The sequence below is a fragment of the Algoriphagus antarcticus genome (assembly GCF_002150685.1).
GTDB classification, from domain to species: Bacteria; Bacteroidota; Bacteroidia; order Cytophagales; family Cyclobacteriaceae; genus Algoriphagus; species Algoriphagus antarcticus.
In genome coordinates, this window is record NZ_MSSW01000017.1 from 1 (window position 1) to 57671 (window position 57671).

Here is a 57671-nt window from a genome sequence, read left to right on the forward strand (position 1 = left end):
AAGTTCTACAGGCGTCTCCCTGTCTGTTCTCAGGTTACTATTTTTTTTGTCTTACATTACTTCAAAGAACTTAGCGTCACGCATTTGTGACTCTGGTCAGATACTGAAACCCTCGTTTCCGCTTCTGTTTTTTTCCCCTTCCTTGCTGAAGGGAGTGCAAAGGTAAGCCGTTATTTTTAAACCGCAACACCTGTAGCAAAATTAATTTTTAAAGTTTCTCAGAGTCTTAAACTGCTCCGACTTTATTCCCGTCTCTTCAGATGGGTGCGCAAAGGTAAGACTTCATTTTTGACTTCCTAAACCTGATGCAAAATTAATTTTTTCAATACTTCTTGAGCTTCTTATTCCTCATTCCCCGACACCGTTTGTGTCGTTTGGGAGTGCAAATGTCTACCTTTTTATTTTAGTGGCAAGGGCCTATCACGATTTAATTAAAGAATCTTCCTAACTCCCTGATAACAACTGATAAAGATTTTGAGAGAATAAAACCCATCTCTCAACTCACTAACACATTGATTCAAGCTAGTAATTCCGCCATACCTGAATTTCCGAAAACAATCTTCTGAACAAATGGAAATCGATTTAGTATCTGAAGGTGGGAAGGGCAGGATAATACTTTTTGCGAGGGTCATGAGATGAAAAAACAAACCTGACAGAAACTTCATGCGCTCCGCCCGATACACGCTGGCCCAATTTTGAAATGGAATAATCAAAGCTATATCCAAAATCTAACCCCGAGTCTAATTCGATTCCAATAAGTCCTATTAAGGATTCATTATTAGGTAAATTATACTTAGTAGGGAGACCTCTGTACCAAATGCCAAGAATGAGCGGCTCGAAGTAAAACTCAGCTCCAATGTCTAACTGGTCAAAAGCGCCCTGCGACTTATAGTTAAACGCGAAAGCTAAGGATCTTTCCTGATCTGTATTATTGAAGTAATCATTGATATTGCCAGGCGCTAGATTGAACCTTACCCCTCCGTGTACGGAATATTTGATTGGAAGCTTATTTGAATTAATCTCCAAATAACTAATCTGAGGCTTAAATAAATGGAAAGCTGACATTCCAATCCAAAACTTATCTTCATAATATAAGAGTCCTGCATTTACATCCCCTGCTCGTAACCGACTATCCCCTGAAAAACCTGCACCCGGATCACCTGTTATTACTCCTTTATCTATGTCTAATTGAGTCCCCAAAATAACTTGGTCAAAAAGCACATCTCTGGAAATAAAACTTCCTTGGGCTCCCACATGAAGAAAACGCTTTTCGCCAAGTCGTAACCTATAGCTATAAAGCAATCCTATTTCATCCGTCCTACTTTGGTTGAAGGATTCTCTAGCTCCTGATACCACTATCCCGAATCCGGAATTATACTTTTCGGAAAAATGATCTGCATACGCTGTATAAGCAATAAAACTTTGATCCAAAGCAGGCCATTGATTACGAAAGTTAACTCCCACCCTAGTGAGCCCCGTACTTCCTGCTAAGGCGGGGTTTAGATAAAAAGGATTAGCATAGAACTGAGAGTACTGCACATCCTGACTAAAACCTTTAGACGCAAAAAGAAGCCCGAAAACAAAAACTAGGTAAATCCGCATCATCTTATCAATTTGAATTTACCAGCCTTAGTAAAATTTTCGCCATCTGTGGCCACCCCATTATATCTATAAACGTAAAGTCCTGCGTCTAGCAATTTTCCCTCCAACTTCCCATCCCAACCTGTAGTATTTAAATCATTCGTTTTAAAAATCAGATCTCCCCATGTATTGAATATTAAGAGCTCCCCAGCTATAAGTCCCTTTTTCTTTGGAAGAAAAAACTGATTTTCATTATCTAAAGGTGTGAATCCTGTGGGAAACATTACTCGGTAGCTTCGCAAAATTGAAACTCTTTTAATCACAGCCGCTTCGCATCCCCACATATTAGAACTAGTGAGAGTCACATCAAATTCACCTTTTTTACCATAAATATGCGTAGGGTTTTTCTCAGTAGCAACTGATCCATCTCCAAAATCCCAGCTCCAGCTTTCTGCACCATTTGCAGTCAAATCTGTAAATTGAAACAGATCATCAGGGAAGAATCCTCCATCCTCCTCCCCTTTCACTCCTGTTCCCTTAATTTCAAATTCAAAATTTGCTAAAAGTTCTTCCTCTAAAATAACTATTCTCAAAAGCTTTGGAGAGGAATAACAATCCAAATCTGCATATTTAATCTGAAGCTCATACTCTCCTGAGAGAGAAATCTCTTTCATTTCATCATCCAAATAGGTTTGTCCAACTCCAGTTAGCTTGTAATCATAGGTAACAGGATCATAATTAGAAACACTTTTCGTCACATCCACTGATTGACCTGGGGTACAGCCTACAACTGGCGTAATAAAGTCAAAGTCTGGAAACTCTGGAAAACTCACTAAAATCGAGTTGGAAATCGCTGGGCAATTTTTACGATTGTATGCTTTTACCAAATATTCTCCGACAGAATTTGCTGTGTAGTTCTGAGATTCTTCGCCAGTAATGAGTTCATCATCTTTATACCATTCGTATCGCTCGTAGATTTCACCGCCTTTGGAAGTAAAAGTCACAGTTTCTCCTCCACACAATCTTACTTCTTCTATTAAATCAGGATTCCCATCTTCAAAAATACTTATAGGTTCAGGAGACTCTTGAATTTTCAATGTCATGGCATTGCCTTTGGAGCTTTTCCCATAGGTATCCGTAATGGTATAGTAAACAGTGACGCTTTGATCTGTAAATCCTTCGTTAGGAAAAAAGGTGAAATCCCCACCATTTGTCCCTGCTTTGAAAGTCCCTTGTGCTAATTCCAACACTCTATTTTCTTCACGGCACTTACCTTGGGAACAGATATCTCCACTTTCTTCTTCTATATCATCAAGCGACGCATAAAATTGCAAACACCTGATCTCACTATTTTCATTTGGAAGAATAACTTCCTCATCTGTGATATAATAGGTGTTCTCTTGTCCTTCACAGGATGCAAAATCTGAAAAATCTACCCCAGCAGGATTTTTCAGTCCCTCATCGTTGGATACCTCCACGACCAGATCTTTAATCTCATGGATATTTGTCTCACCACCTGTAGAAGCAGCAAATCCAATTTTCAGATTCTTTGATGGCACATAAGGAAATGGAATGCCTGGGAAAATAGTGATCGTTCTAGGTTCATTTGTTACGGTCGTTACAACCATTTCTAATTTCAAAAGATATCCTACTCCTGTTGGATTGGGTTCTAACTCCAAAAAAACTTTACGATAGCCGGGAATAGCTGGATCTGTTACCCTGCCAGTGCCTTGTCCTCCTGAACTCAATGGGAATTGGTATTCTACATCGAGAGACAATCCAAGCGAACCTGATGGTGGATCTAATGTCATTTTCCCATCTACAAACTGATAGCCATTGAGCCCTGCCCCACTTTTCCTTATCGAAATACTATTAGGATACAAACCATTTGGTGACCCTGAAAATCCACCGATTTTTCCTTCACTGGAATTGCTGTAATTCCCAAAAGCATCGAAGCCAATACCTAAATATCCTCCTGTCATCCCAGGAACATTATTTCTTTGAGCATATCCAAATGCTCCTCCGAAACCCCCTGGTCTGAAGTTTTGCACGTCCGCGTCAAAAAGAAACACAGTGAGTCCATCTGCACCGCTTCCCCCATACATAAAATATTCGAATGATGCTTTAATGCCGTAAGCTGGAGAAAAAGGAATATCTATATAAACATACCCATTTTGCTCTCTTTGAGCATCTGTCAATCGTAGCACTCCATCCATTAACCTCGCACTACCTCCAAAGACAGTTTTTGATCCAACTGACCCTTGATCGGCAAAAGTCTCGCAATAAGGAAAACCAACTTGCGAGTATGCGTTGTAAAACAGAAAGGTCAGCGCTACGGCTAAAAGTAAAAATTTCAATTTTAGGATGGATTTATTATAAGTAGGCCAAAATACACTTTAAAAATATAGAAATAAAAAAGCCCTTAATTTAAAATCAAGGGCTTCAAGTATTGTAACCTTCTATTAGCGTAGAATCGTTTGCGTACGATCCGGTCCAACTGAAACTAATTTGATTGGAACATTTAATTCAGTTTCCAGATATTCTACATACTGTTTCAATTCTGCCGGAAAATCTTCATAAGAATGGATATTCTCCAAAGAGCAATTCCAACCTTTCATGATTTTATATACCGGAGAAACTTCCTGCTCAGTAATTTCAAAGCTTAATTTGTCTATTCTTGCTCCCGAAGGAAGTTCGTAATGAGTACAAACCTTAATTTCTTTAAAGATATTCAGCACATCTCCTTTCATCATAAATAGCTGAGTAACACCATTGATCATGATAGAATATCGAAGTGCCGGCAAATCTAACCAACCACATCTTCTCGGACGGCCGGTAGTACTTCCAAATTCATTCCCCTCTTTTCTCATATCCTCACCATCCTGATCGAATAACTCGGTAGGAAAAGGCCCACTACCCACTCGAGTGCAGTATGCCTTGAAAATCCCAAATACCTCGCCGATTTTGGAAGGAGCAACTCCCAATCCAGTACAAGCACCAGCAGCCATTGTGCTACTACTCGTAACAAACGGATAACTACCGAAATCCACATCCAAAAGCGAGCCTTGAGCACCTTCAGCTAAAATTCTTTTATTAGAATCCAAGGCTTCATTTACCACATATTCGCTGTCGATTAGATTCAAAGTCTTGAAAAACTCAACTGCCGAGAAGAATTGCTCTTCCATACCAGGCAATTCATCCATGGGATGGCTGTAGAATGAAAGAGTAGTTTTATGCTTTGCAACAAGAGCCTCGTATTTTTCTTTGAAATCAGGATTTAAGATGTCTCCTACACGCAACGCAGTTCTTCCTATTTTATCCTGATAGGTTGGTCCGATTCCTTTTAAAGTAGAGCCAATTTTCTTATCACCTTTAGATTTCTCCGAAGCTGCATCAAGCAATTTGTGTGTTGGGATGATAATCGTCGCTTTCTTCGAGATTACCAGATTTTTCATGTAATCAATGGAGAATTTACCCAATCCATCAATTTCCCTTTTGAGGACAATGGGGTCGAGAACGACGCCATTTCCTATAATATTAAGTATCTGCGAGCGAAAAATCCCAGAAGGAATCTGATGCAAAACGTGCTTGATTCCGTCAAACTCTAAGGTGTGCCCAGCGTTCGGGCCACCTTGAAAACGGGCTACAATTTCATATTCAGGCGCTAATACGTCCACTATTTTTCCTTTTCCTTCATCTCCCCACTGGAGACCTAGAAGTACATCCATCTTCATTTGATGTGCGATCTTATCTGTTACACTTGACTTTTTGAAGCGTGAAATTTGCGATAAGCCCATAGAAAACCAAGGGAAAGAGAGTAATTATTTGCGCCCGACAAAAAAGTCAGCCTATTACCTCCTTAGATAAACTGCAACAAAAATTTATACTAGAATCGTCTTCTTGAACTCTTCAACAGAGTCAAAAACCGTGAATATATTATTAAGCTTAGTGATTATCAGCAATTTCTTTACATGCTCAGATGGTGCAGTCAAGTATACTTCCCCATCTTTATTTCTCATTTTAGTAAGCATGGTAATCAAAAGCCCAATGCCACTTGAACTAATATATCTCACTTCACTTAAATCAACTACGAATCTCCTAGCACCTTCTTCCACAGCATCGGAAACAACTTCTACCAGTTTGGGACCTACTTCATCTCCAATCAAATCACCCTGAATAAAAAGGTAATGAGCCAGTTCATCTTTACTCGTGTTATATGTCAATTTCATATGATTATAATTTGTCTTTCAATGGTCATATGGAATCTCGCAGTAGGATTAATCATCTTAATGGGTGACGATTGAGTCATGCTCGATTTCATGAAGTTTCTGTTTTTCTGTTTACACAATTATCTTTGGTACAATTACCATATAATATTAAGGAGTGATGTAGCACTTTGAAGTTCAGAATTTCGCCCACTGTATTCTGAATGTTTTGAATTCGGGGGTCGCAAAATTCGAGTACCTGATTGCAGTCTATGCAGATCAAGTGATCGTGCTGCTTATAGCCATACGACTTTTCGAACTGCGCTAAGTTTTTACCAAACTGATGCTTGGTCACCAAATCACATTCCACCAAAAGATCAAGGGTATTATAAACCGTAGCTCTACTGACACGATAATTTTTATTTTTCATACTGATGTAAAGAGACTCTACATCAAAATGACCCGTTCGGGAATAAATTTCTTCGAGGATGGCATAGCGCTCCGGAGTCTTTCGGAGCTTCTTATTTTCAAGATAAGCTGTAAATATCTTTTTTACCTCTTCGAAATGGGTAGTATTCAAAGCCATTAGTTGGGTATTTTTTCAAATATAACTTTTGTAAATAAGAAAAGATTCATTAGATCAATCAAACCTTGAAACCTTCAATATCCCATCGACATCAACTAGATTTTCAATCAATTTATCAAGGTGCTCAGTGCTATGGACATAAAGCTTAATTGTTCCTTCAAAAATACCTGCATCTGAATCCACAGTAATAGATCGCATATTTACCTTTAGTTCATTTGAAATAACTTTGGTCACATCATTTATCAGGCCTACTCGATCTGTACCGATAATCCGCAAACCAGCCAAGAAGGCTATTTCTTTGTGACTAGTCCATCTCGCTTTGATCACCCGATTGCCATGATTGGAAAGAAGCTCCAAAGCATTGGGACAGGAAGTACGGTGGATTTTGATCCCCTCATTTACCGTCACAAAACCAAATACATCATCTCCAGGTATAGGATTACAGCATTTGGCCAAAATGTAATCCACTACATCCATATCCTCACCTATCAATAACTGATCGTGATCTGGTCCTTTGAGACTTTTTATCTCTTTAGTGAAAGAAGATTCGTCCTTTACTTTCTCCTGGGTCGATTTGTTCTGAAGTTTCTGAGTGGCTTTGAAATCTTTAAATGACTTAATGGAAGTAGGGTCAATGGCTCCGATTCCCACTCGGAAATAGAACTCATTCGCTGTCTTGAGCTCAAAAAATGCACGAAGCTTTTCAACAGATTCAGAATTGAATTCCATCTTCATCTGTTTTAACTTACGCTGGACAATTTCTTTTCCATCCAGGATTGCAGACTTTTTGTCTTCACGGAGGGCATCTTTAATCTTGGCTTTTGCCCTAGAGGTAACGACGTTGCTGAGCCAATCTTCAGAAGGCTTCTGTTTATTGGATGTCAGAATTTCTACCTGATCGCCATTTTTCAGTTTATGAGAAATAGGCACTAGTCGCTGATTGACTTTTGCTCCTATGCATTTTGCGCCTACTTCTGTATGAATCTCGAAAGCAAAATCCAAGGCGGTAGAACCAATCGGCAACACCTTCAAATCTCCCTTTGGAGTAAACACGAAGACTTCGTCATGGAATAAATTCCCTCTGAAATCATCCATAAATTCAATCGCATTGCCATCATTAGACTCCAACAGGCCCCGCACTTGAGTAATCCAATCGTCTAATCCTGAAGGACCTTTAGAGTTTTCTTTGTCCTTGTATTTCCAATGAGCTGCATAACCTCGCTCAGCTATCTCATCCATCCGCTCAGTACGAATCTGCACTTCTACCCATTGCCCTGTCCCACTCATTACGGTAGTATGAAGAGACTCATAGCCATTCGAACGTGGCGTACTTATCCAATCCCGTAGCCGATCTGGATTTGGTCTATAGAAATCTGTGACAATAGAATACACCTGCCAGCAGTCGGCTTTTTCGCTATCCAGATCACTTTCCAAAATAATTCGAACCGCAAACAAGTCATACACTTCCTCAAAAGGAATTCCTTGTTTCTTCATTTTATTATAGATAGAATAAACCGATTTAGGTCTGCCTTTAATTGTGAAATCTAAGCCAGTCCTCTTCAGTTCCTCTTCTACAGGAAGAATGAAACTACGAATAAATTTATTTCTGTAGGATTTTGACTCGTTGATCTTGAAAACAATATCCTTATAAGTGGCAGTATCAGTGTATTTCAGATAAAGATCTTCCAACTCGGATTTAATCGCATAAAGTCCAAGCCTGTGTGCCAAGGGCGCATACAAATACATGGTCTCAGATGCAATTTTGAGTTGCTTGTGCCTCGGCATACTAGCAAGTGTCCTCATATTATTGAGTCGATCCGCAAGTTTGATCAGGATCACACGAACATCATCCGAAAGAGTAAGGAGCATTTTACGGAAATTCTCGGCTTGTTGAGAGCTTCCGTACTCGAATACTCCAGCGATTTTGGTAAGGCCATCTATAATAGTCATGACCTTATTTCCAAATTCCCGCTCAATGTCCTCAAGCTCCCAGTCGGTATCCTCTACTACATCATGAAGTAATGCGGAAACGATAGAAGTGGTACCCAAACCGATTTCTTCCACACATACCAAAGCCACTTCCAGTGGATGATAGATATAAGGTTCCCCAGATTTACGACGCATATCCTTATGCGCATCGAGAGATACATTGAAAGCCTTTTTTATCAGTTTGGCATCTCCATCTTTTAAAATTGGTTTCGCTTGTCTCAATAGCCTGCGGTAGCGCTTGAGTATTTCTTTTCTTTCTTCTTCTACGTCCACTTCAATCATACAGGAGAAATTTAATACAAAAATGGTGGTCTAAGTCCATCTTGTATCAAATGTTGAATATTTTTTTTCTTATGCTATTGCATTTTATTTTTTAGTACCTACATTTGCATCCACAATTGGATTTAGAATCATTATTCTAGTCTGAATTGTACCTATTGCGGATGTGGCGAAATTGGTAGACGCACTAGACTTAGGATCTAGCGCCGCGAGGCATGGGGGTTCGAGTCCCTCTATCCGCACTAAATACCGAACCCTCAATCACTCAACTGTCTTCAACAACAGGAAAGGGATTGGGGGTTTTTAGTTAATCTTCATTATTAAATTTTGAGCTTTGGAAATCACACAAGACAAGCATTCAGCAAATCAAGCTTCAATTAAAATTAAATTAAACGAAGCAGATTACCAACCTAAGGTTGACGCAAAACTTAAGGACTTTGCCAAAAAGTCTAACATCAAAGGATTCAGACCTGGTAAGGCTCCGATCTCCATGGTGAAGAACATGTACGGCACATCTGTACTTGTAGAGGAAATCAATACTATTCTTAGCGAATCACTGAATACTTATTTGAAGGAGCAAACTTTCAAAATCTTGGGAGACCCACTTCCACAAAACAAAAACGGAAACATCGACTGGAAAACTCAAAAGGAATTCGAATTTGACTACAAAATCGGATTTGTTGAATCAGTCGATCTTACACTAGACCCTACAATCAAGGCAACAAAATACACTATCAAAGTAGATGATAAGTTGATCGACGAAACTCTTGACAACTTAAAATCTCAATACGGCAACAGTACCAACCCTGAACTAAGTGAAGAAGGTGATCACATATATGGTGATCTCAAAGCCACTGAGGGAAGCTTTGAGAAAACTGTGTCTTTGGATTTGACTAAAATCACTAAAGCGCTTGCTGGTAAATTCATTGGCATTGGCAAAGAAGCTGAAGTAGATTTTGAAGCTGAGGATGTGAAGAAAGATCAGTGGGAGGAAGCTTTCGGCCTAAGCGAGGAAGAGTCTACAGCTATCGACGGGGTATTGACTTTTACAGTAAAAAACATAAACAGAACCGAGACTGCTGAAATGAATCAAGAGTTCTTCGACAAAATCTTCGGCCCTGACGAAGTGAAGTCCGAAGAGGAATTCATCACTAAAGTACGCGAGACGCTTCAAGCTAATTACGACAAGGAATCCAAAGTATTCACTGAGGAAGAATTGAAAAAAGTATTGACTGAGTCCGCAAACGTGGATCTTCCAGAAGCATTCTTGAAAGAATGGCTTTTGATGGCTAATGAAGGCAAGGTATCTGAAGAGGATGTAGAAAAAGAATTCCCTATCTATGCAAGACAATTAACTTGGTCATTGATCTCTAACGAAATTGCTACCAAGAATGAAATAAAAGCTGAGCACGAAGAAGTGATCGAAAAAACCAAACAAATGGTTCGCGATCAGTTCGCAGCCTCAGGCCTTGGTGCTCAGATGGAAGACAGTATGGATATGTTTGTTGACAACTACCTAAAAGGTGAAGAAGGTCAGAACTACATGAAAATGCTTACTTCAATCCAGAATGAAAAAGTGCTTGCTTTTGCCCTTGATAAAATCAGTGTCCAAGAAAAGGATTTAAGCATTGACGAATTCAAGGAACTTTTAGGCAAATAATTCGCTTTAATCATCAGAAAAAAGTCCTTATTTAAGGGCTTTTTTTATTTTTGCTTACCACAACAAACACGAAAGATGATCAACAAAGAAGAATTCCGTAAATACGCCATTCACAATCAAGGCGTGAGTGGTACTGCTTTTGACCAGTACACGCAACACATAGAAAACATGACTCGCTCTGTAATCGAGGAGCGACCGCAGAATTTCAGAGAGATTGACGTGTTCTCTAGATTGATCATGGACCGTATCATTTTCCTGGGAACCGGAGTTGATGACCACGTTGCAAATATCATCGTTGCTCAGCTGCTTTTCCTCGAGTCAGTTGATTCGAAGAAAGACGTATTGCTCTATGTCAACAGCCCTGGAGGATCAGTGACTGCTGGTCTGGGGATTTATGACACGATGCAGTTTATCAATCCTGATGTAGCCACTATCTGTACAGGAATCGCAGCTTCTATGGGAGCGGTATTGCTAGCAGGTGGTGCAGCGGGAAAAAGATCAGCCCTTAAGCACTCTAGGGTAATGATCCACCAGCCATCAGGAGGCATGCAGGGAAAATCCACAGATATGGAAATTTCCTTGAAGCTTATCCTATCCATGCGCGAGGAATTATATGATATTCTAGCCGTACATACTGGAAAAACTCCAGAATTGATAGAGAGAGATTCCGAAAGAGATTATTGGCTTAAGGCAGAAGAGGCGAAAGCTTACGGCCTTATTGATGAAGTATTAGTTAAAAAACCAAAATAATGGCTCAAGTTACCTGCTCCTTTTGCGGTAGAAACAAGAAAGATGTAGATCTAATGGTGTCGGGCATCTCCGCCCACATATGTAATTTCTGCATTGATCAAGCTCATCTGATTGTTGGTGAGGAAGACAAAACCAAGAAAAAAGATGGAGCAAAACCAAAAATCAAACTCAAAAAACCAAAAGAACTGACTGGCTATCTGGATCAATATGTAATTGGTCAGGAAGATGCTAAAAAAGTTTTGACGGTGGCTGTGTACAATCATTACAAGCGTCTTTTTCAAAAGGACGAAAATGATGAAGTAAAGATTGAAAAATCAAACATCATCATGGTAGGTGATACCGGAACCGGTAAAACCTATCTGGCAAAAACTTTAGCTAAGACGCTGGAAGTGCCTTTTTGCATAGCTGACGCGACTGTACTTACCGAAGCTGGCTATGTGGGAGAAGATGTGGAAAGTATCTTGACCAGATTGCTTCAAGCTGCGGACTACAATGTAGAAGCAGCCGAGCGCGGAATAGTGTACATAGATGAGTTGGATAAAATCGCAAGAAAATCCGACAACCCTTCCATCACCAGAGATGTGAGTGGAGAAGGTGTACAGCAAGCAATGCTAAAGCTTTTGGAAGGCACAATTGTAAACGTACCACCTCAAGGTGGCCGGAAGCATCCGGATCAGAAAATGATCGCGGTGAACACTGAGAACATTCTCTTTATTTGCGGTGGTGCATTTGATGGAATTGCCAGACATATAGGTAAACGACTGAACACCCAACCTCTGGGATTCAGTAAAGCTGCAGCTGATTCCGTAGCTGACAGAGAGAACTTACTACAGTATGTGACAGCGCAGGATTTGAAAGCTTTTGGCTTGATTCCAGAATTGATAGGAAGACTTCCTGTATTGACACATTTGGATCCTCTTCATGCGGATGTGTTGAAAAGAATCCTTACAGAACCTAAGAATGCTTTGGTGAAGCAATATGCCAAGTTGCTTAATTATGAAGGAGTGAAAGTTACTTTCGAAGAAAGTGGCATTGATTTTATCGTGGAAAAAGCGGTTGAGTTTAATCTAGGTGCAAGAGGACTTCGGTCAATTTGCGAAGCAATCATCACGGATGCGATGTACGAGATTCCGTCAGATGATTCTATCAAGGAGTTGATTATCGATGCAAAGTACGCCCATGAAAAATTCGATAAGTCGAAGTTTAAGCGCCTTCAGGTAGCATAATACTAGATAATAGACCAAAGCCCCGATTACGATCTAATCGGGGCTTTTTTATGAAGACCATTTTACCACAAATTCAAAGAGGTTTATACTGAAAGCACCGTTGATTCGCTTCTCCAAAAGTGCGCATATGCGCTGGCTACTTAACTATACTGTCTAAAATCAAGTGAGCTGTAGTATCTGAAGCACTTTTCTCTCCGATTTGCTCCTTGATCAAATCATACTCTTGAAGCATTTGACCTCTATAAACTTGGTTCCCTAAAATCTGCTGAAGCTCAGCTTTCAAATTCGGAATAGAAAAGTCATTTTGAATAAGCTCTTTTACAATCTCCCTATCGGCAATTAGATTAACCAAAGAAATAAACGGGACACGGATCAAATTCTTGGCTATCGCATAAGAAATAGAACTGGTTCGATACACTACTATCTGAGGAACTCTAAATAAAGCCGTCTCCAAAGTCGCGGTACCAGAAGTTACCACGGCTGCAATTGCATGTGAAAGCAGATCATACGTCTGATCAAAGATCACCCGAATACCAGCATCTACTCCTCGCTGGTAGATATCCTTCCCAAGATCGCCTACTCCAGCGATCACAAATTGAGCATTTGGGAATTCCTTCACCAAAGCCACCATACGATCTAGCATAGAATTGATTTCCTGTGCACGGCTTCCCGGCAATAAGGCAATGATAGGCTGATAACTTAGCTCGTTCTTTTGGAAGAAAAACTCATGAGGAGTAAACTTAGAAATCTCATCTAAAAGTGGATTCCCGACGTAATGGACATCCATATCATACTTTTTGAAAAAATCAGGTTCAAAAGGCAGAATGGAATAAATCTGATCTGTATAAGCTTTTAGCTTCAAAGCCCTTTTTTGATTCCAAGCCCATATTTTCGGAGGAATATAATAATGTACCGGGATATTATTTTCCTTAGCGAATGCTGCCATTTTCATATTGAAACCCCCGTAGTCGACTAAAATGATAGCGTCAGGCTTAAAAGCTAAAATATTATTCTTCACTAGCTTGAGATATTTCAGGACTTTCCGAAACCCGAGCACCACTTCCAAAAACCCCATCAAGGCTACGTCCGCATAGTCAACTGCCAATTCCACGCCGGCTTCTTTGGAATAACTCCCTCCCATCCCCCTTATTTTCAAGTCTGGTTTCTTAGACAAAAGAGATCTGACCAAATTAGAGGCATGCAAATCCCCTGATCGTTCGCCGGAGATGATGTAGAGTTTTTTGGGGGAGGTCAAATGAAATATTTGTAAGTAGTTAGTAGTAAGTAGTAATTATTGTAGCGAAAAAACGAATCCTAAAGCAGTATTACTTTTTAGCTATTTTACAGAATAACGTTGCTTTCGACATCATTGCATTTAGTTTCTGATTAATGTTCTCATATGCTGTGACAATCAAATCCCTTTCCTGCATACTCACTAATTCACAATCCAAAGCAACTTCTATCCAGTGTTGGGTCTCATACTGTTCAGCATCTGCGTCAGAAAGCTTAGAAATAAAATGATTACATACCTTCTCTTAACCCAGCTTTCTGCAATTTGCGAACCTACAGACCTAGATGATCTTCTTATTTGATCAGTCAAAGAATACCTTTCTTCAAATGGAAATTTCTTTAAAATAACATAAACATCTTTCGCCGACTGTCTTGACAGCTTGTAATCATCAAGTTCATAGTAATAATTATCGTACGCCATAATATGTAATGTTTGACAACAATTTTACAAATATTACAACTTACTACTTACAAATTACACAAATTTTAATCTCCCAAATACTCCACAAAATTCCTCGGCGTCTCGTAAAGTGTCAGCTTGTGCAAGCCGCCATATGGAGTAATCTCCTTTACTGCAGGTTCAAGGATTTTCCAAAACTCCATAATTAAATTTTCACAGCTGGCTAGTTTACCCAACATAAAATCCACATCAACATTTAGGTTTTTGTGATCTACTTTTTCAATCACTAAGTTTCGGATAACGGTACTCAGTTTTTTCAAATCCACCACAAAACCTGTATCTGGATCTGGCAAACCCTTCACCATTACGATCAGCTCAAAATTATGTCCATGCCAATTCACATTGGCACAAGGTCCAAAGACCTCGACATTCTTCTCATCTGACCATTTCGGGTTCCAGAGTTTATGGGCTGCATTAAAGTGTTCTTTTCTACAAACGTAAATCATCTCAAATAAGGAATAGGCCGCAAAGTTAACCAGAACATGCGGAATATCGAATTCATCAGAATTCTACCTCAAAAATAAAACCCCGACGATATCATCGCCGGGGTTTTCAAAGAAGTTAATCTTAGTCTGTGATTAACTTCTCTCTCTTACGAATACAAACTTCTCTTTGAATACACAACGAACTGCTCCGCTCTGATACATGAAGTAGCTCACCTCAAGAGTTTTACCATCTTCAGAGAAAGTAGTGTACTTGTTTACCCCTGAAGGGTCAATCTCAGCATAACGCGTGTTACTAGCAGGCTGACCAAAATAGTTGGTAACTGCAGTTACAATATTTGCATCGTCGAATTTAAAAACCGCAGTATAGTTTCCATAGTAGTTAAGGCCTGCTCCAGTGTTAAAGATATAGCCATAACCGCCTAAGAATTCAGAATCCCAACGTCCTACAGTAGTTGCAGTAATAGTTCTCAGCTCAACATTGTAAGGATAAACACCATAAAATTCTGGTCTTGTTAGATCTGCAAATTCACCGGTAACTTGATATACTCCATCATACTTATTCTTAGCACCCACAGCATAGATAGCTGTCTCAAAGTTACCAGAAATAATACCAAAGGAAGTTTCAGTGATAGTTAAAGGAATTGCATAGTTTTTAGAGAAGTCAAAATTATTTGTAAATAACTTGATAGTCTTCTCCACTTGTCTTTGACCTCTAGGAATCGTAACCTCCATTGCATCAATTGAGTACAAATTAGAAGGGAGAATTTCATAATCCGTATCCTCTGTATCATTGTATGTAGCTAGTGCTGCAGGATCCAATTTGAATTTCACATTGATATCCTGATTGTTATCTTGTGCTCCAGAATAACTAACGAGAATCTTCAACTCCACTTCATTTGCTGCTGTGAAAGAAGTAACATATAGAGGATAAACACTTCCTGGAGAGGCTATAAGGCCAATGTCGAAGAATTCAACTACATTTTCTACTTTGTCGGGATCGAAAAGAGAATCCTCATCCAAACAAGATGTAAGTGTCACCATAGCAACAGCAAACAGTCCTATTTTAGTTAATATATTTTTCATATCTATTTCTATTTATTTAGATTATTGTGGCTGCCAGAAGATCAAATCTGTAAACTGATTAATTCCAGCAGGAACATTATCAGGATTAAGTTGGAACTCAGACACAGCATAAAGGTACCTTACAGGAAGCTCATCAGCTCTAGTTGAAGAAGAGAGAATAGAAGCAAATGTTAGATTAGGATTGCTTGAACCATTTACGATTTTAGGGTAAGTAGTTCTCTTAAACTCAGACCAAGTTTCTTGAGCATTGATAAAGTTGTAAGCAATGTATTTCTGAGTAATAATTGCCTCCAATTTCTCAGCTGGAGAAGTAGCAAGGGAATAATTAACCAAGAAATTATCTGCGTTATTGGTCTTGTAAATCTCAAAATCAGCTTCTGGATCCAAACCATCTCTTACATTACCATTTATTTCTTGGTACAGGTATGTGAAAGAAGCTATCACACCTTTCTCAAAAGCTGCAAGATCATCACCTGAAAGGTACCCTTTCATGTAAGCCTCTGCTTGTAGAAAATAAGACTCCGCTGCAAGCATCATAGGAACACTCGCAGTTCTACCTTTGAGCAAACCGATTGTGTTAGTGGCATTAGCACCTGCACCTTCACCAACATACCAGGCGGTTTGGTTTGTTAGTGCAAAAGGATTGTTATCCAAATTACCTAGTTGACCTCTAGGAGTATTAGTTGGATAACCCCTATAAGTGGCAGCACCACGACCTTCATCCAAAATCTTATTACCATTGTAGAAAGTATAAACATAGTTACTAGCAATAGCCGATCTACCAGAACCTGACAAAGAACCAGCGGCATTAGTGTGGTAAACCTCCCAATATGGATTTTGCTTTCCAGCTGTTGCGATATAACCAGGATTTACTTCTGCGTCCTCAGTAATGAAACCAAGACTAGTATTCATAGAGGCAAACTCAGATGCAGCAAAGCTACTAGTAGCAGATGCAGAGGACATTCTAATTAGCAATCTCAATTTCAGAGTGTTTGCAAACTTAGCCCACTTAGTCACATCTCCGCCGAACATTACGTCAGCAGATCCTAGACCATTAGCCCCAGCTGAATTTGTAAACATACCAATGGCCGTATTCAGCTGAGCTACCATATCCTGATAAATTGCAGTTTGACTATCATAAGCTGGAGTTACATTTTCAGCTCCTTTAAGTCCTTCAGTATAAGGAACATCACCAAATACGTCAACCAACATATGGAAATCCCAAACTTTCATCACCTTGGCTACAGCATTAAAATATGCCTTACTAGGATCTTCAGCAGTGGTGGTTTCGATGTATTCATAGTTGATCAAATCATCATAAGTAGCGCCCCAAATTCCATCATAAGATGATGTAGTGTAATTGTAAGTAACAATAGAACCCCATCCACCAAAACCACCGGCATTTACAGTATAACCATTAACCCACATTGCATTTGTGTTGTAAGCACGCAATAATGCAGCACTTCTCGTTAGTGAATTAGGAAGTACAAGCTCAGGCGTAGCTGCAGTTGCCTCATTTGGATTCACATTATCCCCTAGAAATGAATCACAAGAAGTGAAGGAGATAAAGGAAGCAAGTATAAATATTCTTAATATATTTTTCATTTCAATCTAATTAAAATGTTAGTGTGATAGAACCACCATAGAATCTTGTAGGAGGTGTAGCATTCAGAGTTACGATACCTACTGCATTTCCATCAGAGAAGTTGAAATCAGGATCCGTGTAAATATTTGATTTTGGAGTGAAGATCAATAAATTTCTTCCTTGAGCTGTAATAGTAGCACCTTGGATAAATCCAACTCTACTCATCAAGCTAGCAGGGAAATCGTAAGAAATAGCAACCTCTCTAAGTTTCCAGTATGCACCATCAATAAGGTAGTTTTCTGTCACATTTCTTCTGAAAGAACCATCTGTCCAAAAACCTGCACCACCGTCAGTTACCGTGACGTTTGTATTCTCTATATACGTCCCAGGACTTTCCGGATTTTCATAGGAAGAATTTGGAATCACAAAACGCTCTCTATTGAAATATGTAGTAGTGATACCTGATCCAGAGAAGTCAAATGAGTCACCTCCATTATAAAGGATACTATATCCACCTCTGTATTCAGCTAGCGCATAAAGTCTGAAACCTTTGTAAAGGAACTCAGCATTAACACCCAATCTATGTCTTGGCTGTGTGTTTCCAAGATTTACTTGATCTTCAGATACACTTGGATACCCAGTAGTACCATCTACGATGATTCTTCCTTGATCATCTCTTTTGTACACATTACCAACCAACATAGGGTAAGATTGACCTTCGATTGCAAATACTGAACCAGTGCCATTACCACCAATTCGAAGTCTATCTAAGTCATCACCAATCTCTACTACGTAGTTATCATTGAAGGTATAGTTAGCACCTATATTGATCTGAAAGTTATTTCTTGCGAGCGCAGTTACATTCAACATGGTTTCAAAACCTTGGTTAGCTACTATACCTGTATTCTGAAGGTAGGAAGAGAAGCCAGTAGAAAAAGCTACTCCTGTAGGAATAGTTTGATTTTTTGTTTCTGACTGGTAGTAAGTGAACGCACCGTTTACTTTACCATCAAATAAGATAAAATCTGTACCAAACTCAAAAGAGGATGTGATCTCAGGTTCAAGATTAGCTGCTACTAGACGATTATCCAAGGTATAACCTGAAAGGCTCCCGAAAGGAAATCCACCTGAAGGACTGAAAGTAGGATCTAATTGATAAGCACCAAGATTTGTACTGTTACCCAAGTTAACTTGGCCAACTTGAGAAACACCACCTCTAAGTTTCAATTGAGTAAATACATTTGATCCTTTGAGAGCTGAGATAGCATCTGAAACTACAAAAGAAATGTTTGCAGCAGGATAGAAGAAGGATCTATTCTCTTTTGAAAGAGTAGAAATCCAATCATTTCTTCCGGTCAATTCAAGAAACAAGTAATCTTTGTAAGCCGTTTTAAACTGTGCGAATACTCCTATTTGGCTAGCCTCATAGTTACCTTCACCTGCACCGGCCTCACCTACTCTGTTTGACACATTGTAAAGTCCTGGTATTACTATTCCGTTTGCATTAACAACAACACTTTTGTTTTGATTTTTTCTCAACTGATTACCAAGTAATAAATTGAAGAATAAGTCATCGCCAACAGGCTTCTTCAAATTAATTAAGAAATCTGAAATAAGTTGATTACTGTAGCCAGAACGATCAGACACACCACCAGCCATATCAGTCTTTGAAGAGGATATGCCTTTAGTATAATCAGTGAATGTAAATTGACCAGTAGTAATCTTGTTATAGTTAGTTCTATTGGATACACCAATACGATAAGTGAAGTCTATCCAAGTAAGAGGCTTATACTTCAATTCAATGTTACCTACTAAATAGTTATTACCAGAATTCTCACGACTATTATCCTTTTGGAAGTAGGGGTTGTCGTAGTACTCATTATAGTACCCATTTGGATTAGCAAATGGATCATTTTGCCAATCCTTGTACCTAGTCAATGGAATATGAGCTGGAGTCTGAAGAATTTGATCATACATGCTACCAGTGGCAGTAGTGATGTCATATCTATTCTGCACATAGTTAGTAGAAATATTTAAAGCTAATTTATCAGTAAATTTTCTTGTGCTATTAAACCTAATAGATGCTCTGGTATAGTTGTCTCCTGGAGTAGTACCGTTGTTGTTAAGATACTGGGCAGAGAAGAAATTTGTAGATTTCTCATCACCACCACTGATAGAAATGTCAGTTTGGTTAGTAACACCAGTTTCCCAGAAATCATTTTTAGAACCTGTGTTAGAATAAGGGACAGTCTGAATAGAACCATCTTCTAACGGTCTACCAATCTCCACCATTGATCCATCGAATCTTGGACCATACTGCTGATTCTCATAAGGAACATACTGCTGTGGATACCCACCTGCATAGCCTGAGCCAAAAGAATCTTGTATTTGTGGATAGAAACTCACTGTCTCAAGATTCGTTGTATGACCTATTGTTACTTTAGGAGCACCAGATTTACCTTTCTTAGTAACAATGATCAATGCACCGTTAGATGCAGCAGAACCATACAGAGCAGCTGCGTTTGCACCATTAAGAACAGTGATTTCTTGAATATCTTGTGGATTGAGGTTACCTAAGATTGTATTGGGAACAATTACGTTATCCACTACGATCAAGGCTTCATTATCTCCAGTTAAAGAACGGCTACCTCTCAATATAACTCTTACGTTAGGGTTTACACCAGAACCTGTAGTGTTAATCTGTAGACCAGCTACTTTACCAGCCAATCCGGCCGCTACGTTTGCAGCACGACCTTGAGCTACATCGCGCGTCTCGATACTTGTAGCATTGTAGCCCATCTCTACTCGTCTAGACTCAATACCCGCTGCACCTGTAATTACAACCTCACTTAGGCTCTGAACATCTGGCTGCAGGATAACGTCGATTACAGATTGCTGACCAATGTTGATCTCTTGGGTGGTAGTTCCTATAAAACTAAATACCAACACTTTCCCTTCAGTTGGGATGGTCAATGAGTACTTACCATCAATGTCTGTGGCAGCACCTACGCTAGTACCTTTGACTAATACAGTGGCACCTGGAATTGGCTCACCGTCTTCGCCCGAAGATACTATTCCGGTTACTTTACGCCCCTGTGCAAATGCCACAGCACTTACTAGGAAAAGCGAAAGCCCTAGGAGTAAAATTTTCTTCATAAGTAATATGATTTGGTTTATATTATACCCAATGATATTCTTATTCATGAAATATCGCATAATGACAGAGCACTTTTTTGATGAGGGGTCAATACTTAGTATTTAATAATAATCTCTTTTTTTGAGGAATTTCAAAATTTTAATTGGATTTTCAGTAAAAATGCCCTAATACACAATATTTTCACACTGTTATTCCAATGTTAACAAAAGTTAATTTTTTACCAAAAACAGTTAAGTGGCACTCGCACTATTTGCACGACTCTGAAAAATTTTTAATTTCTACATATGGCATTTCTGCAAAATATTAATAATTCCAATAGAAAAATGTAGCCCTATTTCTACTTAAAATGTCTTTTGAAGAGAATTTAAATCTGAATGTATATTGTAAGTCAATGAAAAAACTACTTAGATAAAATTGAATCTTAATTAATAGTTAATAGAAATATCTATTAACTGTTAACTTTTTGATAACAATCCCTACTCTTACAAAACCCTGATAGTAATTCGACGGTTTAAGGCTTGATTTTGAGGATTATCGTTTGGCACCATTGGATCTTTGTCCCCCTTGCCTTCTACCAGCACTCTACCAGGATGAAATCCTTGACTCATCAAAAACTCTTGAACACTTTTAGCCCGATTTAAACTAAGGTTTTGATTATAGCTCGTACTTCCCACGTTATCTGTGTGCCCCGTGATCAAAATATTCACGTTCGGGTTTTCTGTCAAAAACTTCACAAGTCGTTTTAGTGAAGATATAGATTCGGATTTCAAGCTGTATTCATCAAATTCAAAGAACACATTTTCAAAGACGAACTCTTCTCCTGCTGCTACAGGTACTAATTCAACTTTCAAATCCTTTACATTTTTAATTTTATCACGCTCCACATTATAAATCTTGGGGATAAAGCCTTTTTTCTCCACATACAATCCAGAAATTGCTTTGTCTGGATACAGCATAGTGAATGCACCGGTTTTGCCATCTGCTTTGAACATGTACAGGGTACTGTCATTTGTCAACGACACCAGTGATAAAGTAGCGTCTATTGGTTCGCCTGTCTTTGAATTAAGTACTTTACCCTCAGTTACTGTCAAGTTTTCACCCAATGATATCTCATCAGGGAATTTGAACCTATACAATAAGGATCGATCGTGTTCTCTTTCGGAAGTAGTCAGTTCAGTGAAATAAGCATAATCTTTTTGTGCCGTAATAAATAAAGCAACTTGATCCAGTTGATCATTAATCGGCAAACCGAGATTTTCAGGTTTTGTAAATTCCCCATTTACTACTTTTGACATCTGAATATCCATACCTCCAAATCCAGGATGACCATCCGATGAGAAAAAAAGTATCTCATTATTAAAAAACATAAATGGTGAAATTTCATCCTTAGACGTATTCACTACATCTCCTAAATTTTTTGCCTCAGACCAAGTAGCATCATTTTGCATTACACTATACCAAATATCATTTCCTCCAAATCCACCTTTACGATTGGAAGAAAAGAATAAAATCCGGCCATCTGCAGAAAGTGAAGGCTGAGAATCCCAAGACCTGGAATTGACATTCTTCCCCATATTCTTGGGGCGCTGCCACATTCCATTTAATTTGTAGGCAATATATAAGTCACAACTCCCCTCAGAATCCGGCGCATCGCAAGAAGTATATATCAAGATATTGCCATCAGCAGTTACAGAGCAAGTGCCTTCATTATAAGGAGAGTTTATAGCTTGAGCTACACTTTGAGGCTTTGACCAGTTTCCCTCTGGAGATACAAAAGCCATAAAAATATCTTCCTTATTATTATTCCCAATTCCGTCCCTTTTAGTAAATAGTATCTGTTCCCCGTCTGCTGTCAATACTGGGAAATACTGTAGTTGAAATTCGTTGAGTGGTGCCGGCAGTTTTTCCTTTTCTATTGGCCGAAAATTGCCCAGCTGCAAAGCCAAAAAATCCATCTGCTCTTTCATCTTCAAATAATTCGGTAACGTACGGAAAGAAGCATCAAAAAAAGGATCAGTAGCCACAAATTCATCATGGGCCTCCTTAAACCTTCCTTGCTTCAGATATACATGTGTAAGTACCCAGCCTATATCAGCTCTATGTTTTTGAGTTGAATTTTTTCCTGAAAGCCTAGATTTCCCCGCTAGGGCGGTAATTTCGGCTATATCTAACTCACCTTTCGTAAGTTGAAGCTGCGTAAGCTTCACATAAGCTTCCAAAAATGAAGCTTCTCTCTTAATTGCGTCTTGGTATTTACCTATTGCTGCATCATACTGGCGAGAAAGCGTCAACTCCTCTCCTTCCCGATACATCTTGATTGCCCTCGCATCAATGATCGAATAGCTTTGCGCGTTCGCGAAAGAAAGGGTCAAAAAAAGCAGAATTCCAACTAAAACAGGGCGCATGGACTTAGGGTATGTCCATAAATTTATGAGTTTGAAGCGAAATTTTCCATTTTGGGTGATTTTTTGCATAATCAATAATGACTGGAGTGAATTTCTCAGCCTTGCTCCACTCCGGCTGAAGTCTCAATTCGCAAGTAGATTTAACCAGTTCAGCATGCTCTTCAGCAAATGAAAAATCACTCTGATGAAAAATCACAACTTTCAATTCATCCGCCTCTGCGTAGATCGAAGGGTGGGGCTTTTTAAATTTCTTTGGAGAAAAGCAAACCCAGTCAAAATCCCCAGAGTATGGATGAGCTCCTGAGGTTTCAATATTTGTAGTAAATCCTTTCTCTTTCAAAAGCGCTGTCAATGGCCCCAAATCATACATCAATGGTTCGCCTCCCGTGATCACCACCAATCTTCCTGGATAAGCTAAAGCATCTTCTACAATTCTTTCGATGGAAAGAACCGGCCACTTGCCAGAATCCCAAGATTCCTTGACATCGCACCAGACACAGCCCACATCACAGCCACCTAGCCGGATAAAATAAGCGGGATGTCCGGTAAATTTACCTTCGCCCTGTATCGTATAAAATGCTTCCATTAAAGGAAGCTGAACTCCATGTGCTACTGCTTCGTCTATATTCATCTGAATTTTTGATAAAGCGGGCGATTGAACCGCTGGGTGAATGATGCCGCAAAGGTAATATTTTAGAATTGGAAAAGTTACGAATTGGAAAACTGTAAGAAATACATTCGAATTTTCCATTCTTGAGTCCACTCCGATAATTAGTTTTTGGAGAAAATATCCATTCTAAATTGCACTATAGGACACATATTTTAGTAAAAAATACCTTTTCGGAGTGGACTCAACCTTCCATTTTTCTAATCCTTTTTAAGAGTGGGATAACTCACACCCAACTGCTCTAGATAGGTATCATACTTTGTGTCGTCATAGTAAAACTTTTCCAGCTCAGGACGAAACTGATCCATAATCCGCTTATTCAAATAAATAGGCGCATCATCTTCCGCAGAAATCATAGGTTTGTACTGCGTTTCTTTAGTCTGCACATTTTTGAAATAATCCCATGCTTGATCTACCAATTCAGGCTGTAGCAAGAAGTCTAAAATCGTCATCGCCTCAGCTTTAGCACCAGCCGTCACTCCTTTGTGCGCTATTGGCGTCGCCATTGCTATTGCATTGCTCCAATGATGGCCTTGCAAGCCGGGAATGTTTGAAGGAAATCTCAAAGTCACCGTAGGAACAACCCAAGAAACGTCCCCAATATCATCAGAACCTCCAGAAACGGGATTTTTCACTGGTAAGCCCAATGTGTCAAGCTTGGTGGGAAGCCCTTCGATTTTCTCTGAGCCAACTTCTTCTTGCACAGCTTTTGCCAAAATCTGATCGGCTTCAGACCATTCCGGCAAACCCACCTTAAGAATATTCGCATACATCTTTTCAGCGATCACTTTATTAAAGTGTCGAGGCCATGCCGTTCCCAATATTTTGGAAGTAACCTCCGTATCTGTCATCAAAGCTGCACCTTCTGCCATCCTATTTGCAGTGGCGTACATTTCCATGATTCCCTCATATTTCACATCCCTGAAATAATACCAAATCGAAGCTTTGGAAGGCACTACATTGGGTTGATCTCCCCCATCTGTGAAAATCGAATGCGAGCGTTTCAGCGGATCCAAATGCTCCCGTTTATAATTCCAACCCACATTCATCAGCTCAGCTGCATCAAGAGCACTTCTTCCTCTCCATGGCGAGCCCGCGGAATGCGCAGCTTCACCAGAAAATGTATATTCTACAGAAATAAGTCCAGTACCAGAAGTTTCGCCATAGCTCACTCCCAGGTTATTTCCCACATGGGTAAAAATACAAATGTCCACGTCATCAAATAAACCATCACGTGTGTACCAAGCTTTTGCTGCTACTAGTTCCTCAGCGATTCCCGGCCAAAGAATTAGAGTTCCTCCGATATTTTCACGTTCCATAATTTTCTTTACTGCTAAGGCTGCAGTGATATTCAGCGGAATGCCTGCATTATGGCCTTCTCCATGACCAGGTGCTCCCTCGACCATCGGTTTGTGATAGGCGACTCCTGGATATTGGGAAGCCTTTGGGATGTCATCTACGTCGGAGCCCAACGCAATTGTTGGTCCATCTCCGTTTTTCCAAGTTGCAAACCAAGCAGTAGGAATTCCAGAAACGCCCATTTCTATAGTAAAGCCGTTTTCTTCCAAGATCCCAGTCAAATACTTGGATGATTCCACTTCCTGAAAACCAAGCTCTGCAAAACTGAAAATCTTATCTACCATTACTTGACTCATTTTGGCATCGGCCTCTACTAATTGTACGACCTCTAATTTCAGTGCGTCAATTTGCTTTTGGGAGATCTTCTTTTGTGCCAAAGAAAAATGTGAAAGGCACAAGAGCATCATAAAAATGCCTATTCCTCTATTAAGTGATTTCAGTTTCATAAGTTATGGTGGTTAGTTAAGTTGGAAAATACTAAAAACTTTCATACGATCCATCGAAAAATGCCCAGTGGAAATAATAGGTTTTGGGGAGGAATTGCCAATTTGGATTCCAAAGCCCGTCAATTTTTCTATTTTTGCAGTCGTTCAGCTAAAAAACTAGAAATAATTCAATCATGGCGGAGTACACTTTTAAGGAAATCGAGAAAAAATGGCAGGGATACTGGGAAAAGAATCAAACTTTCCTCACCAAGGTAAACCCTGACAAACCGAAATTCTATTCCTTGGATATGTTTCCGTATCCATCTGGAGCAGGACTACATGTAGGACATCCTCTGGGCTACATTGCATCTGATATTGTTTCCCGGTTTAAGATGCTCAAAGGATTCAATGTGTTGCATCCAATGGGCTACGATAGCTTTGGGCTTCCTGCAGAGCAATACGCAATTCAAACTGGACAGCATCCAGCGATTACTACAGAGCAAAACATCGCCAGATATACAGAACAGCTGAAGAATATAGGTTTTGCCTTCGACTGGAGTAAAGAGGTCAGAACATCCAACCCTGATTATTACAAGTGGACACAGTGGATCTTCATGCAGCTTTTTAATAGCTACTATGACCAGGATGCAGACAAGGCTCTTTCCATTGATTCGTTGATTGAGCGATTTGAGAAAGAAGGGAATCCAACAGTGAAGGCAGTTTGTGATGAGGATAGTAAGCTGTTTAGCGCCGCAGATTGGAACGCTTGCTCAGAAAAAGAAAAACAGGAAACACTCCTTAAATATAGACTGACTTTCTTAGCAGAAACCACTGTCAACTGGTGCGCTGCATTGGGAACTGTTCTTTCCAACGACGAAGTCAAAGAAGGTTTTTCTGAGCGTGGCGGGCATCCTGTGGAGCGTAAGAAAATGATGCAGTGGTCGATGCGAATCACTGCTTATGCAGATAGATTATTGAAAGGTTTGGACACAGTCGATTGGTCTGAGCCGATCAAAGAAATGCAGCGTAACTGGATTGGGAAATCAATCGGAGCTGATGTAGTTTTCCAGGTAAAAGATTCTGAACAAACCATCAAAGTCTTCACCACTCGGGTGGATACTATATATGGTGTCACCTATTTGGCTTTGGCACCAGAATCTGATCTAGCGGCAGCATTGATCACCGAAGATCAGCGTGAAAAAGCAGAAGCATATATTGAGGTAGCAAAAAACCGCTCCGAGCGTGAGCGTATGAGTGACGTCAAAACCATCTCAGGCGCATTCACCGGTTCCTATGCGATCAATCCGTTCAACGGAGAAGAGATCCAGGTTTGGGTGGCTGATTATGTGTTGGCGGGATATGGAACTGGCGCTGTGATGGCAGTCCCTGCTCATGATGAACGGGATTACAACTTTGCGAAACACTTCGATCTTGAGATAAGACAGGTAATCGAAGGCTCCATGGAAGAAGGTTCTTTCCCCGGAAAAGGTGGTTTGATTATCAATTCAGGCTTCATTTCCAATCTTTATATGAAAGATGCCATAATCAAAGCCATTGAGTTTTTGGAAGAAAAAGGCATAGGAAAAGGAAAAATTCAATACAGAATGCGCGACGCGATTTTCACACGTCAGCGTTATTGGGGCGAGCCACTCCCTGTTTATTTCAAAGACGGCTTACCTTATTTAATAGAGGAAAAAGACTTACCTTTGGTTTTGCCAGAGGTAGATAAATACTTGCCAACAGAAGACGGAGAGCCTCCACTTGCTCGCGCAAAAGACTGGAACTACAAAACTCCAGCAGGTGAATTTCCTTTGGAAAGAAGCACGATGCCGGGCTGGGCCGGATCTAGCTGGTATTTCTTCAGATATACTGATCCGAAGAACGAAACTGAGTTTGCGGACAAAGCAAATACAGATTACTGGGGATCGGTAGATTTATACATCGGAGGGTCTGAGCATGCTACAGGACACCTTTTATATTCCAGGTTTTGGACAAAGTTTTTGTTTGATCTTGGAATAGTGAGCGTCGATGAGCCATTCCAGAAGATGATCAACCAAGGTATGATTCAGGGAAGATCAAATTTTGTCTATAGAGTCAAAGGCACCAACCAATTTGTAAGCTATGGTTTGCGAGATCAATACGATACGTTTGCAATGCATGTGGACGTAAATATTGTCTACAATGACCAGTTGAAGTTGGAGAAATTCAAAGACTGGAGACCTGATCTTGAAGATGCTGAATTCATCTTGGAAGATGGCAAGTACATCTGTGGCTTTGAGGTGGAGAAGATGTCCAAGTCCAAGTACAACGTGGTAAATCCGGATGATATCATCGAGCGATATGGCGCAGATACCTTGAGACTTTACGAAATGTTCTTGGGGCCTTTGGAGCAATTCAAACCTTGGAACACCAATGGAATTGATGGAGTATTTAAATTCCTGAGAAAGCTTTGGAATCTTTATCATTCCAACTCTGGCGAATTCCAAGTTTCAGATTCAGAGCCGAGCAAAGAAGAATACAAAGCACTTCACAAGGCATTAAAGAAGATGGAGGAAGATATGTCCAATTTCTCCTTCAACACCTCTGTATCCAGCTTTATGATCTGCGTGAATGAACTGAGTGCGCTGAAGTCCAATAAACGAGGAATTCTAGAACCATTAGCACTTTTGGTTTCTCCTTATGCACCCCATATTGCAGAGGAACTTTGGAGTTTACTCGGACACGAGGGATCTATCACCGAAGCCACTTTTCCTGTTTTCGAAGAAAGCCATCTGAAAGAAAGTGCATTCGAATACCCAGTGATGATCAATGGGAAATTGCGCACTAAAATCAGTCTTGATCTATCTTTAACCAAAGATCAGATTCAAGTGGCCGCTTTGACAGATGATACTGTTCAAAAGTGGTTGGAAGGAAAAGCGCCTAAAAAGATCATAATCGTCCCTGGAAAGATTGTTAATTTGGTGATCTAAGAGAAAAAATTTCGTTGAAAGCTCAACCCCATCCAAGGTTGAGCTTTTTTCATGTTATCTTGATTCAAGTTATATTTGAGCGATGAACTGGGTCAAGGAAAATAGAGAAGCGATAAACTCACTTTGTAAAAAACACAAAGTAGAGAAGCTTTATGCCTTTGGCTCAGTATTGACTACTTCTTTCAATGATGAAAGTGACATGGATTTTTTAGTGGATTTCAAAGACGCTGAAATTCAAAAATTTGCTACCAATTTTTTTATGCTAAAATCGAGTTTAGAAGCTCTCTTCGGAAGAGAGGTTGACCTCATCGAGTCAGAAGCGATAAGTAATCCATATTTTAGAGAAGAAATAGAGGAGACAAAAAAGCTTGTTTATGAGTCGAAAAATTAAAAAATACCTTTTTGATATTTTGACTTGCATTGAAGAAATTGAAAGCTTCTTTGAAGGAAGAGAAGTTACTATTCAAAATCTCAGAAATGATCGAAAAACACTAAGGGCAGTTGAAAGGGATCTTGAGATTATAGGAGAAGCAACCAAAAGATTGTTGAAAATCTCTCCGCAGATAGAAATTTCCGGAGCTAATGAAATCATCGGAGCTAGGAATTATATTGCTCATGATTACGAGTCTGTTTCCCTCAAAATTTTAACAGAAATCTTAACCGACCACCTCCCCGTTTTAAAAACAGAAGTCATTGCCCTCTTGAATACTTAATGATCCTCCACACCTTTCCTATCTGAACTGTATTTATAGATCGAATTTTGGAGATAATCAGGCCCGAAATACGGGTAGAAGCACTCAAATTCATCCAAAGCACTTTAAAACATAGATGAGCCAAAATAAAATCCTTTATATAACTCCATCCATGCAGTCATTTGTAAAAAGTGACATCAGGATTTTGTCAAACTATTTTACAGTTCGGGTCATTAATCAACCTTGGGGGAATAAAAAACTTGCGCCGTTCAACTTCATCGCTCAATTTCTCTCCATGCTTTTCAGCATTTTCGGATCGAAATTCATCCTGGTCAATTTTGGCGGATACTGGGCTTTTTGGGCAACCATCTTTGGAAAGCTCTTTGGCAAGAAAGTATTCATTATCACCCACGGAACTGATTGCGCTTCCATTCCCGAGCTTAATTACGGAAGTCTTAGAATCAGTTTACTAAAGCGAATTTGCGAATTCAGCTATACCAGAGCCGAAGCAATATTCCCTGTCAGCGAATCTTTGATAGGAACTGAGTTACATTTCGATCCAGCCATCACTTCCAGAAAACAAGGTCTTTTATTCCATTTTCCTGACCTTAACGTACCCATCAAAACAATCTATAATGGCCTGGATGAAAGCCAATGGACTCTTCCCATAAAGCCAAATCGAATAACAAATAGCTTTTTGACAGTGATGTCACCCAGCCAATTTAACCTAAAGGGTGGTGACCTCATTCTGCAGATTTCGAGAGAATACCCACGCTGTAGTTTTTACTTTGCAGGAGTTCAGGCTTCAGAACTAGAGCTAGAAACTTGTGCAAACGTCCATTTTCTGGGGTTTTTGGATCCAAAAGAATTGCTCGAATGGTATCAGAAATGTGAGTTCTACTTTCAGCTTTCCAGCTTTGAAGGCTTTGGCTGTGCCTTATGTGAAGCCATGCTTTGCGGAGCAATCCCAATCGGTTCCGACACTAATCATATCCCAAAGATTGTAGGAGAAGCGGGATTTATCATACCCGAAAAATCCTTGAAATCTGCCGTTTCGGTCATGGATAAAGCCATCGGAAGTATCAATAAAGATATACTTTCCATAAATTCACGACTTCATATTCAAGCCAACTATTCTCTGGCGCTCAGAGAGCAAAAATTAATTGAAGCTCTGGAACATTTTACCGGCAAGTCTTATACTAACTAATGGAACAATTATTAAGTAAAATATCAAGGAATTTATATGTGATTCCGGGTGGATTTTTTGTCACCAAATTGTTTCGGAAATTCTTCAATAAACCTATTAATGGCAAAAATTGGAGGATTTTCGAATTTCGAGGAGTAACGATGAAGGTTGATATTTCAAAGCAAATGGGAAATGCAATCTATTGGCGTGGTGCTCATGACTGGGCTCCTATTTTCGTTTTAGAGAAGTTCCTAAAAAAGGGCGATACATTCATTGATGTGGGCGCAAACCAAGGTGAATATTCAGTTTGGGCAGCCAGAAAAGTCGGATCAAAAGGAAGAGTTCTGGCTTTTGAACCGATGCAGAAGCTTTTTGATCAATTGACCGAAAACATCCGACTCAACGAATCATTTCATAAAACCATTTTGCCTATAAAACTTGGCTTAGCTGATGAAAAAGGAGAAGTGATACTGTATGCCAGTGCTGATTCTAACGAGGGGACAAACACCATTTACAATACGGAAAAGTTCAGCATTGAACTCGGTAAAATCCAGCTTGACACCCTTGACGAGCAATTGAACGAGTTGAAAATAAATGAAGTGAATTTTCTCAAGATCGATGTAGAAGGAGCAGAACTTCAGGTACTAAAAGGTGCTCTAAACACGCTGAAAACACATCGGCCAATACTTCTTCTTGAAATAAACAAGGACGCCTGCATAGCAGGAGGTTATCTACCAGAGGATATTTTAGAACTTCTGAAACCTTTTGAATACTCCTTTTCGAAAATAGGCCTCAGAGGCACCTTAAGCAAGGTGGATACGCTGCCTGATTTTTGCAATATTCTGGCAATCCCTCAGTAGCTTTTCAATTTGATAAGCATAAAGCTTACTGACTGGGAAAGCTTACTGACTGGGATTTTAATCAATTAGCATGGGTTTCATTATATGTATTTTTTAGAAGTGGCCTCTTGTACTTTTAAGTCACCATTCCATTCTTTGGCCTGCGAAACCGAACACTCCAGAGTCATACTTCCTCTTACATAATAAGAGACAATAATATTAACATACTGGTCTAGAGCAACCTTACAAAAAGACTACAGGTTATACTTGCCAGATATTCTGATTTTCGGAGGTAGGAAGTTTTATGTTATATGTAGGTTTTACATTTAGGGGGAAAAACGAATGATCTGGTTCGATAAATTCATCCTTCAAATCCCAGCAGTATTTTAATTCTCAAAAAAAGGCTTTTCAGAATTTTCGAAAAGACTTTTCCATTTATGCCAAATTTCCAATATAAAAGAGCTGATTCTAATATTAAGTTATTTAAACCAGTTCCCCCAAACTCAACACAATTTTGACCTAAACCAAAGATTTTTTAAACCACCTTTTCCAACATCAACAAAATGCTAAAAAATATACCCATAAAAAAAGGGGGCTTTTTGGGAAAAGCCCCCGAGAGTGGGTCTATTGTCAATCATCTAAAACCAAATATACTTTTGTAATCCTTGCTGTGTATTTGTTTTTTTGATCTTTATACTTTGATAAACATAATGAAAATGTTTTAAACCGCCCAAAAACAAATAATTATTTTTCGTGAATATTATCCAAAGCATTACTTGAAGACTGCATTTAACCCCTTACTCTCATTCAACAACCTTCTTAACTTTGCCCAAATGGATTATTTAAGAAAAAAGCCTATTTTTCATTATCTTCAAAGGTGTCATCACAAATTATGAAGGAATTAATTATTGTTTTGGGAATAATCGCTTTGTTCTATTTTACTGCCACACAGATTGTCCCACTTTATATTGAAGCTCCAAGAAACCTGGTCAAATCACCTCAACCCTATTCTGTGTCCAAAGAAGCCGAAACTGTTTATGATCGGGTGAACTTCATCTCAGACTTGCATTGGGATGCCTTGCTTTGGGAAAAAAACTTAACCTTAACAGGAAGTCGAGAACAAGTAAGTTTCTTAAGAGGTTGCCAAGCCAATGTCGCTTTAGAGATACTTGCGATTGTACCACAGTCTCTATCCGGGCATAATATGCAGGGCAAGAGTTCAGATGCTTTTAACAATATCGCAACCCCTTCAATAGCAAAGGCAGAATCACTCGCTAACTGGTTTAGACCAATCAATCGCACACTTGCAGGATCCGAAAAGCTGGCGGATTTTACAGAATTGGAAATCAAAGCTATAATGGGCGGGAATTTGAAAAGATTTTTCCTTCAAAACCATCTATAAATGAACGAAACCCACCTCCATCAAGAGAGCAAATACTTCCAAAAACTTCAGGAATATCTTCGAGAGTTTGTGTACGGCGGAATAGACGGCGCAGTGACCACATTTGCAGTAGTCGCTGGTGGATTTGGTGCTGATCTGGATGCCGGAATTATCATCATTCTGGGCTTTGCAAATTTGCTCGCTGATGGTTTTTCAATGTCTGTGGGGGCATACCTATCTGCTAAAAGCGATAAGGAGAACTATAAGAAACATGAATCAATTGAGTACTGGGAAATAGAAAACCTACCTGAAGTGGAGCGGGAAGAGATCGCAGATATTTATAGAGCTAAAGGATTTCAGGGAGAATTATTGAAAAAAGTAGTGGATCAAATCACTTCAAATAAAGATATCTGGGTAGCTGAAATGATGAAAGACGAACTAAACCTGATGGAGGAAACCAAAAGCCCGTTCAAAATCGGCGTCGCTACTTTCGTTTCTTTTCTTGTCGTTGGGTTTATCCCGCTTTTGGTATATCTGTGGACATTTTTTCATCCCTCTCTTCTCAATATTTTCTTTTGGACAAGTGTGCTCACTGGTTTGGCCTTTGTAGTAATTGGTGCTTTAAAATCGTTAGTAAATCAGACTTCAGTGGTTAAAAGTATTGCAGAGACAGTGGGATTAGGACTTTTGGCTGCCTTGGTTGCCTATTACGTAGGAGATATACTCGAAAACTTTTTCATAAAATAAACCATGAAAACCATAGATGAAGTGCTGATCCGAATGGATCAAATCGTAGATGACTGCAAAAGCAATCAATCACGCATTGGCTACTTTGCAGTTTTGTACAGACAAGTCACACGCAGAATCAAATCTGGAATTGTCGCTGGAGAATTTGAGAACAATACCCGAATGGAAAAGTTGGATGTACTTTTTGCTGGAAGATTCATTGATGCATACGACGTGTGGAAATCTGGCCAGAAACCTACAGAAAGCTGGTTCTTGGCTTTTGAGGCTTGCAAAAAGAGCAGCTACTTAGTCCTTCAGCATTTGTTTCTGGGTATTAATGCCCACATCAATTTAGACTTGGGTATTTCAGCTGCAGACACCATGGGAACGGAGCCTATCGCTGGAATTAAGAACGACTTCAATAAAATCAATGCTGTTTTGGCAGAATTGGTAGATGGAGTCAAAGCCAACATCAGTAAGGTATCTCCGATTTTTGGCTGGCTAATCCCCTTAGCAAAAGGTCGAGATGAAATGCTGCTTAATTTCTCCATCCAACTTGCCAGGGATGGTGCATGGAAATATGCAGGAGAGTATTTCACTTGTGAAGACCGAGAAGCTTCGATCCTAGAGCGTGACATGAATATTGCCAAACTCGCAAATAAGCTGATCAACCCAGGAAAATTGTTACTGTTTTTTGTGAAAATGGTCAGCTTCGCTGAATGGAAATCCGTGAGCCGAGCGATGGATCAATTGGATGTGGTTGTTAAGGAAGCGCAGGCTGTTTAAAATCAAAGAAACCTTTTAGCAGGTCCTCCTGAGCAAATCAAAAAATATATTCCTTCAGAAAATCCTCACATCCCAACACAGGAATTTTAGAATAATAGAAGCCATCTGAGTCTTCTGTCACTATCACTTCACAATCACTCCCTAAAGCAGAATAATATTCCAAACCATTTTCAAAATCCTGAACTTGCCGATTTGACAAGGTTTGATTGCATGTAGCTTGATCCACTGCTGTCATTGAAATCTTTTTGGACAGCATTTCTATTTTCAACTTAGCCATGTCCGTACCACTTTTTTTTTCCGAAAAGTAAAATGCAATCGCTAAACAGATCGGTGAACTATAAAGTTGCATACCACTTCGATCAGACAAACTGAGTACTCTGGAAGAAATCGGAAATAATGGATACTCCTTATTCAAGACAGAGATCAAGACATTCGCATCAAGAAAAATTTTCATTTCTTAGAAGAGAAGAAATCATCCTTCAAGTCTTTTCTACTTGGTGATTTTCTGTACTCGATCCGACCCTCAGCCACAAAGTCCACCCAATCAGAAACGGGTAGCTCTTCGAGGGACTTGTAATTTTTGGAGGTAATCTGAGAATAAAGATATTCTGTCAGTCTGGACAGACTTATGTTGTGATGCTCAGCAAAGACCTTTGCACGATCAATTACATCTTTGTCGAATGATAGTGTGACTTTCGCATCCATAACCCAGAATTTTAAGTTTACGTAAAGATAAATAAATCAATACGTACACTATTATTTCTAGTAACATTTTTCCACAAAAAAAATATCAATCGAATCTTGACCAGTGAAAGCAAAATCGTAAAAAAACTCGCTTATGATCGAGCAATAACTTTATTTGATTTAACGAAATTCCCCCTACTTTCAAAAAGTTGACTTCGTAAGCTCACGAATATCAAATCGCCTAAAATTCAGTCTATTTATGATCCGTTATTCAGAATCTTGCCAGTAGAAAATTAATAGGATCGAAGGTCCAAAGACACATTGAATTCAGGTTTACTTCGGTCTTTGGTCATTGGTCTTCCAACCCGTTGACCAAAGAGAATTCGCTTACTGGCAGAAAAGCGTACATAAAGATAACTTTATCACCTTTTATCTTTTACACCTTAAATTTGGATTCTATTTCAGAAATCTCCGCATTTGTTTGGGCCTTATTTTTTCGATTGGTTTTTTCCTTTTGAAGATCATTTCCATAGAAATGTGTCTCTTGAAAATACCCAACCCTTGCTTCGGATTCGCCTTTCGCAAAAGTCCATTTCTCACCTTTGAATAGCTTAACCTTGTCCTCATGTAGCTCTAAGTACTCATCATATGGGCCACGGGGAGAAATTAATTTCACGAAGATTGGAGCTGTCTCAATCGCGATAAAAAGAAGCATAATAAAGGTATTTGCCATCGCCATCGCAGAACTCTCTTTTGTCAAAGCATCTAAAGCTTCCATCCTAGCAGCCAATCCATCGAAACCTTCGATACCTGGTTGCTGCTTTTCAAACTCCGACTGACGTAGAGCCGCAAACTTACGAATCTGAGCCTCCAGTGTATCGATTCTCACTTGATTTCTCAGTCTTATATCATCCAAAGTCACTTGTGCTGCATCAAGTTGCTGCTCCTTCTTTTTTGCGTTAGTTCCTAATCCGACAACCCCACTCGTACTAGCAGTCTTTTCTCCAAATCTCTCCGCATCATACTCCTCTTGGAGCTGATTACGATAGGTTTCAAAGTCGGAAACTTCAGCTTTTAATGTTTCAATTTTGGATTCCAATTTTTGAATTTCAGGAAAACCCTTAGCGAGATTCAATTTGGATTCGGTAATAAACTCAGTTCGCTTTTCATCAATCTTGCGATTAATTTCCCGCTCAAACATTTTCAATTCCAAAGGCTTAGATATTACTAAAGCCAACAAAACGGCCAATACTAATCTAGGAATCGCCAGCTTCCATTCAGCCCAAGCTTTTTCCTTCTTTCGCATACTGGAAACGATAAATCTATCCAGATTGAAGATCATCAAGCCCCATAGCATCCCAAAGAAAATTGCCGGCCAAATGGATTGAAAAACCGTGTACAATGCATAGCCAGCTGCCAATGCTGCTAGTACTCCTGTAAAAAACACCGTTGCTCCAATTCCTAGATATTTATTGGATTCTGTGGGTGATCTTTTGAGCAATGAGAAATTAGCGCCACTACAAAACCAGAAAAAGCGAGTGATTCTATCCATATCAGATAATTGGTTGACTTGAATACACAACGCCAAAACTTCTCCAAAAAGGCGGGATTTTAAATATCAGAAAACAATTGTGACGAAAGCAGGGGAAAAACCTCATTGTGATCAAATAAAAGGCATTACGTGGGACGAAAAAATTCTTTGTTCATTAAATGGACAAAACCTAACTATGTACGACCTGTACGAAAATGCTCGCTAGTCGCACGATTTTGTTCAGCTTTTTTGAATCCATAAGGACTTTGAAAACCCATATTCTGGAATTACTGAGTTGCTTGCCTATATTTAATCTATGAAGAAATTAATCTCAGCTTTCGTTTTAGCCTTTTTGGTTCAGTTCACATTTGCTCAAGAACTCGCTTTTCAGGACGAAGTTAATAGGCGAGCAACAGAAATCGATGATACAGGATGGGATAAAGGTAGTGTAGTTTTTACCGGCAGCTCTAGCGTGAGAATGTGGAAAAATCTTCAAGATCAGTTTCCTGATGTAGCTATAATTAATTCGGCTTTTGGAGGATCTACCGCGGATCAGTTACTGATGCATTTGGATAAAACTGTCCTTCAATATGAACCATCAAAAGTATTCATCTACGAAGGTGACAATGACATCAATTCTGGTCAAGAAATATCAGACATCATGGGAAACCTGGATGAGTTGGTAACAAAGATTCATGCGAAATACCCGAACACAATTGTCAATCTGATCGCTGCAAAGCCAAGTCCTTCAAGGTGGGAAAAAAAGACCTCCTATCTCGCCCTCAATGACCTCATTCGCCAGTATGCTACTACCCATGATAATGTACATATTGTGAATGTATGGGATATTATGCTGGATGACTCAGGTAAGCCGAAAGCTGATATTTTCTTAGAAGACAATCTTCACATGAATGAAAAGGGATATGAACTGTGGAAGGAAATATTTACTCCGTTTATGAAGTGAAACTACCAGCCTAGTATGAAAATGATAAGACAACCCAAGAACTACTTGCTCTGATCTAAAATCATACTCGTGCTTGATCAACTGATCTAAACTCAATTTCTATGCATTATCTCACGCTCATAGGTCGAGTCTAGTCCCAAAAGAAGCTTATTTCAAACCCAAACTGATAGCAATTCATAAGATTCCATTTTGTGAAAAGCCCCAACTAATTAACCTGTAAGGCTTTCAGGATATTTCCATATTTTACCCGCATCATTAAAGTTTTTACCGGAAGTATTAAAGCTCGACCCTCCTTTCAATCAAATCCTGAACCTTTATCCTGTGCATTTGATTGTAGAGCTACTAGAAAACAGAGAAGAAAGACGAAAGTGAGTTGGATTTTCATTTGACTCAGGTTTGGTGGAATTCTACTAAAATGTAATCCCTAAGACAAACCAAGCTCGGATTCATCTCGTATTTCAGTGTATTGGAATCTTAATAAACCCTAAACAATCAAAACAGAATTACAGAAATCGAGTTTAGAGTACTGTTATTGCTATTTCACCCAAAAATAAAAAAGGACCAAAAAATATGTTTAGCTCAAATAAACTCTTAATGCCTATGTTATCGCTCATTGTAGCACTGATGTTTGCCTGCGGAAATACTTCGGTTCAAAACCAAGAATCGTCTGCTGATGTCAACAAACTGGCAGACTACAAAGGAAAAACAGAATTAGCCACTTTTGCTGGTGGATGCTTCTGGTGTGTAGAAGCACCGTTTGAAGGAATCGACGGAATTGTCACTGTCATTTCAGGATATGCTGGTGGCAAAGAAAAAAACCCAACATATGGTGAAGTATCTGGCGGAAAGACTTCTCATCGCGAATCCGTTCAAATCACCTTTGATCCGGAAGTGATCAGTTACTCCGAATTGGTGGACATATTCTGGCAAACTTTTGACCCAACAGATGTAGGGGGATCATTCTATGATCGAGGCTCACAATATGAGTCAGCAATCTTTTTCCATGATGCTGAGCAAAAGAAAGTGGCAGAAGAATCAAAAAAACTGCTTGATAATTCGGGCAAATTTGAAAAACCAGTTGCTACTCCATTGATCAAGTACACCAACTTCTACCCGGCTGAGGAGTATCATCAGGATTATTACAAAAAAAGTCCAACTGATTACTATTCTTATCGCAAAGGATCAGGCCGTGATAAATTCATCCAGGAACATTGGCCTGAGCTTTCAGAAAAAAAATACAGCGCTCCATCCAAATCTGAGTTAAAGAAGACCTTAACAGATTTACAATATGAAGTGACCCAAGAAGATGCGACAGAGCTCTCTTTTCAAAATGAATATAATGGCAATAAAAAGGATGGAATCTATGTGGATATCGTATCAGGCGCACCTCTTTTCAGCTCCAAAGACAAATATGAATCAGGCTCAGGATGGCCTAGCTTCACTAAGCCTATCGATGCTAGGGTATTGGAAAAGCCAACGGACAGTGATCTCGGCATGCTAAGAGTAGAGGTAAGAAGTAAGTTTGGAGAAAGCCATATAGGACATGTGTTCTACGATGGCCCGGAACCTACAAGTTTGAGGTATTGTATGAATTCAGCAGCGATGAAATTCATCCCCAAAGAGGAAATGGAAGCCGCAGGATATGGAGATTATCTATGGTTGGTTAATTGATTTTTAGAGAAGAGGCTACTTTCGGGTAGCCTTTTTTAATGAATAAGTGGAGATAGCAGATTTTTTTGACAGGTTTTTCAATTAAAATCATCCCGATTTCTATCTTTAAGTCAAACTTGTTCTCATTATGAAAAAATTCGCTTGGATTGCTGGTATCGTTTTAATAGGAGTTTTGGCTGGGATATTTTGGTACAAATTTTACTTCGTATTTGGAGAGGGTGTAAAAGCAGGAAGCTTGAATTACTTCGTAAAAAAAGGCGTAATGTTCAAAACCTATGAAGGGCGGGTTGTACAGGAAGGATTTCAAAGCCCTACAGCAGGCGCATTGCAAAGCAATGAATTCAGGTTTAGCGTTGTGGATGATAGCATTGCAGAGGAGCTAGAGAGGGCCTCTGGCAAATTTGTAGAACTTCGCTACAAAGAATATAATGGAACACTTCCGTGGAGAGGAACTAGCAATTTTGTGGTGACCGAGGTCCTGACTGTAAACAATTCGGGCAAAACTGACGGATCAGCCTTGCCCTTTGATCAATAATTAAGGACGAGTCCAGTAATCGACTACCGTCACTTTATCTAAGTGAGGGCCTAGGATAGCACCGAAAGCCTTATGCGCTGGATGTGGCAAATAGGCATCTCTTGCTTCATTGGAATAAAAAGTCAATGTAAAAGCATGAGTCAAACCCTGGTTCAAACCTTCTGGACTTGAATTAATTCCCCACTCAAAATCCTCAATCCCATCAATCTCATTCTGAAGGTTTCTGAAAGCATCTACTACAGATTGAATATCTTCTTGAGACGACGTCTCTTTAAAGCTAAAATAAACATGGTGTCGTAGTACTGAATCAGGTTTTGCTGCCATAGTTTCTTGAATTTCTTCTGTACTTTCATTTTCGATTTGTTTCTCTTCTTTTTCCGCACAAGAAAGTGCTAAGACTAAAGGAAGGAAATAGAGTAGTTTTTTCATAGGTTATAGATTTTAGACCAATCTAAGGAGATTCAACAAATTATTCTAAATCTGACGGAGATTCTAAAACTCCGTTCTAAAATAGATACCAATATTCAAGAGAACTTTCAGAAATAGAAAGGAGTTTGATCCTATCACATCCCGACAACAAAGTACTAGTTCAAGAACCTGGAAATATTGAAATTGAGGAGTTGATCACTCGTCTTTCACTTTCCAACTTCAACCCTATTGACCATGAGAGTTGCATTTTTCAGCACCAAATCCTACGACAAAGAGAGTTTTAAACATTATTTGCCAGATCATACGCACGAGCTTACCTTTTTTGAGCCAAATCTTGATAGCAAAACCATAGCACTTGCAGCTGGCTTTGATACTATCTGCTCCTTTGTTAATGATCTTTTGGATGAAAAAATACTTACTAAGCTCTCTGAATTGGGTGTGAAGAATATCGTACTGAGATGCGCCGGTTATAATCAGGTTGATTTGAAAAAGGCTTCTGAACTTGGATTGAAAATATGCAGAGTTCCAGCATACAGTCCAGAAGCTGTGGCAGAACATGCGCTTGCGCTTTTGATGACTTTGAGTAGGAAAACCCATAAAGCTTATAACCGCGTCCGTGACAACAATTTTTCAATAGATGGCCTTACAGGATTTAACATTCACGGCAAAACGGCTGGAATAATCGGTACAGGTGCTATTGGAAAGGCTTTTTGCAAAATCATGCTTGGAATAGGGTGTAAAGTCCTTGCTTACGATATATACGAAAATGAGGAGCTCAAAAGTCTAGGCGTCACCTACTTGCCACGCGAAGAGCTGTTTGCTCAAAGTGAAATCATTTCTCTCCATTGCCCATTAACGCCCGAAACATTTCACCTGATAAACCCCAAATCCCTAAGTAAGATGAAAGATGAGGTGGTTCTCATCAATACTAGCAGAGGCGCGTTGATAGACACAAAAGCTGTGATTAAAGCATTGAAAAAACGTAAAGTGGGAAACTTGGGTATTGATGTATATGAGCAAGAAGAGGACTTATTTTTCCAGAATCTCTCCGAAGAGATTTTGCTTGATGAGCAAATAGCTCGGTTGATGACTTTTCCAAATGTGCTGATCACAGGACATCAAGCCTTTCTCACTAATGAGGCCTTGGCACAGATTGCAAAGATCACCCTTCAAAACTTGGATGAATTAGCGGCTGGAGGGGAACTCACAAATGAAGTGAAATGGAAGAGTAAAGAATGATAATAGGTAGAAATTTACCTATTTGAAATAAAGTAAAAGCACTTAAAGCTCTTTTCGGAACTTAGTATTAACACAAAAATGCCTGCAAATCATAGATCTGCAGGCATCAAACTTTGTATTTCTTACTTGGGCAGAGCCCAATTGGAATTACTTAGCTACTTTAACGTTCACTGCGTTAACGCCTTTTTTACCCTGAACTACGTCATAAGTAACGTGATCGTTCTCGCGGATTTCGTGTACTAGACCTGAGTGGTGTACGAATACATCTTCACTGTTGTCTGCTGGTGTAATAAAACCAAAGCCTTTGGTTGTGTTAAAGAATTTTACTGTTCCTTCATTCATGATTACTAACTTTTTAAATTGGTGTTTCTATTATTTTGTTGTTGTGCATTGTTCGGATATTCTCTTCTCGGAGGATTTTCCTTCCTTTGCGGATTTTCTTTTTTCGGTGGTTCTGGTTCTGGCGGAGTGTCTGAGATGTTACCAAACTCATCCACGTACGCAATCATATCGTCCAGATCTCCGCTTTTCGGCTGATCCTTACGAGCAGCCATCTTTTCTTGCTTTTCTCTCTTTTTTCTCTTTTTAAGTTCTGCTTTTTGCTTTTTAATGAATGTGTTCTGGTTTTTTGACATTTCGGCAATATTAGTTCACAAATGTTATGGCCCGGCCGGTTTTTCCGGCTCGACCTGTCCGGCCGATTCTGTGGATATAACTATCCATAGACATGGGAAGCTGGTAATTGATCACATGGGTTACATCAGCTACGTCTATACCTCTGGCTGCTACATCAGTAGCTACCAGCACTCGAGTCATTCCGGCTTTGAACTCATCTATGGTTCTATTCCGAAAATTTTGGGACTTATTTCCATGAATCAACCCAGACTTAATTCCGGACTGATTTAATTTCAGACTCAACTTATCCGCAAGCCGTTTAGTTTCCGTGAAAATGATCACTTTCTCCAATTCGTTACCTTTGAATAAATCTGCAAGTATATCAAACTTATCCTTGCCTTCCGGCACGCGGATAATTTCTTGATCTACATTCTCACTGGTTGTACCACCAGTATTCACTTTAATCTCTACAGGATTATTTAGCAGTCCATCAATAAGAGCTTTCTGGCTTGGTTCCAACGTCGCAGAGAACAGCATAGTCTGGCTTCTCTTCGTCATCAAATTTACGAGTTTTTTTACATCATGTACAAAACCCATATCCAACATCCTATCAAACTCATCCAAAACAAGCGTATTTACTCGATTGAGATGAAGCAACTTACGGTTTGAAAGATCCAATAATCTACCTGGAGTACCAACAATCACGTGAAGCTTTCTACTTAAAGCTTTAAAGTCAGAATTGATATTCGTTCCACCGATGAAAGTGTTAGAATACAAATTCATTCCTTTACTTAAACTTTTGAATTCTTCTTCGATTTGCAAAGCCAACTCACGAGTTGGGGTGACAATCAAAGCAGTAAAATTCTGTGGGTCTAGCTTTGCATGCTCAATAATCGGAATCAAGAACGCACCGGTTTTACCCGAACCAGTATTAGATATCCCAAGCAAATCTCTTCTGTCCATCAAAGATGGTATAGCTTGCTCCTGAATATTGGTCATGCTTTCATACCCTTTCGCTTCGATATTTCTCAACAAAGAAGTATGCAGCTTAACACTTGAGAAAGGTGTCTCGGAGCGAAATCCTTCTTGTCCACTAGGCTCTGCCTTTTTGACAAGCAAGTTAGGATCTAATTTCGATTCCTTCTTTTTATTCTGACCTGGCCTACCTGTAGGGCGAGAATTTCGCCTTTGGTTTGCTGCAGGTCTTGTATTACTGTTTCTATTACTATTCATGATATAATTAGGCTTTTACTGGCTCCATTTTGGGAGAGTTCCCCAACACATAGAGCATTTTAAAATGGTCCAATACAGCCATCAAAAAATGAGGTTTTGAATAATAAGGCACATTAAATTCTTCAGCTGTAGCCTTTACTATAGGTGCTATTTCTCTGTAATGCACATGGCATATATCAGGAAACAAATGATGTTCAACTTGATAATTTAAACCTCCAACAAACCAAAATAATACTTTTGAAGAGGGTGCGAAATTGCAAGTAGTAGCTAACTGATGTAGTATTCTTTCTCCTTCCACCACACCGTCGGTGTCAGCCATAGGGAAATCAACCACCTCCACGATGTGTGCAATCTGGAATACCATAGTGATGATAAAACCAGTCACACAGTGCATCATAACGAAGCCCAAAATAATCATTCCAGCTGAAAAGGGTGAGAAGATAATTGGTAAACCTAATACAACTGCGAAGTAAACAAGCTTTAGAAAAATCAATTTAACGATCCCTTTTCTATAAGCACTCTCACCGCCTTTGACTAGGCCTTTATTATAATATCTAGTGAATCTAATGAAGTCTTTTGCTGTCACCCATGAAAGAGTAGAAAGCGAATAAAAGAACCATGCGTATAAATGTTGGTATTTATGCAACTCATTTTTCTCTGCATTGGGAGAGAATCTCAAAAAGAAAGGAGCGTTGATGTCGTCATCATGCTCATCGATATTTGTATAGCTATGGTGAAGCACATTGTGCTGAAGATGCCACACCATGGAGCTTGCACCCACCATGTCAAGTGTATACCCTATCCAGGTGTTTACTCTTTTGCTTTTTGAATATGAACCATGAATTGCATCATGCATAACTCCCATACCTACGCCAGCCATTCCGAAAGCGGAAAGCAAATAACATCCAAATAGTTGAAATGTGGTAGAAGCTACCCCCGTGATCACCAAAGTGATTGGTACGATATACAAGGAAATCAGCAAGATAGACTTGATGACCATCTCTGTATTTCCATACTTAGATTTGTTTGTGGACTTAAAATGTCCATAAACTCTCTTTCTTAGTGTTTGGGAGAATTCAGATAATTCTGATTCTGAGAACCTTACTGTTTTAATGGCACTGTGTTTAAATTATTAATACTAATGTTTCCCGTGGGATTTTCTCTGCAGGTTTTAATTCCAAGAACGGTCTTAACCGAATCCTATGAATTAAAAAAGTAGAAAGATGAAGAATTTAAAACCTTGCGAGGGGAAACTCTTGAATTTGCTACTTGGGCAGGTTGACAATCAACGCTTACTTTATTTCAAGTAAAAAGGAATATCACATGGACAGCGCCTTTATGCATACAAAGGTGAGAAGAAGATTCCGTATATCCAAATTCATACTAAATGCAACCTACTTTAGAAACACCAAATGAACCATAATATTGCTGAGAATCTGCATAAACGCTGAATAAGTCAAAATAAAGCACTTGCAAACTCATCCACTTTCAAAAACAAAAATGCTATTTGTTGGAAATATTTAATTCCATCTCCAATTCACAATTCCATTTACATGAATCATACCCACCTTATTATATGCTTGACTTGGTTTTAAGCTCTGACTTCCCAGCTGTCCTTTGTTCATGATCAACAATTGAAAGTCAAGTTTTGAAATTGATTTTGGGCTATATTTCATACCCACATTGATTTGGCGATAAGAAGGCATATTGTATTTATTCTCCGCAGGAGCATTCAGAGGAGGAAGCCAATGAAAGCCCAAATGCGCAAATGCCTTCAGCTTGATATTGGGAAAAGTATATTCTGCAAGAGCAGTGAGCGCATCCAACGAGCTAAATCCTTCATTTCTTTCTCTAGGTATAAATGTGTACCAAGCGTCTTTCCCCCACTCTCTTGGACTGAGCCAAATACCTTTTCCTCCTGTTTTTGTATAATTCAGGTTAAAATTCCAAACAGATTTGCTGTATCCAAATCGAGTAGAAAATGCCCAATTTCTATCAGTTGGATTCTTGTATTGGAAAATAGGATCTGCATTCCCTCCATCTCCTATGCCTGACTGAAAACCTGCTTGTAAACCCCAGAGCCAAGTAATTCCAGATTGTTCGTTTTTCCACTTTTTCTCAGCTTGTGCCCAGGCGGTATGTGAAATATTCTGAACCAAGGTATTTGAGAGGTGTAAACTTAACCCATCCCATTCCTTTGCAACCTCAGCGATTCCTATCCAGTCACTCTCGGTATTTCCCGCATAAAGGGATGCCTCTCCATTAGGATTTCTTCCCAAAGGAAATACACCAATACTTTCACCAACTGAAAGCCATTCACTCGTTCCACGCACACTCATCGTTCCAATTCCCCAAGCAGAAAACTTCCACTTATTCCCTGTAGCATACCAAGCTTTTGCGCCTTCTATCCCAGTAGGAGAAAGTCTGCCATCTTGTGCATTGATCCAGTCTTCATCGATAGCCATCCTTCCTGCGGAAATCTCCCAATGGGCTTTCGAATACTTCAGTGATAAATTTTCCAGCTTACTGAAAAACCTATCTTCTTGATCTAACAAATCAAACAGCCCTACTTCATATCGATTTCCCCCTCCACTCACTGGATCTGGTGCTGTCAAATCACTACTCCAAAGGTTCGCAAAGACTCTGTACCCGACCCGAAACTCCCAGTGTTTGGCATAGTTGACTTTTGTGCCCAGATTCAAACTTGTGCCCAATGCATAGTCATCCTTGAAGTCTTTCGAATAACTCGTATTCATCCAGAACATTCGAAAATGTATATCAGGTGATACTTGAAGCTTTTTCTCAGGCTGCTGTGCAAAAGTTAGAAGTGGGATAAAAATAATAAGTCCCAGTACATATTTTCTCATTTGCTTGCAGATGCTTTTATCTCCTGAAAAGGCCCAAACTTGTGCTGCTCCTCTGAAAATTCATCAGAATATGGCCCGAAAGGATGGTCTATAGGCTTTTTCGATATTTCCGGCCAGTCATTTGGAAATTCTCGCTTCGGCCTATCCAGACTATTCACGTAAGCCGCGACGTCCCAAGCCTCTGCATCTGAGAGCATTGGATTTTCATAGGTCGCCCCGAAAGGCATATTAGCTTTCACATAACCTGCAAATCTTGACATACGGAATAACCCCGCCCCTTGATTATAGCTATTCGCTCCCCAAAGTGGTGGATAGGTGTAGCCACTGCTATCTGCTTTCATCACCCCTTGCCCATCTGCCATATGGCAAGCCACGCATTGCCTTTCATAAATAGTTTTACCCTGAATAGGATCAGCAGCTCTATCTAGAAAAGGTACTTCATAAATACCCGCTCCTTTTGGCGTTTCTCCTTTTGGGACATCTTGACCTAGCCAATCCATATAAGCTACGATTGCAATCATTTCCTTGCTATCGTTTGCCAAGACTTCTCCATTCAAACTTCGCTGAAAACAGCCATTGATTCTTAATTGAATATCCTCAGAATTTCCCGACCTGCCCCGCACTTTGGGATAGGTGCTTTTGGCGGCAGCATAATTATTACCCAAAGGCACTGTACCAGCCTGTAAATGACAATTTTGGCAATTCAGTCCATTTGAGATCTTTTTCACTTTTCCATTTGGCCCGAGGTATTCAGCAGTGTTAGCAATGAGTTCACGACCATATTTGATATCCTCAGCGTTCGGTTCGGAATCTACCTTATCCCATTCTGGTGCTATCCACATCCCTACTGGATCCATCAAAGCGGTTGATTTTGGTGCTGTGGGTATTTCTTGTGGGTTGGCTATTGCCTCTTTGGGAAGCTTAAGTCCTGCATAATCAAAATATAAAAGCCCTCCAACTATGCCTACAAGAAGGGTCACAGTAACCAGGAGTCCCACGATTAATGGGAAAAGCTGAAATAAGGGTTTAGAAGTCTGATTCATAATTACCTGTTCAAGCTACAAAAATGAGCTTAATCATTCCCCTATCATGTGACGAAGATCACTTTGACTGTTTAAAAACTATAATTTGGCGATTAAATCAGTGTTCTTATTTGGCTTCCGCCAAAAAAACTTGCTTGTCTTCTACCATTCCCTGAACAATAAAATCGCCTCCTCTTTTAAACAGATGCATCTCCAACTCATCTCCCATGACACATTCTGCCAGATAATTAATCAAAAATCGTGGCGTATCGCAGCCATTTTCCCGAAGGATATTCTCCACCCAGCGAACATAACTGGTATTGTTCACATGATTATTCAGATCAAGATCCGAATACCTCACTTTCAGCTTCTCGCTTTTCATGAATTCTCCTTCCAATTTGACTTTCTCAGGCTGCCAATCTGGTTTTTCTTCAGGATCAAAAAGCTCAGCACGCAATACTTTCTCAGGTCTGAGCAAGCGCTTACTTTGTACATTCATCAGCACCCAAGAACTCATCCCCTGAGCAAGAATATCTCCCTCAAAATTTGTGATCAAAAATTCACGAAAAGCAAAAAGCTTATCTACTCCTCTCCCTGCGGTAAAGACCTTGATAGAATCTCCCCAAGAAGGTAGATTCTCACATTTAATATCCATGCGAGCCATGATCCATGATAGATGCTGCTCTTGCAGGATTCTCCCAAAATCAGCAGAATCAGCGTGTAGCCAGGATATTTCCTGAAACAAATTTGATAAAGCCGTCAAGCTCAATTTCCCATCAGGATCGACCTGATAGGAGCGAACTTCAAAATCCTTTTGAAACTGAAAAGAAAGATTAGAACTCATTTAACTCGGTTAGGTGAGGCTTTGACTGGAATAAGGAAAACTGCCTTTCTGACACTTGAAAGTACAGTAATTCCCAATCCTGCCACAGCAATTAGCGCAAAAGAGACTTTCAAATTAAATAATTCTGCGATAAATCCGATCAAAGGTGGGCCAAGCAAAAATCCAAAAAATGATATGGTCGATACCAAAGCCAGCGCAACGCTTGGAGAATACAACTTAGAACGTCCAACGATACTATACGAAAGTGGTATGATAGAAGCTACGCCCAGACCAACCAATAAAAACGCTACCGTTGCCAAGACCACGGTGGGGAAAAGTACCGCTATGCTTAGCCCAATAAATATCAAAACACCACTTACCTGGATCACGGCGACTTTGGTAAATCGCGCGGCAATCTTGTCCGTAATAAATCTTCCTGCTGCCATCGCACCCATAAATGCGACATAGCCAAGTGCTATCAGAGACGGATCTGACTGGACAACCTTCTTGAAATAAACCCCAGACCAATCAAACATACAGCCTTCTGCCATCATCCCCAGAAATGCAATTAAGCTGATCCTGAGTAAAAGAGCATCTGGTTTTTTCATCACCAGTCCTCCTCCACCTTCAGCGACTTTCTTTTCTTTGACTATGTAACCTTGGGCTGAAAGTATAATGATTATCGAAATAGCCATCACAATGGCATAATGAAGCGCGGGAGAAAAATCTAAAAATATCATCAATGCACCTAGTCCAGCGCCAGAAAATCCTGCCAAACTCCACAAGCCATGGAAGGACGCAAGGATGCTTTTTCCCATCTTATCTTCCAGATCCAGTGCCTGCGTATTAAGCGAGATATTCATCACATTCCCAAGCATTCCATACACGATCAGCACGGGAGTAAGTAACCATGTCGTCGTCGCCAATCCAATCAATGGCAAGGTCATCGCATAGGCAAAGCTGCCAATCATTACTACTTTGCGGCTTCCATATTGATGAACTGCCCAACCAGCTAAAGGCAATCCGATAACGGATCCCAATGGAAGAAACAACAATAATGTTCCTAATTGTCCTTCTGAGAGATCAAACTTGGCTTGAATATCAGGAATCCTTGCCGCCCAAGAGGCAAAGCATAGACCCACGAAAAAGAAAACTGCCCCTAGGGCAACTCGTCTTTTGGAAAGTATGTTCATGAAATAACTAGGTTTAAGAGGCTCACAAAAGTACAGAACATTAGCTCAAAATCATGCGAGACCTCGAACATTGCCTCTCAAAACTGGTTACCCTAATCGAACTCACTTTATCTACATAACCATGGAACTGGTCATAGCAGGAGCCGTAATCGTTACCGTAATATTTATAATCCGCTTTATTATCAAAAAAGTATTTGACTAAAAAAAGCCACTTTCTATCCAGAAAGTGGCTTTCAAAATCAATTCTCAATTTTCCGCTCCTTAATTCGGGAGCTTATCCGAAAACTTACCATAAACCCACGTTCCAGCTATAGCTGAAAGGAGTGTAATAATAACCACCGTAAATCCACTTCCAATCTGTGCATAAAGCGGACCTGGACAGGCTCCTGTAATGGCCCAACCAAGTCCGAAGATGAATCCTCCGATAATTTGTCCCTTGCGGAATTCCTTTTTTGAGATTTTGATTTCCTCTCCCACAATGGATTTGATTTTAAATCGCTTGATCAACTGAATCGAAATAATCCCAGTGACTATCGCCGATCCGATCACTCCATACATGTGAAATGAATCCAATCGGAACATTTCCTGAATTCTAAACCAAGAAATAATCTCAGCCTTCACGAATACAAATCCGAATAAAATCCCGAGTATCAAATACTTCACCAAGGCCAAACCTGTCTCTCCAGTCTCCTGTGAATTAGGTGAATCACAAACTGCTTCCTGTATATTTTTATCTGCTACTAACATTTTCATTATTGATTAAAATCCTGCAAACTTCATTAAAGGACCCAAAAGAACCTGTGTCATCAGAAAGCCACCAACCATAAAGAAAATGGTCGCGACTAGCGATGGCCATTGAAGGGAACTGATACCCATAATCGCATGACCAGAAGTACAGCCTCCTGCGTAGCGGCTACCAAAACCAACCAAAAATCCTCCCATCACAAAGAATATCAATCCTTTTACAGTGAATAGATTTTCCCATGAGAAGATATCAGCAGGCATCAAACCAGAGAAATCAGTGATCCCCAAAGCTGCCAGATCAGCTTGAGTTTGTGCGGCAATGACTATTTCATCAGGATTTGACAGAAAAGTAGTTGCTACAAAACCTCCTACTAAAACGCCCAGTACAAATACCAAATTCCACATTTCCTTTCTCCAGTTGTATTGAAAAAAGGGGATTTTCGCAGGGATACACATCGCACAGACATGTCGAAGAGAGGATGAGATTCCAAAACTCTTATTTCCCAAAATGAGAAGTGCGGGAACGGTAAGGCCGATCAGTGGGCCAGCCACATACCATGCCCATGGCTGGGAAATCCAGTCAATAAATTGATTCATAAATTTTTTGTTTGGATAATTTTTTTAAGTATTAACTCTAATTGATGTCAGGTCCCTTTACTTCTTTGCTCGAAAGGGTGGAAGACCTCCCGATAGCTATCGGGAGACCGAAGTGCCGCAATTCTAGAGTAGAGCCTATTCTGTAATGCTTTTCCTTTTGCTTTTATTTTGAAAAGAGGGAATTCTACATTAAGACAGCTAGTCAAAACAAGTGGTCTGTGAGGACACAGACCACGGTTATTTTATCCAGCTAGTTGATCAAGCTTCTTGAATCTAATGTCTAGCTTCTTGACTCTTTGATCTAGTATATTGAATCTATAATCTTAAATCTAACTACTTACTGCTTACAATAACGTAGTAGGACAAACGTAATCTGAAACCTTGAACTTCTCAGAATCCTTAATGGCCTTGAATCCACCATCGACATCTATCAGATTATCATACCCTCTAGCGCGTAAGATGGAATTAAAGACCATCGATCTATATCCGCCGGCACAATGCACATAGTAAGTTTTGTCCTTATTTATTTTCAGCATACTCTCATTAATGTAATCAAGAGGAGCATTCTCTGCACTCTCCACATGTTCTGAAAGGAATTCACTGTTCTTTCTGACGTCCAGAATATTGATTTCCTGATTTTCTGCCTGTCTTTGCGCTAGCTCCTCCGCTGAAATGGATTCGATCTGATCGATTTCATGACCAGCCTTTTTCCAGGAATCAATTCCTCCATCCAAATATCCAATTGCATAATCGTAGCCTACTCTAGCCAATCTTGTGATGACTTCTTCTTCTCTTCCTTCATCTGCTACGACTAGGATTTCCTGTTTCAAATCAGGAATCATCGCTCCTACCCAAACAGCAAAACTTCCTTCTATTCCAATATTCACTGAATTCGGCACAAAACCTTTGGCAAAAACCTGAGGTGTGCGAGTATCCAAAATCAAAGCACTAGTTTCATTCGCTGCAGCTTCAAACTCCGCTGGCTTTAATGGTTTCACTCCCCTTTTTAAGACTTCATCAATGCTGTCATATCCTTCAATGTTCATCATTACATTCTGAGGAAAATACGCTGGCGGAGGAGTCAATCCAGAAAGCACTTCTTTTGTAAACTCTTCTTTCGTCATCTCCTGAAGTGCGTAGTTTGTCTTCTTCTGATTTCCCAAGGTATCGGATGTCTCCTTACTCATGTTTTTGCCACATGCGGATCCTGCTCCATGAGCTGGATAGACTATCAGATCGTCTGGCAAAGGCATGATCTTATTGCGAAGCGAATCGTATAAATGACTAGCAAGAATATCCTGAGTCAAATCGGGTATTACTTTCTGTGCCAAATCAGGTCTTCCCACATCTCCTATAAATAAGGTGTCGCCAGTAAAGATCGCCTCCGGATTTCCTTCTTCATTGTAAAGCAAGTAGCAAGAACTTTCCATGGTATGACCAGGGGTGTGAATCAACTTGATTTTTGCTTTCCCGATCTGAAACTCCTCACCGTCTTGAGCGATGTGGGCTTCAAAGCCTAGCTTCATGTCTGTAGGCCCGTAAACGATTTTGGCACCAGTCTTCTCAGCCAAATCAATATGTCCAGATACAAAATCAGCATGAAAATGCGTCTCAAATACGTATTTGATTTTAGCGTTTCTTCTTTCGGCTTTCTCTATATATGGCTGAACTTCTCTTAGCGGATCAATGACCACTGCTTCTCCGTCTGACTCAATGTAATAAGCTCCTTGTGCAAGGCAACCAGTATAAATTTGTTCAATTTTCATGTGATTATTTGTTTTTTTTTGGTGGCCATCCCGATAGCTATCGGGAGTAATCTCGCATTGCTGACAATCATTTCGCTGTGTAACGCTTGCGTCTTGCTCGATTTCATATGTATGTTTTTTATTTTTCCGAAGGATAGTCAAAAGTAGGGCATTGCCACTTAGACTAGAATGACTTTTGTCACACAGCAATCAAACTGATTCTTTGATGTTGCTTTTTAGAGTGTTGACTAACTGGTGAGCTGGAACGACGCCAGACTCTCTCCAAAGGATTTTACCTTTCTGGAAAAGTATCAAAGTAGGTACGCCACGCACTTGGAACTTGCTAGCAGCCAATTGATTTTTATCTACATCTACTTTCAAAATCTTCACCTTACCTCCCATCTGCTTAGCAGCATCCTCCAAAATGGGCTGCATCATTTTACATGGCCCACACCAAGTGGCGAAGAAATCCACCAATACAGCTTGGTCTCCATCTATGAGTTCTTGAAATGTTTTGCCTTTTGTATTCATGATTTCAAATTTTTAGGTCATAACAAAAGTAGAGGCTAAATCTGTTCAATTCGGTAATTAATATCACAGAGGGATGGATAGGAAAAGCACTAATAGTTTTAAAATACCTAAAATCACCCTAATTGGCATTTATTTTTTTTATTTTCGCCAGTCAAATTCCACTTATTAAATGCTCAATTACAAGCAAATCAATAATCTGACCGGTTGGGTCGTTTTTGCGGTAGCTACTCTGGTGTACGTACTTACTGTTGAACAAACAGCTAGTTTCTGGGATCCGGGAGAGTTTATAGCCGTAGCATACAAGCTACAAGTACCTCACCCTCCAGGAGCTCCATTCTTTCTTTTGGTTTATCGGATGTTCAGTTTCTTCGCTTTTGGAGATCCTCTGCAAGTGGCGTATTGGATGAATATCGGTAGTGCGCTATTCTCAAGCTTTTCAATTTTATTCCTTTTTTGGTCTATAACTTTATTTGGAAGAAGGCTTTTCAACGTAACGGAAGGCCAAGAAAGCAAGGGCGAAACTATTACTTTGATGGGAGCTGGAATCGTCGGTGCATTGCTTTATACCTTCTCCGACAGTTTCTGGTTTTCGGCTGTAGAGTCAGAAGTTTATGCCATGTCTTCGTTCTTTACTGCGATTGTGATTTGGGCATTCTTGAAGTGGGATGTGATCAAAGATCCTCGCGAAGAGAACAAGTGGATGATTTTCATCGCTTATTTGGTCGGACTTTCTATCGGCGTTCACTTATTGAACTTGGTGACTTTACCGGCTCTCGCACTCATCTATTATTTCAAAAAGTACGACAAACCAAATTTCAAAGGAGCTTTGTTTGCTATGTTCCTTGGTGGAGTTGCTCTGATTATTATTAATAATCTGATTATCCCTGGGCTTCCAAGTTTGGCAGGATCCATGGAGATTTTCTTTGTGAACAGCATAGGTTTGCCATTCGGATCAGGAATCGTTGTATTCATGATCTTGTTTTTCGCAGCGGTATTTTATGCCTATAGATATTCCCGTAAAAAGGGAAATGCAATTCTAAACACAGCTCTTTTATCATTTATCTTCATTCTGATCGGCTATGCGAGTTATGCTCTAATTGTTGTGCGTGCCAATCAAGATCCTATTATCAATGAAAATGCTCCAAAAGACATCGTCAGCTATGTCTCATATCTGAAGCGCGAGCAATATGGCTACAGACCATTGCTTCATGGGCAATATTTCACTGCGCAATTGGTGTCACAGGAAGAAGGTGCTCCTGTCTATATGAAGGGTAAGGACAAGTATGAGATCGTAGATTACTCTTTAGAAAACACTTACGACCCTACCAAGACGACTATACTTCCAAGGATCTATTCTACCCAGGAAAATCATAAGAGGCTTTACAGACAGAAGCTCGGCTTGAGAGAAGGTCAAGATCCTACTTTCGGAGATAACCTGTACTTTATGTTTTCTCATCAGCTGGGTCAGATGTACTGGCGTTATTTTATGTGGAATTTCTCCGGACGAGAATCAGACTTTAGCGATGCGCCTTGGATAGGAATCACCGATGCTTTCAAGGATTATCCAGATTACATCACTGAAAACAAAGGTCACAACAATTACCTTATGCTTCCCCTTTTCCTGGGAATCATTGGTTTATTCTTCCAAGCTAAGGTTGATCCCAAGTCCTTCTACGTGAACCTGATGCTATTCCTGATGATGGGTGTAGTGCTAGTACTTTACCTGAATTCCCCTCCTGTAGAGCCGAGAGAGCGTGATTACATTTATGTGGGTAGTTTCTATGCTTTTGCGATATGGGTTGGTATCGGAGTGATGGCACTTGCGCATATGATAGGTCGGGCGACGAAAAATCTAGCCACAGCTGGAATTATAGCTACGCTACTTACACTTCCTGTAGCTGGTCTGATGGCTAGCCAAAACTGGAATGACCACAATAGAAAAGGAAGGTATTTCTCAGTGGATTCTGCCAGAAACTTCCTAGCCTCCTGCGCACCAAATGCGATCTTATTTACAGGTGGAGACAATGACACCTTCCCACTTTGGTATGTACAAGAAGTGGAAGGTTTTAGGACAGACGTTCGAGTGATTGTATTGAGTTACTTCGATACAGATTGGTATGTGGAACAAATGACCAGACCTGTGAATGAATCTGAGGCCTTGCCTTTCAGTCTGGATCCCAACCGTTACCAAAAAGGCACGAATGATGTGCTCTATGTAATGGAGAGAGAAGGCATGAATGCGATCTCTGTTAGTGAATATTTAAAGCTTTTGAACTCAGGATCTGACCTACTGAAAATGGAAACTGGCGGTAAAGCTGTTGCCAATATGGTTCCTTCAAGAAACTTGATTCTGGAAGTTGATAGCTCTGCAGTTGCAAATAAGGATATCATCCCTGAAGAGTTCATTCCATTGTTTACTCCTCAAATGAATCTGCAGATCACAGGAAACTATGTAACCAAAGGCACCTTGATGCTCATTGACTTGATTGCATCCAATAATTGGGAAAGACCTATCTACTTCAACAACACTTCTCTTGCTACCATAGGAATCAACATTCAAGAACACGTGGTAATGGAAGGTTTGACTTACCGTTTGCTTCCTGTGAGAAAGCCTGAGTTTGTCCGTGAAGAGCTGGTAAATGCTGATTTGGCTTATGAAAACTACATGACCAAGTTTGCTTTCCGAGGCATGGACAATCCTGATGCGTATTTGGATGAGGAGTACAGAAGATTTGCATCCAACCACCGTAGCGCTTTGAATAGTATTGTCATCGCTTTACTTGATGAAAACGATATGGAAAAAGCTTCAACACTGCTGAACTACGGATTGGAAGTAATGCCAAACGAGGCAATCCCATATGACCTTTCCAGCGGACAGTCAGTTCCACTTTTCTTCGAAGTAGGAGAAGATGAAAAAGCGCTTGATATCATCGAAAAAGTCTCCAAGAAATCATTGGATATGATCGAGTTTTATACCAACGAAAATAGAGAATACGACAGAGAAATGATGATTTCTGTTGAGATGATAAAGTATTTCATTCCGCTTCTGGAAGAAAGAGGCTATCAGGAAAAAGCCCAAGAACTCAAGCTAAGGATGGAGCAATTCCTCGGCCCGCAGCAAAATGGTAGCGGGGCTTTGAATAGACGATAAAAGCCAATTCTATAATAAGAGGCTGTCTCAAAAGTTGGGACAGCCTCTGTTTTATTCGGGTAGGAATCTGAGCCATTTTACATACCGCCAAATCTCAGGCTCTCGAATTAACTCATGAGACAGCCACTTAATTAATATTAGTCTCCGCTATTAAAACAATAAATGATAAAAGCATTTTAGAATTTGCTAAACTCTAGCGCAAGGCTACTTCGGCCTGCCCACACTGGCGGGTCTTCGGTTTCCCGTCTTCCAGCCCATTTATCTGTCTAATGGCATACTTCTATATATCACTAATCCTTCAAGAAATCCCTCAGCACATAATTCAAAATTCCTCCATGCTTGTAGTAGGCAATTTCAACTTCTGAATCCAATCTGGAAAGCACTTCAATTTTCTTCTCCTGAGATTCTGATTTGACGATCACTTCAAATTTCTGGGCAGGCTTCAAGCCTGACTCTATTCCTATAATACTGAATTCTTCTTTACCGGTTAAGCCGAGACTTTCTGGATTTTCACCGGGCATAAACTGTAGTGGTAGTACGCCCATTCCCACTAAGTTACTTCGGTGAATACGCTCATAACTCTCTGCTATCACAGCTTTGATTCCCAACAAATTGGTGCCTTTTGCTGCCCAATCACGAGATGAACCAGAACCGTATTCTTTTCCTGCCAATACTACTAAGGGAACACCTGCGGATTGGTATTTCTCGGAAGCTTCAAATACACTCATTTCTTCTCCAGAAGGAATGTAGGTTGTAAATCCACCCTCCTGCTTACTGAGATGGTTTTTGATACGGACATTAGCAAATGTTCCTCTTACCATCACCTCATCATTTCCTCTTCGCGATCCGTAGGAGTTGAAATCAGGTCGCTCTACTCCTCGTCCATTTAGGTATTTTCCAGCTGGAGAATCTGGTCTGAAAGACCCTGCCGGCGAAATATGATCTGTTGTGATCGAATCACCTAATTTCAAAAGAACTCGCGCATTCAGAATGTCTTTCGCCTCTGGAACCTCTGTAGAAATACCCTTGAAGAATGGTGCTTCCTTGATGTATGTACTGTTTTCGTCCCAAGGGTAGATTTCCCCTTCACCAGACTGCAATTCTTTCCACATTTCATTGCCCTCGAAGATCTCTCCGTAGTTCTTCTGATAATCTTCCGGAGTAAGGACTTTTCTAGCCACCTCAGCTATTTCCTCATTAGTCGGCCAAATATCCTTCATGAATACGGGTTCCAAATTCGGATCATAACCCACCGGTTCATTATACAGATCTACATCCACACGTCCTACGAGAGCATATACCACCACCAGCATAGGAGACATGAGATAATTCATTTTTACCTGCGGGTGCACACGCGCTTCAAAGTTTCTATTTCCTGAAAGCACGGAAGCAACGATCAGGTCATTATCCTCTACTGCCTGAGCTATATGTCTGGGAAGCGGTCCGGAGTTCCCAATACATGAAGTGCAACCATAACCGACGGTGTGGAATTTCAAGGCTTCCAGATCTTCCAGTAAATTGGATTTCTCCAAATAGTCAGTCACCACTTTGGATCCCGGTGCCAAGGAAGTCTTAACCCAAGGCTTCACGTCCAAGCCTCTTTCTCTGGCTTTCTTTGCTACCAAACCAGCACCAAGCATTACAGAAGGGTTGGATGTATTTGTACAAGAAGTTATGGCAGCTATGACAATTGATCCATCGTAAAGCGCGAATTTATCATTGTGAAGAGATATTGAAATTGTCTTCAAGCCATTTTTGATCTTGGTTTTGATCTCTGTTTCAGCCGGTGCTTTCACCTCCGATTGATCATCTGTCTGTCCACCACCTTCTTCCAAGAAGCGTGATACATCTTCTCTTTTATCAATAGGGATATATTCTCTTCTGTGAACTGAATGAAGCAATTCCTCAAATTTTGGTTTGAAATCCTTCACCAATATTTTATCCTGAGGGCGTTTTGGGCCTGCAACAGTAGCTTCCACGGTACCTAAGTCCAATTCCACCACTGAACTATATTCGATCAAATCCTCGTCTTTTCTCCAAAGTAAATTTGCCTTGCAATATTCCTCAACCAATTTGATCTGATCCTCAGAGCGGTTGGTTTTGCCCATATAATCGAGAGTTCGAGCATCTATTGGGAAATAAGTAACTGTACAGCCAAATTCAGGAGACATATTGGAAATGGTAGCTCTATCTGGGACGGAGAGGTTATCCAAGCCTGGCCCAAATACCTCAACAAACTTCCCTACTACACTATTTCTTCTGAGCAGCTCAGTAATAGTCAAAACCATATCCGTAGCTGTCGTTCCCGCAGGAAGTTTACCTGTGAGTTTCAATCCCACTACTTCTGGCATGATAAAATAAATCG

The 57671-nt window shown here is 39.9% G+C and carries 49 protein-coding genes and 1 tRNA gene (1 of these 50 running past the window's edge); 17 read left to right on the forward strand and 33 right to left on the reverse strand.

Annotation, left to right across the window (positions count from 1 at the left end; translation table 11 throughout):
- Window positions 1-582: 582 nt before the first annotated feature.
- The 6 genes from BVH04_RS08010 to BVH04_RS08035 all read right to left on the reverse strand — a co-directional run bounded on the left by BVH04_RS08010 (window position 583) and on the right by BVH04_RS08035 (window position 8643).
- Window positions 583-1605, reverse strand: coding sequence for a PorP/SprF family type IX secretion system membrane protein (locus BVH04_RS08010; RefSeq protein ID WP_086540957.1), 1023 nt, complete (start codon window positions 1603-1605; stop codon window positions 583-585).
- Window positions 1602-3938, reverse strand: a complete 2337-nt coding sequence (locus BVH04_RS08015; protein ID WP_240510877.1) for a PKD domain-containing protein — start codon at window positions 3936-3938, stop codon at window positions 1602-1604. Before BVH04_RS08015 ends, BVH04_RS08010 begins: the two co-directional genes overlap by 4 nt.
- Window positions 3939-4043: 105 nt before the next feature.
- Window positions 4044-5315 (reverse strand): adenylosuccinate synthase, encoded by a 1272-nt coding sequence (locus BVH04_RS08020; protein ID WP_086541082.1) that lies wholly within the window; start codon window positions 5313-5315, stop codon window positions 4044-4046.
- 147 nt (window positions 5316-5462) lie between these two features.
- On the reverse strand, window positions 5463-5810 hold the full coding sequence (locus tag BVH04_RS08025) for an STAS domain-containing protein (RefSeq protein ID WP_086540958.1): 348 nt from the start codon (window positions 5808-5810) through the stop codon (window positions 5463-5465).
- A gap of 88 nt (window positions 5811-5898) precedes the next feature.
- The gene (locus tag BVH04_RS08030) at window positions 5899-6372 is read right to left on the reverse strand and encodes a Fur family transcriptional regulator (RefSeq protein ID WP_086540959.1); all 474 of its coding nucleotides are present in this window, start codon (window positions 6370-6372) and stop codon (window positions 5899-5901) included.
- Between the two features lie 54 nt (window positions 6373-6426).
- Window positions 6427-8643 carry a RelA/SpoT family protein gene (locus BVH04_RS08035; RefSeq protein ID WP_086540960.1) on the reverse strand — a complete coding sequence of 739 codons (2217 nt, stop codon included), beginning with the start codon at window positions 8641-8643 and terminating at the stop codon, window positions 6427-6429.
- A 157-nt stretch (window positions 8644-8800) separates the two neighbouring features.
- Here BVH04_RS08035 and BVH04_RS08040 point away from each other — a divergent pair.
- The 4 genes from BVH04_RS08040 (at window position 8801) to clpX (ending at window position 12276) form a co-directional block, all read left to right on the forward strand.
- Window positions 8801-8882: transfer RNA gene (locus BVH04_RS08040), tRNA-Leu, on the forward strand.
- Between the two features lie 92 nt (window positions 8883-8974).
- The gene (gene tig / locus BVH04_RS08045; protein ID WP_086540961.1) at window positions 8975-10300 is read left to right on the forward strand and encodes a trigger factor; all 1326 of its coding nucleotides are present in this window, start codon (window positions 8975-8977) and stop codon (window positions 10298-10300) included.
- A 75-nt stretch (window positions 10301-10375) separates the two neighbouring features.
- Window positions 10376-11050, forward strand: a complete 675-nt coding sequence (locus BVH04_RS08050) for a ClpP family protease (protein WP_086540962.1) — start codon at window positions 10376-10378, stop codon at window positions 11048-11050.
- Complete coding sequence (gene clpX / locus BVH04_RS08055; RefSeq protein ID WP_086540963.1) at window positions 11050-12276, forward strand: ATP-dependent Clp protease ATP-binding subunit ClpX; 1227 nt, start codon at window positions 11050-11052, stop codon at window positions 12274-12276. Before BVH04_RS08050 ends, clpX begins: the two co-directional genes overlap by 1 nt.
- Before the next feature lie 136 nt (window positions 12277-12412).
- Here the strand turns inward: clpX and lpxB are convergent, their stop codons facing one another.
- From lpxB to BVH04_RS08100, 10 genes are all read right to left on the reverse strand, one after another.
- Window positions 12413-13531 carry a lipid-A-disaccharide synthase gene (gene lpxB, locus BVH04_RS08060; RefSeq protein ID WP_086540964.1) on the reverse strand — a complete coding sequence of 373 codons (1119 nt, stop codon included), beginning with the start codon at window positions 13529-13531 and terminating at the stop codon, window positions 12413-12415.
- Between the two features lie 70 nt (window positions 13532-13601).
- Window positions 13602-13790, reverse strand: a complete 189-nt coding sequence (locus BVH04_RS26340) for a four helix bundle protein (RefSeq protein ID WP_317045494.1) — start codon at window positions 13788-13790, stop codon at window positions 13602-13604.
- Window positions 13736-13987 (reverse strand): four helix bundle protein, encoded by a 252-nt coding sequence (locus BVH04_RS08065; protein WP_262481361.1) that lies wholly within the window; start codon window positions 13985-13987, stop codon window positions 13736-13738. Before BVH04_RS08065 ends, BVH04_RS26340 begins: the two co-directional genes overlap by 55 nt.
- 65 nt (window positions 13988-14052) lie before the next feature.
- Window positions 14053-14472 (reverse strand): 6-pyruvoyl trahydropterin synthase family protein, encoded by a 420-nt coding sequence (locus BVH04_RS08070; protein WP_086540965.1) that lies wholly within the window; start codon window positions 14470-14472, stop codon window positions 14053-14055.
- A gap of 132 nt (window positions 14473-14604) precedes the next feature.
- Window positions 14605-15555 carry a DUF1735 domain-containing protein gene (locus BVH04_RS08075; RefSeq protein ID WP_086540966.1) on the reverse strand — a complete coding sequence of 317 codons (951 nt, stop codon included), beginning with the start codon at window positions 15553-15555 and terminating at the stop codon, window positions 14605-14607.
- A 21-nt stretch (window positions 15556-15576) separates the two neighbouring features.
- Entirely contained in the window at window positions 15577-17160 is a 1584-nt protein-coding gene (locus BVH04_RS08080; protein WP_086540967.1) for a SusD/RagB family nutrient-binding outer membrane lipoprotein, read from the reverse strand.
- A gap of 10 nt (window positions 17161-17170) precedes the next feature.
- On the reverse strand, window positions 17171-20296 hold the full coding sequence (locus BVH04_RS08085) for a SusC/RagA family TonB-linked outer membrane protein (protein ID WP_086540968.1): 3126 nt from the start codon (window positions 20294-20296) through the stop codon (window positions 17171-17173).
- Window positions 20297-20779: 483 nt separating this feature from the next.
- Window positions 20780-22702, reverse strand: coding sequence for an OmpA family protein (locus tag BVH04_RS08090; RefSeq protein WP_086540969.1), 1923 nt, complete (start codon window positions 22700-22702; stop codon window positions 20780-20782).
- Window positions 22703-22706: 4 nt separating this feature from the next.
- Window positions 22707-23333 carry a 7-carboxy-7-deazaguanine synthase QueE gene (locus BVH04_RS08095; RefSeq protein ID WP_086541083.1) on the reverse strand — a complete coding sequence of 209 codons (627 nt, stop codon included), beginning with the start codon at window positions 23331-23333 and terminating at the stop codon, window positions 22707-22709.
- A gap of 236 nt (window positions 23334-23569) precedes the next feature.
- A complete protein-coding gene (locus BVH04_RS08100; RefSeq protein WP_205635823.1) occupies window positions 23570-25132 on the reverse strand; it encodes an amidohydrolase in 1563 nt (520 codons plus the stop codon).
- Window positions 25133-25347: 215 nt separating this feature from the next.
- Between BVH04_RS08100 and leuS the strand changes: the two genes are divergently transcribed.
- The 8 genes from leuS to BVH04_RS08140 all read left to right on the forward strand — a co-directional run bounded on the left by leuS (window position 25348) and on the right by BVH04_RS08140 (window position 33732).
- On the forward strand, window positions 25348-28122 hold the full coding sequence (leuS, locus tag BVH04_RS08105) for a leucine--tRNA ligase (protein WP_086540971.1): 2775 nt from the start codon (window positions 25348-25350) through the stop codon (window positions 28120-28122).
- 82 nt (window positions 28123-28204) lie between these two features.
- Window positions 28205-28513 (forward strand): nucleotidyltransferase family protein, encoded by a 309-nt coding sequence (locus tag BVH04_RS08110; protein ID WP_086540972.1) that lies wholly within the window; start codon window positions 28205-28207, stop codon window positions 28511-28513.
- Entirely contained in the window at window positions 28497-28835 is a 339-nt protein-coding gene (locus BVH04_RS08115) for a HepT-like ribonuclease domain-containing protein (protein WP_086540973.1), read from the forward strand. The genes BVH04_RS08110 and BVH04_RS08115 overlap by 17 nt, the downstream gene beginning before the upstream one ends.
- 115 nt (window positions 28836-28950) lie before the next feature.
- Window positions 28951-30021 carry a glycosyltransferase family 4 protein gene (locus BVH04_RS08120; protein WP_086540974.1) on the forward strand — a complete coding sequence of 357 codons (1071 nt, stop codon included), beginning with the start codon at window positions 28951-28953 and terminating at the stop codon, window positions 30019-30021.
- Window positions 30021-30860, forward strand: coding sequence for an FkbM family methyltransferase (locus BVH04_RS08125; protein WP_086540975.1), 840 nt, complete (start codon window positions 30021-30023; stop codon window positions 30858-30860). Before BVH04_RS08120 ends, BVH04_RS08125 begins: the two co-directional genes overlap by 1 nt.
- Before the next feature lie 871 nt (window positions 30861-31731).
- Complete coding sequence (locus BVH04_RS08130) at window positions 31732-32241, forward strand: hypothetical protein (RefSeq protein ID WP_086540976.1); 510 nt, start codon at window positions 31732-31734, stop codon at window positions 32239-32241.
- Entirely contained in the window at window positions 32242-32967 is a 726-nt protein-coding gene (locus tag BVH04_RS08135; protein ID WP_086540977.1) for a VIT1/CCC1 transporter family protein, read from the forward strand.
- 3 nt (window positions 32968-32970) lie between these two features.
- The gene (locus BVH04_RS08140) at window positions 32971-33732 is read left to right on the forward strand and encodes a DUF5995 family protein (protein WP_086540978.1); all 762 of its coding nucleotides are present in this window, start codon (window positions 32971-32973) and stop codon (window positions 33730-33732) included.
- Window positions 33733-33769: 37 nt separating this feature from the next.
- Here BVH04_RS08140 and BVH04_RS08145 read toward each other — a convergent pair whose 3' ends face one another.
- The 3 genes from BVH04_RS08145 to BVH04_RS08155 all read right to left on the reverse strand — a co-directional run bounded on the left by BVH04_RS08145 (window position 33770) and on the right by BVH04_RS08155 (window position 35968).
- Window positions 33770-34186: a PIN domain-containing protein gene (locus tag BVH04_RS08145; protein WP_086540979.1), complete on the reverse strand. Its 417-nt coding sequence runs from the start codon at window positions 34184-34186 to the stop codon at window positions 33770-33772.
- Window positions 34183-34437 carry a DUF6364 family protein gene (locus BVH04_RS08150; RefSeq protein WP_086540980.1) on the reverse strand — a complete coding sequence of 85 codons (255 nt, stop codon included), beginning with the start codon at window positions 34435-34437 and terminating at the stop codon, window positions 34183-34185. The genes BVH04_RS08145 and BVH04_RS08150 overlap by 4 nt, the downstream gene beginning before the upstream one ends.
- Window positions 34438-34852: 415 nt before the next feature.
- Window positions 34853-35968 (reverse strand): DUF4407 domain-containing protein, encoded by a 1116-nt coding sequence (locus BVH04_RS08155; RefSeq protein ID WP_086540981.1) that lies wholly within the window; start codon window positions 35966-35968, stop codon window positions 34853-34855.
- Between the two features lie 295 nt (window positions 35969-36263).
- Here BVH04_RS08155 and BVH04_RS08160 point away from each other — a divergent pair, with 295 nt between their 5' ends.
- The 3 genes from BVH04_RS08160 to BVH04_RS08170 all read left to right on the forward strand — a co-directional run bounded on the left by BVH04_RS08160 (window position 36264) and on the right by BVH04_RS08170 (window position 39117).
- Window positions 36264-36911 (forward strand): GDSL-type esterase/lipase family protein, encoded by a 648-nt coding sequence (locus BVH04_RS08160; RefSeq protein ID WP_086540982.1) that lies wholly within the window; start codon window positions 36264-36266, stop codon window positions 36909-36911.
- A gap of 600 nt (window positions 36912-37511) precedes the next feature.
- Window positions 37512-38582 (forward strand): peptide-methionine (R)-S-oxide reductase MsrB, encoded by a 1071-nt coding sequence (gene msrB / locus BVH04_RS08165; protein ID WP_317045490.1) that lies wholly within the window; start codon window positions 37512-37514, stop codon window positions 38580-38582.
- Between the two features lie 127 nt (window positions 38583-38709).
- A complete protein-coding gene (locus BVH04_RS08170) occupies window positions 38710-39117 on the forward strand; it encodes a hypothetical protein (protein WP_086540984.1) in 408 nt (135 codons plus the stop codon).
- Here BVH04_RS08170 and BVH04_RS08175 read toward each other — a convergent pair whose 3' ends face one another.
- Entirely contained in the window at window positions 39118-39546 is a 429-nt protein-coding gene (locus BVH04_RS08175; protein ID WP_086540985.1) for a Dabb family protein, read from the reverse strand.
- Between the two features lie 234 nt (window positions 39547-39780).
- Here BVH04_RS08175 and BVH04_RS08180 point away from each other — a divergent pair, with 234 nt between their 5' ends.
- Window positions 39781-40785 carry a 2-hydroxyacid dehydrogenase gene (locus BVH04_RS08180; RefSeq protein ID WP_086540986.1) on the forward strand — a complete coding sequence of 335 codons (1005 nt, stop codon included), beginning with the start codon at window positions 39781-39783 and terminating at the stop codon, window positions 40783-40785.
- A gap of 147 nt (window positions 40786-40932) precedes the next feature.
- On the opposite strand, the gene BVH04_RS08185 is transcribed toward BVH04_RS08180, so the two are convergent.
- The 12 genes from BVH04_RS08185 to trxA all read right to left on the reverse strand — a co-directional run bounded on the left by BVH04_RS08185 (window position 40933) and on the right by trxA (window position 52155).
- Window positions 40933-41127, reverse strand: a complete 195-nt coding sequence (locus tag BVH04_RS08185) for a cold-shock protein (RefSeq protein WP_086501652.1) — start codon at window positions 41125-41127, stop codon at window positions 40933-40935.
- Between the two features lie 5 nt (window positions 41128-41132).
- Window positions 41133-41420, reverse strand: a complete 288-nt coding sequence (locus BVH04_RS08190; protein ID WP_205635819.1) for a cold-shock protein — start codon at window positions 41418-41420, stop codon at window positions 41133-41135.
- Window positions 41421-41430: 10 nt separating this feature from the next.
- Complete coding sequence (locus tag BVH04_RS08195; RefSeq protein ID WP_086540987.1) at window positions 41431-42633, reverse strand: DEAD/DEAH box helicase; 1203 nt, start codon at window positions 42631-42633, stop codon at window positions 41431-41433.
- Between the two features lie 7 nt (window positions 42634-42640).
- Window positions 42641-43633, reverse strand: coding sequence for a fatty acid desaturase family protein (locus BVH04_RS08200; RefSeq protein ID WP_086540988.1), 993 nt, complete (start codon window positions 43631-43633; stop codon window positions 42641-42643).
- A 520-nt stretch (window positions 43634-44153) separates the two neighbouring features.
- Window positions 44154-45500, reverse strand: a complete 1347-nt coding sequence (locus BVH04_RS08205) for a hypothetical protein (RefSeq protein WP_086540989.1) — start codon at window positions 45498-45500, stop codon at window positions 44154-44156.
- Window positions 45497-46543, reverse strand: a complete 1047-nt coding sequence (locus tag BVH04_RS08210) for a c-type cytochrome (protein WP_086540990.1) — start codon at window positions 46541-46543, stop codon at window positions 45497-45499. Before BVH04_RS08210 ends, BVH04_RS08205 begins: the two co-directional genes overlap by 4 nt.
- Before the next feature lie 106 nt (window positions 46544-46649).
- Window positions 46650-47366, reverse strand: a complete 717-nt coding sequence (locus BVH04_RS08215; RefSeq protein ID WP_086540991.1) for an acyl-[acyl-carrier-protein] thioesterase — start codon at window positions 47364-47366, stop codon at window positions 46650-46652.
- Window positions 47363-48538: an MFS transporter gene (locus tag BVH04_RS08220; protein WP_086540992.1), complete on the reverse strand. Its 1176-nt coding sequence runs from the start codon at window positions 48536-48538 to the stop codon at window positions 47363-47365. The genes BVH04_RS08215 and BVH04_RS08220 overlap by 4 nt, the downstream gene beginning before the upstream one ends.
- 261 nt (window positions 48539-48799) lie before the next feature.
- Window positions 48800-49291, reverse strand: coding sequence for a DUF6691 family protein (locus BVH04_RS08225; protein WP_394335226.1), 492 nt, complete (start codon window positions 49289-49291; stop codon window positions 48800-48802).
- Window positions 49292-49297: 6 nt separating this feature from the next.
- Window positions 49298-49879, reverse strand: a complete 582-nt coding sequence (locus BVH04_RS08230) for a YeeE/YedE family protein (protein ID WP_086540994.1) — start codon at window positions 49877-49879, stop codon at window positions 49298-49300.
- A 344-nt stretch (window positions 49880-50223) separates the two neighbouring features.
- Window positions 50224-51645, reverse strand: coding sequence for an MBL fold metallo-hydrolase (locus tag BVH04_RS08235; protein WP_086541084.1), 1422 nt, complete (start codon window positions 51643-51645; stop codon window positions 50224-50226).
- 189 nt (window positions 51646-51834) lie between these two features.
- Window positions 51835-52155, reverse strand: coding sequence for a thioredoxin (gene trxA, locus BVH04_RS08240; protein ID WP_086540995.1), 321 nt, complete (start codon window positions 52153-52155; stop codon window positions 51835-51837).
- 169 nt (window positions 52156-52324) lie between these two features.
- Between trxA and BVH04_RS08245 the strand changes: the two genes are divergently transcribed.
- Window positions 52325-55306: a glycosyltransferase family 117 protein gene (locus tag BVH04_RS08245; protein WP_086540996.1), complete on the forward strand. Its 2982-nt coding sequence runs from the start codon at window positions 52325-52327 to the stop codon at window positions 55304-55306.
- Between the two features lie 290 nt (window positions 55307-55596).
- On the opposite strand, the gene acnA is transcribed toward BVH04_RS08245, so the two are convergent.
- Window positions 55597-57671: the 3' portion of an aconitate hydratase AcnA gene (gene acnA / locus BVH04_RS08250; RefSeq protein ID WP_086540997.1), read on the reverse strand. The gene runs 703 nt beyond the window's last position; only the last 2075 of its 2778 coding nucleotides appear in the window; its start codon lies off the right edge, out of view; it ends in the stop codon at window positions 55597-55599.

Coding starts and splice junctions, on each gene's coding strand:
- BVH04_RS08020 (WP_086541082.1), bottom strand. CDS start 5,315: ATGAAGATGGATGTACTTCTAGGTCTCCAGTGGGGAGATGAAGGAAAA.
- trxA (WP_086540995.1), bottom strand. CDS start 52,155: ATGAATACAAAAGGCAAAACATTTCAAGAACTCATAGATGGAGACCAA.
- BVH04_RS08125 (WP_086540975.1), top strand. CDS start 30,021: ATGGAACAATTATTAAGTAAAATATCAAGGAATTTATATGTGATTCCG.
- BVH04_RS08180 (WP_086540986.1), top strand. CDS start 39,781: ATGAGAGTTGCATTTTTCAGCACCAAATCCTACGACAAAGAGAGTTTT.
- clpX (WP_086540963.1), top strand. CDS start 11,050: ATGGCTCAAGTTACCTGCTCCTTTTGCGGTAGAAACAAGAAAGATGTA.
- BVH04_RS08195 (WP_086540987.1), bottom strand. CDS start 42,633: ATGAATAGTAATAGAAACAGTAATACAAGACCTGCAGCAAACCAAAGG.
- BVH04_RS08120 (WP_086540974.1), top strand. CDS start 28,951: ATGAGCCAAAATAAAATCCTTTATATAACTCCATCCATGCAGTCATTT.
- BVH04_RS08145 (WP_086540979.1), bottom strand. CDS start 34,186: ATGAAAATTTTTCTTGATGCGAATGTCTTGATCTCTGTCTTGAATAAG.
- BVH04_RS08050 (WP_086540962.1), top strand. CDS start 10,376: ATGATCAACAAAGAAGAATTCCGTAAATACGCCATTCACAATCAAGGC.
- BVH04_RS08235 (WP_086541084.1), bottom strand. CDS start 51,645: ATGAAAATTGAACAAATTTATACTGGTTGCCTTGCACAAGGAGCTTAT.
- BVH04_RS08080 (WP_086540967.1), bottom strand. CDS start 17,160: ATGAAAAATATATTAAGAATATTTATACTTGCTTCCTTTATCTCCTTC.
- BVH04_RS08160 (WP_086540982.1), top strand. CDS start 36,264: ATGAAGAAATTAATCTCAGCTTTCGTTTTAGCCTTTTTGGTTCAGTTC.
- BVH04_RS08115 (WP_086540973.1), top strand. CDS start 28,497: ATGAGTCGAAAAATTAAAAAATACCTTTTTGATATTTTGACTTGCATT.
- BVH04_RS08065 (WP_262481361.1), bottom strand. CDS start 13,987: ATGGCGTACGATAATTATTACTATGAACTTGATGATTACAAGCTGTCA.
- BVH04_RS08170 (WP_086540984.1), top strand. CDS start 38,710: ATGAAAAAATTCGCTTGGATTGCTGGTATCGTTTTAATAGGAGTTTTG.
- BVH04_RS08010 (WP_086540957.1), bottom strand. CDS start 1,605: ATGATGCGGATTTACCTAGTTTTTGTTTTCGGGCTTCTTTTTGCGTCT.
- BVH04_RS08100 (WP_205635823.1), bottom strand. CDS start 25,132: ATGCTCTTGTGCCTTTCACATTTTTCTTTGGCACAAAAGAAGATCTCC.
- BVH04_RS08150 (WP_086540980.1), bottom strand. CDS start 34,437: ATGGATGCGAAAGTCACACTATCATTCGACAAAGATGTAATTGATCGT.
- BVH04_RS08085 (WP_086540968.1), bottom strand. CDS start 20,296: ATGAAGAAAATTTTACTCCTAGGGCTTTCGCTTTTCCTAGTAAGTGCT.
- BVH04_RS08205 (WP_086540989.1), bottom strand. CDS start 45,500: ATGAGAAAATATGTACTGGGACTTATTATTTTTATCCCACTTCTAACT.
- BVH04_RS08030 (WP_086540959.1), bottom strand. CDS start 6,372: ATGGCTTTGAATACTACCCATTTCGAAGAGGTAAAAAAGATATTTACA.
- BVH04_RS08190 (WP_205635819.1), bottom strand. CDS start 41,420: ATGTCAAAAAACCAGAACACATTCATTAAAAAGCAAAAAGCAGAACTT.
- BVH04_RS08185 (WP_086501652.1), bottom strand. CDS start 41,127: ATGAATGAAGGAACAGTAAAATTCTTTAACACAACCAAAGGCTTTGGT.
- BVH04_RS08200 (WP_086540988.1), bottom strand. CDS start 43,633: ATGGTCATCAAGTCTATCTTGCTGATTTCCTTGTATATCGTACCAATC.
- BVH04_RS08110 (WP_086540972.1), top strand. CDS start 28,205: ATGAACTGGGTCAAGGAAAATAGAGAAGCGATAAACTCACTTTGTAAA.
- BVH04_RS08140 (WP_086540978.1), top strand. CDS start 32,971: ATGAAAACCATAGATGAAGTGCTGATCCGAATGGATCAAATCGTAGAT.
- msrB (WP_317045490.1), top strand. CDS start 37,512: ATGTTATCGCTCATTGTAGCACTGATGTTTGCCTGCGGAAATACTTCG.
- BVH04_RS08220 (WP_086540992.1), bottom strand. CDS start 48,538: ATGAACATACTTTCCAAAAGACGAGTTGCCCTAGGGGCAGTTTTCTTT.
- BVH04_RS08210 (WP_086540990.1), bottom strand. CDS start 46,543: ATGAATCAGACTTCTAAACCCTTATTTCAGCTTTTCCCATTAATCGTG.
- BVH04_RS08025 (WP_086540958.1), bottom strand. CDS start 5,810: ATGAAATTGACATATAACACGAGTAAAGATGAACTGGCTCATTACCTT.
- leuS (WP_086540971.1), top strand. CDS start 25,348: ATGGCGGAGTACACTTTTAAGGAAATCGAGAAAAAATGGCAGGGATAC.
- BVH04_RS08090 (WP_086540969.1), bottom strand. CDS start 22,702: ATGCGCCCTGTTTTAGTTGGAATTCTGCTTTTTTTGACCCTTTCTTTC.
- BVH04_RS08225 (WP_394335226.1), bottom strand. CDS start 49,291: ATGAAAATGTTAGTAGCAGATAAAAATATACAGGAAGCAGTTTGTGAT.
- BVH04_RS08245 (WP_086540996.1), top strand. CDS start 52,325: ATGCTCAATTACAAGCAAATCAATAATCTGACCGGTTGGGTCGTTTTT.
- BVH04_RS08135 (WP_086540977.1), top strand. CDS start 32,242: ATGAACGAAACCCACCTCCATCAAGAGAGCAAATACTTCCAAAAACTT.
- BVH04_RS08175 (WP_086540985.1), bottom strand. CDS start 39,546: ATGAAAAAACTACTCTATTTCCTTCCTTTAGTCTTAGCACTTTCTTGT.
- BVH04_RS08130 (WP_086540976.1), top strand. CDS start 31,732: ATGAAGGAATTAATTATTGTTTTGGGAATAATCGCTTTGTTCTATTTT.
- BVH04_RS08095 (WP_086541083.1), bottom strand. CDS start 23,333: ATGAATATAGACGAAGCAGTAGCACATGGAGTTCAGCTTCCTTTAATG.
- BVH04_RS08230 (WP_086540994.1), bottom strand. CDS start 49,879: ATGAATCAATTTATTGACTGGATTTCCCAGCCATGGGCATGGTATGTG.
- BVH04_RS08075 (WP_086540966.1), bottom strand. CDS start 15,555: ATGAAAAATATATTAACTAAAATAGGACTGTTTGCTGTTGCTATGGTG.
- BVH04_RS08035 (WP_086540960.1), bottom strand. CDS start 8,643: ATGATTGAAGTGGACGTAGAAGAAGAAAGAAAAGAAATACTCAAGCGC.
- BVH04_RS08215 (WP_086540991.1), bottom strand. CDS start 47,366: ATGAGTTCTAATCTTTCTTTTCAGTTTCAAAAGGATTTTGAAGTTCGC.
- BVH04_RS08070 (WP_086540965.1), bottom strand. CDS start 14,472: ATGATTTACGTTTGTAGAAAAGAACACTTTAATGCAGCCCATAAACTC.
- BVH04_RS08155 (WP_086540981.1), bottom strand. CDS start 35,968: ATGGATAGAATCACTCGCTTTTTCTGGTTTTGTAGTGGCGCTAATTTC.